Source organism: Pseudomonas sp. MYb13 (assembly GCF_002980075.1).
Taxonomy (GTDB): domain Bacteria; phylum Pseudomonadota; class Gammaproteobacteria; order Pseudomonadales; family Pseudomonadaceae; genus Aquipseudomonas; species Aquipseudomonas lurida.
In genome coordinates this window covers 1-57,671 of the sequence record NZ_PCQI01000003.1, presented here as the reverse complement: position 1 = coordinate 57,671, position 57,671 = coordinate 1, and the positions used below count along the sequence as shown (strand labels likewise).

At 59.5% G+C, this 57,671-nt stretch carries 47 protein-coding genes, 1 tRNA gene and 4 pseudogenes (1 of these 52 running past the window's edge); 37 read left to right on the top strand and 15 right to left on the bottom strand.

The features are described 5' to 3' along the window. Positions 1–59 carry the 3' portion of a Pathogenicity locus gene (locus CQ002_RS07140; RefSeq protein ID WP_105162321.1) on the top strand. 196 nt of this gene lie to the left of the window's left edge, so only the last 59 of its 255 coding nucleotides appear in the window; its start codon lies beyond the left edge, outside the window; it ends in the stop codon at positions 57–59. Between the two features lie 74 nt (positions 60–133). Here the strand turns inward: CQ002_RS07140 and CQ002_RS07135 are convergent, their stop codons facing one another. The 5 genes from CQ002_RS07135 to CQ002_RS07115 form a co-directional block, all read right to left on the bottom strand. Further along, positions 134–463 (bottom strand): hypothetical protein, encoded by a 330-nt coding sequence (locus CQ002_RS07135; protein WP_034105054.1) that lies wholly within the window; start codon positions 461–463, stop codon positions 134–136. Between the two features lie 66 nt (positions 464–529). Next, entirely contained in the window at positions 530–823 is a 294-nt protein-coding gene (locus tag CQ002_RS07130) for a hypothetical protein (RefSeq protein ID WP_105162322.1), read from the bottom strand. 543 nt (positions 824–1,366) lie between these two features. Beyond that, positions 1,367–2,020, bottom strand: a complete 654-nt coding sequence (locus tag CQ002_RS07125; RefSeq protein WP_105162323.1) for a hypothetical protein — start codon at positions 2,018–2,020, stop codon at positions 1,367–1,369. Beyond that, positions 2,013–2,447 (bottom strand): hypothetical protein, encoded by a 435-nt coding sequence (locus CQ002_RS07120; protein WP_105162324.1) that lies wholly within the window; start codon positions 2,445–2,447, stop codon positions 2,013–2,015. Before CQ002_RS07120 ends, CQ002_RS07125 begins: the two co-directional genes overlap by 8 nt. Positions 2,448–2,996: 549 nt before the next feature. Continuing rightward, a complete protein-coding gene (locus tag CQ002_RS07115) occupies positions 2,997–3,857 on the bottom strand; it encodes a hypothetical protein (RefSeq protein ID WP_234010316.1) in 861 nt (286 codons plus the stop codon). A gap of 263 nt (positions 3,858–4,120) precedes the next feature. On the opposite strand from CQ002_RS07115, the gene CQ002_RS28110 reads away from it, so the two are divergent. Continuing rightward, positions 4,121–4,963, top strand: a complete 843-nt coding sequence (locus CQ002_RS28110; protein ID WP_146117457.1) for a hypothetical protein — start codon at positions 4,121–4,123, stop codon at positions 4,961–4,963. 21 nt (positions 4,964–4,984) lie between these two features. Here CQ002_RS28110 and CQ002_RS07110 read toward each other — a convergent pair. Continuing rightward, a pseudogene (locus CQ002_RS07110) lies at positions 4,985–5,194 on the bottom strand (DNA adenine methylase); the annotation flags it as partial. Between the two features lie 746 nt (positions 5,195–5,940). Then, positions 5,941–6,831: pseudogene (locus CQ002_RS07100) on the bottom strand (DUF4113 domain-containing protein); the annotation flags it as partial. Here CQ002_RS07100 and CQ002_RS07095 point away from each other — a divergent pair. Next, positions 6,824–7,495 (top strand): annotated as a pseudogene (locus CQ002_RS07095) (tyrosine-type recombinase/integrase); the annotation flags it as partial. The pseudogenes CQ002_RS07100 and CQ002_RS07095 overlap by 8 nt on opposite strands. Before the next feature lie 184 nt (positions 7,496–7,679). Here the strand turns inward: CQ002_RS07095 and CQ002_RS07090 are convergent. From CQ002_RS07090 to CQ002_RS07080, 3 genes are all read right to left on the bottom strand, one after another. Continuing rightward, positions 7,680–10,118, bottom strand: coding sequence for an AAA family ATPase (locus CQ002_RS07090; RefSeq protein ID WP_105162327.1), 2,439 nt, complete (start codon positions 10,116–10,118; stop codon positions 7,680–7,682). A 523-nt stretch (positions 10,119–10,641) separates the two neighbouring features. Next, positions 10,642–10,715, bottom strand: a tRNA-Cys gene (locus CQ002_RS07085). Between the two features lie 212 nt (positions 10,716–10,927). Beyond that, a complete protein-coding gene (locus CQ002_RS07080; RefSeq protein ID WP_105162328.1) occupies positions 10,928–13,213 on the bottom strand; it encodes an acylase in 2,286 nt (761 codons plus the stop codon). Between the two features lie 237 nt (positions 13,214–13,450). Here CQ002_RS07080 and CQ002_RS07075 point away from each other — a divergent pair, with 237 nt between their 5' ends. After that, positions 13,451–13,831 carry a fe2+ zn2+ uptake regulation protein gene (locus CQ002_RS07075; protein WP_034105048.1) on the top strand — a complete coding sequence of 127 codons (381 nt, stop codon included), beginning with the start codon at positions 13,451–13,453 and terminating at the stop codon, positions 13,829–13,831. 15 nt (positions 13,832–13,846) lie between these two features. On the opposite strand, the gene CQ002_RS07070 is transcribed toward CQ002_RS07075, so the two are convergent. Both CQ002_RS07070 and CQ002_RS07065 read right to left on the bottom strand, forming a co-directional pair. Then, positions 13,847–14,035 carry a hypothetical protein gene (locus tag CQ002_RS07070; protein ID WP_010210250.1) on the bottom strand — a complete coding sequence of 63 codons (189 nt, stop codon included), beginning with the start codon at positions 14,033–14,035 and terminating at the stop codon, positions 13,847–13,849. 178 nt (positions 14,036–14,213) lie between these two features. Beyond that, a complete protein-coding gene (locus tag CQ002_RS07065) occupies positions 14,214–15,143 on the bottom strand; it encodes a LysR family transcriptional regulator (protein ID WP_034105044.1) in 930 nt (309 codons plus the stop codon). A gap of 118 nt (positions 15,144–15,261) precedes the next feature. Between CQ002_RS07065 and CQ002_RS07060 the strand changes: the two genes are divergently transcribed. The 21 genes and pseudogenes from CQ002_RS07060 (at position 15,262) to CQ002_RS06965 (ending at position 41,187) form a co-directional block, all read left to right on the top strand. Further along, positions 15,262–16,257 carry an aldo/keto reductase gene (locus tag CQ002_RS07060; RefSeq protein ID WP_034105042.1) on the top strand — a complete coding sequence of 332 codons (996 nt, stop codon included), beginning with the start codon at positions 15,262–15,264 and terminating at the stop codon, positions 16,255–16,257. A gap of 134 nt (positions 16,258–16,391) precedes the next feature. Then, positions 16,392–17,525: pseudogene (locus CQ002_RS28760) on the top strand (cache and HAMP domain-containing protein); the annotation flags it as partial. Positions 17,526–17,540: 15 nt separating this feature from the next. Further along, complete coding sequence (locus tag CQ002_RS28755; RefSeq protein ID WP_371919445.1) at positions 17,541–18,386, top strand: methyl-accepting chemotaxis protein; 846 nt, start codon at positions 17,541–17,543, stop codon at positions 18,384–18,386. 81 nt (positions 18,387–18,467) lie between these two features. Beyond that, positions 18,468–18,926, top strand: a complete 459-nt coding sequence (locus tag CQ002_RS07050) for an SRPBCC family protein (RefSeq protein ID WP_034105039.1) — start codon at positions 18,468–18,470, stop codon at positions 18,924–18,926. A 110-nt stretch (positions 18,927–19,036) separates the two neighbouring features. Next, positions 19,037–19,483: a DUF411 domain-containing protein gene (locus CQ002_RS07045; RefSeq protein WP_034105037.1), complete on the top strand. Its 447-nt coding sequence runs from the start codon at positions 19,037–19,039 to the stop codon at positions 19,481–19,483. Then, positions 19,480–19,923 carry a YqaA family protein gene (locus tag CQ002_RS07040; protein WP_034105036.1) on the top strand — a complete coding sequence of 148 codons (444 nt, stop codon included), beginning with the start codon at positions 19,480–19,482 and terminating at the stop codon, positions 19,921–19,923. The genes CQ002_RS07045 and CQ002_RS07040 overlap by 4 nt, the downstream gene beginning before the upstream one ends. Positions 19,924–19,968: 45 nt before the next feature. Next, complete coding sequence (locus tag CQ002_RS07035; RefSeq protein WP_105162330.1) at positions 19,969–20,970, top strand: alpha/beta fold hydrolase; 1,002 nt, start codon at positions 19,969–19,971, stop codon at positions 20,968–20,970. A 26-nt stretch (positions 20,971–20,996) separates the two neighbouring features. After that, positions 20,997–21,950, top strand: a complete 954-nt coding sequence (locus CQ002_RS07030) for a D-2-hydroxyacid dehydrogenase family protein (protein WP_105162331.1) — start codon at positions 20,997–20,999, stop codon at positions 21,948–21,950. Between the two features lie 614 nt (positions 21,951–22,564). Further along, positions 22,565–24,118 carry a glycogen synthase GlgA gene (glgA, locus tag CQ002_RS07025; RefSeq protein WP_080758271.1) on the top strand — a complete coding sequence of 518 codons (1,554 nt, stop codon included), beginning with the start codon at positions 22,565–22,567 and terminating at the stop codon, positions 24,116–24,118. A gap of 20 nt (positions 24,119–24,138) precedes the next feature. After that, the gene (treZ, locus tag CQ002_RS07020) at positions 24,139–25,884 is read left to right on the top strand and encodes a malto-oligosyltrehalose trehalohydrolase (RefSeq protein WP_105162332.1); all 1,746 of its coding nucleotides are present in this window, start codon (positions 24,139–24,141) and stop codon (positions 25,882–25,884) included. Further along, entirely contained in the window at positions 25,881–27,965 is a 2,085-nt protein-coding gene (gene malQ, locus CQ002_RS07015; protein WP_105162333.1) for a 4-alpha-glucanotransferase, read from the top strand. Before treZ ends, malQ begins: the two co-directional genes overlap by 4 nt. Further along, complete coding sequence (locus CQ002_RS07010; protein WP_105162334.1) at positions 27,962–30,712, top strand: malto-oligosyltrehalose synthase; 2,751 nt, start codon at positions 27,962–27,964, stop codon at positions 30,710–30,712. Before malQ ends, CQ002_RS07010 begins: the two co-directional genes overlap by 4 nt. Before the next feature lie 23 nt (positions 30,713–30,735). After that, a complete protein-coding gene (locus CQ002_RS07005) occupies positions 30,736–31,008 on the top strand; it encodes a DUF2934 domain-containing protein (RefSeq protein ID WP_034105022.1) in 273 nt (90 codons plus the stop codon). 119 nt (positions 31,009–31,127) lie between these two features. Next, positions 31,128–33,287, top strand: coding sequence for a glycogen debranching protein GlgX (glgX, locus tag CQ002_RS07000; RefSeq protein WP_034105021.1), 2,160 nt, complete (start codon positions 31,128–31,130; stop codon positions 33,285–33,287). Between the two features lies 1 nt (position 33,288). Next, positions 33,289–34,287, top strand: coding sequence for an acyl-CoA dehydrogenase family protein (locus CQ002_RS06995; protein WP_105162335.1), 999 nt, complete (start codon positions 33,289–33,291; stop codon positions 34,285–34,287). Then, positions 34,284–35,042, top strand: coding sequence for a PIG-L deacetylase family protein (locus CQ002_RS06990; protein WP_098466589.1), 759 nt, complete (start codon positions 34,284–34,286; stop codon positions 35,040–35,042). The genes CQ002_RS06995 and CQ002_RS06990 overlap by 4 nt, the downstream gene beginning before the upstream one ends. Then, positions 35,039–35,638, top strand: coding sequence for an SAM-dependent methyltransferase (locus CQ002_RS06985; RefSeq protein WP_105162336.1), 600 nt, complete (start codon positions 35,039–35,041; stop codon positions 35,636–35,638). The genes CQ002_RS06990 and CQ002_RS06985 overlap by 4 nt, the downstream gene beginning before the upstream one ends. Continuing rightward, entirely contained in the window at positions 35,635–36,294 is a 660-nt protein-coding gene (locus CQ002_RS06980) for a glycosyltransferase family 2 protein (RefSeq protein WP_069023683.1), read from the top strand. Before CQ002_RS06985 ends, CQ002_RS06980 begins: the two co-directional genes overlap by 4 nt. 178 nt (positions 36,295–36,472) lie before the next feature. Beyond that, a complete protein-coding gene (locus tag CQ002_RS06975; RefSeq protein WP_034105011.1) occupies positions 36,473–37,234 on the top strand; it encodes a PIG-L deacetylase family protein in 762 nt (253 codons plus the stop codon). Between the two features lie 249 nt (positions 37,235–37,483). Beyond that, on the top strand, positions 37,484–40,021 hold the full coding sequence (locus CQ002_RS06970) for an autotransporter outer membrane beta-barrel domain-containing protein (protein ID WP_105162337.1): 2,538 nt from the start codon (positions 37,484–37,486) through the stop codon (positions 40,019–40,021). A gap of 131 nt (positions 40,022–40,152) precedes the next feature. Continuing rightward, complete coding sequence (locus tag CQ002_RS06965) at positions 40,153–41,187, top strand: alpha/beta fold hydrolase (RefSeq protein ID WP_034105007.1); 1,035 nt, start codon at positions 40,153–40,155, stop codon at positions 41,185–41,187. On the opposite strand, the gene CQ002_RS06960 is transcribed toward CQ002_RS06965, so the two are convergent. Both CQ002_RS06960 and CQ002_RS06955 read right to left on the bottom strand, forming a co-directional pair. Then, positions 41,165–42,592: an amino acid permease gene (locus CQ002_RS06960; RefSeq protein WP_034105005.1), complete on the bottom strand. Its 1,428-nt coding sequence runs from the start codon at positions 42,590–42,592 to the stop codon at positions 41,165–41,167. The two genes, CQ002_RS06965 and CQ002_RS06960, sit on opposite strands and share 23 nt — an antisense overlap. A 60-nt stretch (positions 42,593–42,652) precedes the next feature. After that, entirely contained in the window at positions 42,653–43,687 is a 1,035-nt protein-coding gene (locus CQ002_RS06955; protein ID WP_105162338.1) for a histone deacetylase family protein, read from the bottom strand. Positions 43,688–43,806: 119 nt separating this feature from the next. Here CQ002_RS06955 and CQ002_RS06950 point away from each other — a divergent pair, with 119 nt between their 5' ends. From CQ002_RS06950 to CQ002_RS06930, 5 genes are all read left to right on the top strand, one after another. Then, positions 43,807–44,298, top strand: coding sequence for an Lrp/AsnC family transcriptional regulator (locus CQ002_RS06950; protein WP_034105001.1), 492 nt, complete (start codon positions 43,807–43,809; stop codon positions 44,296–44,298). A 184-nt stretch (positions 44,299–44,482) separates the two neighbouring features. Next, a complete protein-coding gene (locus CQ002_RS06945) occupies positions 44,483–46,636 on the top strand; it encodes a TonB-dependent siderophore receptor (protein WP_105162339.1) in 2,154 nt (717 codons plus the stop codon). Between the two features lie 166 nt (positions 46,637–46,802). Beyond that, positions 46,803–48,296 carry a methyl-accepting chemotaxis protein gene (locus CQ002_RS06940; RefSeq protein ID WP_098466595.1) on the top strand — a complete coding sequence of 498 codons (1,494 nt, stop codon included), beginning with the start codon at positions 46,803–46,805 and terminating at the stop codon, positions 48,294–48,296. A gap of 373 nt (positions 48,297–48,669) precedes the next feature. Beyond that, the gene (locus CQ002_RS06935) at positions 48,670–50,007 is read left to right on the top strand and encodes an MFS transporter (RefSeq protein WP_098466596.1); all 1,338 of its coding nucleotides are present in this window, start codon (positions 48,670–48,672) and stop codon (positions 50,005–50,007) included. 888 nt (positions 50,008–50,895) lie between these two features. Next, positions 50,896–51,348, top strand: coding sequence for a thiol-disulfide oxidoreductase DCC family protein (locus CQ002_RS06930; RefSeq protein ID WP_105162340.1), 453 nt, complete (start codon positions 50,896–50,898; stop codon positions 51,346–51,348). Here CQ002_RS06930 and CQ002_RS06925 read toward each other — a convergent pair. Next, on the bottom strand, positions 51,343–52,110 hold the full coding sequence (locus CQ002_RS06925) for an NAD(P)-binding domain-containing protein (protein WP_105163137.1): 768 nt from the start codon (positions 52,108–52,110) through the stop codon (positions 51,343–51,345). The two genes, CQ002_RS06930 and CQ002_RS06925, sit on opposite strands and share 6 nt — an antisense overlap. 130 nt (positions 52,111–52,240) lie before the next feature. Here CQ002_RS06925 and CQ002_RS06920 point away from each other — a divergent pair, with 130 nt between their 5' ends. The 7 genes from CQ002_RS06920 (at position 52,241) to dapA (ending at position 57,549) form a co-directional block, all read left to right on the top strand. Further along, positions 52,241–52,612 (top strand): VOC family protein, encoded by a 372-nt coding sequence (locus tag CQ002_RS06920; protein ID WP_105162341.1) that lies wholly within the window; start codon positions 52,241–52,243, stop codon positions 52,610–52,612. A 66-nt stretch (positions 52,613–52,678) separates the two neighbouring features. Next, positions 52,679–53,215, top strand: coding sequence for an adenylate kinase (locus tag CQ002_RS06915; protein ID WP_034104989.1), 537 nt, complete (start codon positions 52,679–52,681; stop codon positions 53,213–53,215). A 95-nt stretch (positions 53,216–53,310) separates the two neighbouring features. Further along, positions 53,311–53,931, top strand: coding sequence for a LysE family translocator (locus CQ002_RS06910; RefSeq protein WP_105162342.1), 621 nt, complete (start codon positions 53,311–53,313; stop codon positions 53,929–53,931). A gap of 38 nt (positions 53,932–53,969) precedes the next feature. Beyond that, on the top strand, positions 53,970–54,362 hold the full coding sequence (locus CQ002_RS06905) for an ester cyclase (RefSeq protein ID WP_034104985.1): 393 nt from the start codon (positions 53,970–53,972) through the stop codon (positions 54,360–54,362). Positions 54,363–54,396: 34 nt separating this feature from the next. Next, a complete protein-coding gene (locus tag CQ002_RS06900) occupies positions 54,397–54,876 on the top strand; it encodes a VOC family protein (protein WP_105162343.1) in 480 nt (159 codons plus the stop codon). Positions 54,877–55,000: 124 nt separating this feature from the next. Further along, complete coding sequence (locus CQ002_RS06895; protein WP_105162344.1) at positions 55,001–56,392, top strand: hypothetical protein; 1,392 nt, start codon at positions 55,001–55,003, stop codon at positions 56,390–56,392. Between the two features lie 293 nt (positions 56,393–56,685). Further along, complete coding sequence (gene dapA / locus CQ002_RS06890) at positions 56,686–57,549, top strand: 4-hydroxy-tetrahydrodipicolinate synthase (protein WP_034104979.1); 864 nt, start codon at positions 56,686–56,688, stop codon at positions 57,547–57,549. The last annotated feature ends 122 nt before the right edge of the window (positions 57,550–57,671 follow it).

Below are 57,671 nucleotides of genomic sequence, written 5' to 3'. Positions count from 1 at the left end.
CGATTACTGCGGCGGTGGAGCTTGCAAAGCGTTCAGGCAGGAGGAACGCGGGCCAGTAGTGGTGTTGATATGCTGGGGCAGACCAATGACGCTCGCCTGTCGTGGTCTGACCCGTTTTATCCCGGTTTACGATTCAAGGAACGATGAAGGACGCTGCATCTTCAATCATATACGAAGCACTCATCACCATCATGCCCGTAATAACGATGATGACAGCGCCAGCGAAGCACCAATACACAAAACTGAGTGCTCCAAAACAGTACGTTCGCCCTACCCAAAGCGCCCCTTGAACAACCCCCACTACGCACCCCAATGTCACCAAGACGACAATCATGGTGATACTGGCGACCCACGCGATCTGCCGAAAACTCATCCCTTCGAACAGTAGGCTTGCGCTAAACAGTGACATACCGGTTATTGACGCTACAGAACTCACCACACTTAGCACTTCTGACCACTTCATATCCATTCCTTAGAAAACACCTACCCAACGGGCTCAACTCACGCAGGGTTGACGGCAGTACGGTTATCAATCGAACTGACTGAAAAACTCACCCGAAATCATACTGTCCAGAAACGCTCTCTGTTCCGCCGTAACGAGGTTCCGTTGAGTAAACCCCTGTGCGTCCGGTGGTGCTAACCAACGAGCCTGTCGATCCATGGCAACGGCGACGAGCGCGGCTTGTTCTTCCGTGGTCATCGCGTTCACGTAGCCCCCCAGCGATGACAGCCACCGTACTGAGAAATCCAAGTCGAGGTACTCTTCCTCGGTAAATGCCAGGTGCCAGATAAACTCGAATGAGAGTTCTGCAAGGGCCTTCATCCATCGATTTCCTTATTCCGTTCCATGCCTGGTTATACGCATTGGTCCTGACCCTCCAGTAGAGGCTGGGAGTGAATGCCATAACGACCATTGTGCGTTGCTTTATTAAAGACGATAAAAAACCCGTAGACGCTAGTCTACGGGGTTTCTAAGAGTGGAGGCCGAGGTCGGAATCGAACCGGCGTAGGCGGATTTGCAATCCACGGGTATCCTGTTTATTTTCAATCAGTTACAAAAAAATCAATTCCGCACCGCCAGCATTTCTACCTAGCTTGAGCCCGTTGAAATCGGGAGGTTCTAATCTCGTTGCGGAATGGATTTACTATGCTTCATCGCCTGCCTGGATATTTCAATTTCGGTCTCCTACCACCGCCAGGTTTGGCCGATTAATGTCCGTTCCGACATACAGAAAACGACCCTAAGCGGAACTTTGCGAAGGTCCGCTTAGGGGGGGAATACAGCTGAGAGAAATTCGAATTGCTGCTATCCAAGGGGGTTGGCTCGGCAGCAACAAGATGCTTTAAAATCTCTGCCCTTCAGCACTCACTCGTATTCAATATTTTTTTCTTGCTTGTGATGCTCAGCGTGCGCAGCCTTGTTAACAATTTCAATATTATCAAGATCTAACGCCAAATCAGGATCATCAGCCCTTCTTATTATGTGGTGCGCCTGCGCATCCGACTCAAGCGGCTCACCCGTTTTTTGGCAAGCACTAATATTATCGCGTGCTATTTTTTCTTTTTTTAAATTTCTTTGCGCGGACCTATTTGTACTTTCGTTCAATAGACGTCGAATTCGAGATTTTGAATTATCCCTGAGCGCCTCTAAGCATCTATTACTTTCGATAAGCTTTTCATTCTTTACTACATCATAAAACTTCTCGATTCGTTCATCGATCGCGCGTCTTAATGCGGGCGTTCTAACAAAACGTTTGTTGCCGACTTTGAATTTATCTTCATCCGGCAGATTGTTGTAAAATTTCTTCGCACCTACAGTATCCGTACCCAACACAACGGGCAAAGCCGGGGTCCCAAGTGCAGTTTTTCCTTTATCATCGTAGACCCCATGCTGCTGAATGGCTTTACGTACTGTCTCAGCATGCTCTTTATCGACAAACTCACCAGCGTTAGGAAAATCCAGCGGAGTAGACTCTAACGAGGTTATAGTAATCTGGGCCTCTTCACCCTCGTCAGTCATCATTCTCTCCGAAAGCTTCATCATCTACAAGATTACTGCGAATATCATGTAATGCTTGGAAAGCCTGAGCTGATCTGGAATCCGTATTAATATCAGGGCGTATTATTTTAACAAGCCGCCTAAACCATTTTTTTGCGGCATCCGGATTCTCGTACATTTCATCAGTGATACCGAGCAAATCGTTTCGTTTCTTGCCATCATGCTCAATCAGATAGTAAATAACCTGCTGCCTTTCACTGGTGAACACTTGCTCAGAAAAAGGCAGCCACTTTTCCTTAAGAATTTTAAGCAACGCCAAAAAGTCGGCGTAAGAATTGGCGTTGACTTTTAATGGCGCCACTGCTTCTTCCAACTCAGATAGCAGAAAATCTAAATTGCCAATCTTTTCGAGGTCATGAACAGATGTTGCCTCAAGAATTTTTCTCATAGGGAGCACTCTGAAATTTGCATTTTCAAGCTTCAGCCATCACGCAACACAGGTCAACACTAAGATGCACACCGGGGAAAATAGGGAGGGCCTGGCTCCTCAGGATCGATTTTTGCGCGCTTTGGCGTCCTTTTCCGTCGCCTACGAGTTAAGGGAGATACGCGCAGCCTGCTTCAGGGAAGAATCCCCACAGGCCCTAGAATAGGCTTATTGGCGCTTCTAAAGCCCTTTGAACAAACCACACAGGCCCGGCAAAGGTCCCACATCTAGGCCTCAGATACCCCATATGGCTCCCTACGTGTATGCGTTCGGCGAATCCACCATGAGCACCACAGCCTACTCATGACCTGTTCACGTTTTGTTTCAGGTTTGTTTCACGGGAAGCTCGCCAAGATGCTGGACGTCGGTGATAAGTGGTGGCGTTTTAGCTTTAGAAAAAGACGCTTCAATGGGCCACCTGGCAATCATATCGAAACGTAATCTTTATCCTCTGACAGCCCATACCCGATGCGAATTGAAGCTCAACTAAGGATAGCCACGACGTATTTATTATGTAGATCCGCGATACTGCTTAAGTAAGGAATGAGCGCTGCTAGCTTCAAGCATCACCTTGGGCAAGGTACTTACTAACAGATCAGCTCCTTCGTAGAAAGATGAAGCAACCGCCATAGTAGCTAATGGATCTAGCTTCACAATCATTTCATATTGAAGCATAGCATCTGCGTCCCTATGCGCGATTGTGGCATGCCTGGCCGGGGATAGTAGTTGTTTTGCTTTAGCGTGCGCCTTGTTAATTTTTCGGAACGCCAAATTCATTTCCCCTATCAGTTCATCACTTATTCCGGCGAGCCTATAAGCCTCTTTCAACTTGTTTGCCGGCGCAACTTTTGCCATATCCCACTCATGTATGACAAGCAATATAATTCGCAGAGAAAGGTTTCTTTTCCACTCATCAGCGTGTGTCAATGCGTCAATTTTCACAGCCTGAATATCTTTTTCGGCCAGAAGAAAAAATAGTGAGAGATTGAAAAATATCTTCAGCGACTCGAAATGCATCGCGCTTTTACTTTTTTTAAAATTCTCGACAGTTGCATTAAGTGCTTCTGTCAAAGCTACCGAGTGCTTTCTCTCACGAATTACTAACTTAATACGCAGGTGATATCGGAGCACACCTTCAATGTAAGGCCGAAAAACCCTAATAGCTTTAATCGAAAACCATCGCCTTACTACCTGAGGTGGCTGATCAAACAGCTCCCTTTTTTTACCACCGCGCATAATCCCCTCTCCGAAAACCTCTAACGCCAATCCACAAGCCAGCCAAGCACACCCAACCAAATTTCGCATATAAACGCGCGATACCGTCTTATTTCTACGAACTGCATCTAAACTTTTTTTGGCATTCAGGCGCACTGCACATCTGCTCTGTATAGAATACGGTCATTGAAAAAAATCACAAGAATAGGGATTCGAACCCGACCTGCTCACTCCATAGCCCGCTACAGGCCGCAATTACAGGAAGTTTCTGGGCGACTGCAAGGCCAGAAACGGCCCAGGGCGGGCTACAATTTGCCCTAAATTTGCCCTAAACCTTGCAGCCGGTCTCGGAGCACATTCATGGCGCAAATTAAAACAGCGTAGTAGCCTGAGGCCACCTTTACCCATAGAGAGCTACAATGACGACACCTATCAAGCTTGGCGAGTCCCCCCTTTTCAGGGCAGCCCTTCTTGTGCCAATTATGTCTGGCGCGCTGCTATTTGTTGCGTCATCTATTTCAAACAATAATTTTACCATGTGCTTTTCATCAGGTTGCATTAACAATTTCTTCGAATTATATAAATTCCCTTTATCAATCCTAGGCCTTTCTGTTCCACTAACAGCAATCGTAGCAGCACTTCATCGGTCAGATGAGGCGCATCTACAAATTGAAGAAACACTCAAACAGAACACGTTCAACAACTACATAAAACACCAAGAAGAATTTTTCAAACTATTAGAAAAAATCGAATTAAAATGCTCTTGCCGATTTACCGACCCACTAACCTTATATCGACGCATATTTCCAAAAAACAACTATTCATATTTCTCGTTCGCTGCACATTCCAAACAAGAAACCGTCGATCCCAACACCAATAATTTTCTCGAATTATTACGAATACAGACATTCGACTTCAAGACTATTTTGTATAATCCTGCTACTGATGAAAGTGCGTTAATTGCCCTCTTAATCGACATTCAAGATCTGGTGAAAATCTTACACCTTCAACCATCGGTCGAAACACTAGAGCAGTTCAAAAACACCAAATACGTATGGCCTGAAGACGCTGCACGAAGCGCCACCGACAACTTAAAGACTATACAAAGAGAACTCTACTCATTTGGATTCTATAAATCTAACGCTCGCAACGATAGAGAGGTGCTAGCGACGTACATTCGACTACCAAACTCTCACACTACGTATATGAACAACACTAAACACGCAGCTCAACTCGCCCTAGAAATTGAAAATGATATTTAGGCACTTGTACAAGCAGCGATATTAGAGCAATCCCCCTAAAGCGGAAGGCTCCCAGTTCATAATCTCCAACTCGCCACTTACTTCGGCCTTACCCTGGCGCTGATTGGAGTAGCAATAGCAGAAGTCCATCGTCTCGAAACGGAAGCCATCGAACAAACGACGACTGCCCGGATGATCATTGATGCTGACCATTACCTTGCCTCTACCGCGCCGCATGAAGTCGGCCATACGCCAAAGAGGCCGCCATCCAAGTGCGCGGCCAGGGCGACCAGTTTGTCACCTTCCATATTGAGCAGCTACGCAGGCCATGCCCCATGATGAGTCTAAAAAGGGGAGGGAATGTCACTACAGCTCAAGCGGTCTAGAGCAACTCTTTCTCAGTAATCGAAGTAATATCCTTAAAGTCTATTGTGTAGTCTATATTGGTATTGACAGTGTCATCCGTTCGATCCCTGAAATTATATGTCCAGTTGGATTGCTTGCCGGTCTTCAGGAATTCTTCAAACGCGCGTCGGATGTTTGCCGGTCCTGGCATGGCTACCGGGCGATGTGTGAATAGGATCTCGGCCCCTGATTTGTATCTCACCGAAAATTGGACTGCCATGTTTCCTCCGTTATGCGCGCGCTATCTGTCTACGTTGCATCAAGCGTAGTCCAAGATTGGAGGTATGAGACAGGAAGGGAGTAATGACAGGGGCGAGTCTATCGTGCGGCGCCAGCTATAACTCGCCTAAATCTTTAGCCAACGGATGCGCAAAATTAAAGAATCACATTACTGAACCGTACCAATAGGTGGATCGCCATGCTCGGTTTTGAAAAGCTCCTTAAGAGGGCGGGCACTGTTCGCCTCCAGTGAGCAGACAGATAAGTCAGAGCTGGAAGGGCTGCTCATGGCCGCTTTCTGCCTGTACTGCCCGGCAGCGGTCCGTTCCGGCATGGCGGTATCGCGCTAGGCTCAAGCACGCCGAGAGCTGCCGTTATTTGCATGTGATGGACCAAAGCTGATCTAGCTTGGTCGTGTAGTTCTGGCTCATCATCTCCCGGCGCATAGCCCAATCTGGGGTCGAAGGCACACTGGCCGAGCGCAATGTCCCCCTCCCCCACCGCCCATTAATCTGATCAAGCACCGTCATTACCCGAGTTGCTTCGGCTGGTTGCGATGTAGCGAACAGATCATCGGTATATTCCCCGTGCTGGCACAGATTGAGCAACGTCACCTCAGCCTTGCTGTACTTGAATCCTGTCCGAAAGATTCGATCAAGGGAGTCTACTGCTGCTTTAGTGAGCAGACGCACGTCATCCGTGGGATACGGCATATCTACCACCACTCCATTGGCGTATTTCGCCTCATCTGGATTGAACATGCCGGTGCGGATGCAAACGCGTACCTTCTTGCAAAGCGAGTTCTGAGCGCGGAGTTTCTCAGAGGCACGCATCACGTAGGTGGCCACCGCCTCCTTGATGGGTGGCAGCTCCGTTAGTAGCTTGCCAAACATGCGACTGCAGCAGATCTCCTGCTTTGGTGGATCCGGCTCATCCAGCTCCAAGCATGAGGTGCCCGCCAGTTCGCGGGCAGTCTTCTCGATCACCACGCTGAATTTGTTGCGGAGAGTCCAGGGATCAGCCTTCGCCAAGTCCATGGCCGACTTGATCCCCATTGCATCAAGATGGAGTTTCATCTTGCGGCCAACGCCCCACACCTCCGCCACGTCCGTATTGCGCGGCACCCAGTCACGCTTAACCGGATCAGTGATGTTGACCACCCCACCGGTCTGGGACTGCAGGCGCTTCGCGGTGTGGTTTGCCAGCTTCGCCAGTGTCTTTGTGTGAGCGATACCAACACCAACAGGGATTCCAGTGAGGGCCAACCGTGAGATCGCCCTACTCTCCCATGCATTCACCATTGCACGAGAATGGGGGCTGACTGACAAAGCAAACCCTTGCTTTGGCGTTCGCCGCAACAAGGAAAAGCCACGGGACTATTATGCCGGTGCAACCGTATGGAACGCGGTATACGCGGAAGCGATACAGGAACTCAAGGACGCGATGGATCTGGCCTACCTGACCGGCCAACGTCCCGCTGATGTGCTCAAGATTGCAGCCACCGACTTGAACAATGGCTTTTTGCTGATTGGTCAGGGCAAGACCGAAAAACGTCTCCGTCTTCGTTTGGAAGATGACGGAATCCAATCCGGCCTGAGTAGCTTTATCGACGACCTGCAAGAGCGCAGAGCCGTCAATGGAATCCGCACGTCAACTTTGATCACAAACGCGTCTGGACTTCGGATGAGCCAGCAGATGCTGCGTAATCGGTGGGACGACGCACGAGAGAAGGCAGCAATCAAAGCGTCAGCTGATGGTGATCCCGCGCTGGCAACGAGCATTCGTCAGTTTCAGTTCAAGGATATCAGACCAAAAGCTGCCAGCGAGATCGAGCTGACGCACGCTAGCCGCCTACTAGGTCACTCCACAGAGGAAATGACCAAGAAGGTATATCGGCGAGTCGGTGAAATTGTGAAGCCTACGAAATGACACGTTACTACCTGTACGACAGGCAGAAAACGGCCAGAAGCGGACGTTCACCAAGACTCTATTTTGAGATTTAGAAGCGCCTACAGAGCCGGGGATAACTCATATAGATATGGCGATTATCAGACCGAGGCAGAAGCTCTTGAACCGGCGTACCACCAAGCACGCCAGCTCATGATCAAGCGACTCAGAATGGGGTATCAGTATCCGAACCATCTGCCCCAGCTGAGAATGGCTTAGGAGACTGCGCTACAATGGGGATCACCAAGGACGCAGCAGTGCGCAATGGCTCGACAGCGCCTACGTTACCAGACTCCCCGGAAACAACGATAAGTGCATCCTCCTCAACTGCAGTGCCGCCAGTAATTCCGAACAACTTCTCATCTTCTGGCTCATCCTCTACAGGATCTAAATCAACAAAGTCTCGTCCCATCATCATTTTATAATGAGGCATATGTTCCATAGCCTTAAAGACCTTGAAGAAGATCTTCATATAACTGTGTGCCATACCATCGCTTATTGCCACGTATAGATCATCTGGCGAATAGTGGGATCCGTCGTTAACCCAACTAATTAATGATTGACACTGAACTTTCTCCTGGCCTTCGAACTTGTCGATGATGATATGCGTATCTATGTTTCCTAGAATTTTGAAGTAGTTCTCCAAAATCCTACGCATGGTATTTTGAATGGTAAGCGCCGGCAATGGTTTTTTCGTCAACTCTGCCCACAGCAACTGATAGGACGTCTTAATCGGATTGTTCTCAAAGCCTTCAATCTTCGAGAAATGATCGGGCTTGCGTACTACCCAAAACGTCTCATCCTTAATAGAAGTATCTCCAGCCCTCTGGGGGTTAAAGGTAATTTCTTTATGAAAGTGGACGTTATGGGTCAGGACAAAGACCTGTTTTAGGTTATTCCCCTTCTGGCGAACCTCGTGAAAGAGCTTTTTGATCAAGCTGCTCACGATGAACAGCACATCGCTATCCAAGCTTGAAACCGGGTCATCAATGACGACTATTCGATCAGTACTGATACCTGAGGTCGAGATACTTCCCCTAAGCAAATGATAGAAGTACAGGAAAGTAACGAAGGTCTTTTCGCCTTCGCTGAGCGTTGCTTTAGCATCAGTTCCATCGCTTCTGATCAGGCGATATGAATTATCGGCACACGCAGGATCTAGGGAGAAGCTCCGAAACCCAAAGTCTTTCAGGATTTTATTGATCGCAATGACAGTAGGTCTCACACTTGTCAGCAAAGCTTCAATCTTTGCAATTTCTGCGTCAACTGTGGATATATCTACCGTTGCCTTATCGACGCTTGCAGTGATGCCATCAATTGCTTTGCCCACGCGACCCACATCTTTAGTGTAATCAGCAAGAGTGTCCTTAAGCTCAACATCCAGAAGATACCGCCACACCGCATCTGTTAACTTATTCTGCTCAACGGAGAACCCAGAAACAAGACGATTATGTTCAGATACCTTGAGGTTAGCTGAATTGATCAGCTCAGAAACTCTAAGCGGAATTTCTGCAAGACCTTCCAACTCCACGTCAATACTAGGGCTAGCCACCTTGTGTTCGATGCGTTGCCTGTTCACCAACATGATTGCATTCAGGGCCTGCAATTCAAGATCAAGTTTCTCTTTATCTAGATGCGAACAATCCGTGGCCAGGACTGTTTGAGCCCGGGCTAACAGACCATCTGCTATTGCGTTATAAGTATCCCGAAACTGCGAAAGAGCTCTAGTTTCAGCTTCGAATGTTTCGTCGAAATAATCCTCAAGGCTTTTTTCGAACTCATGCGGCAATTTCTGTTGACAGAAAGGACAGTCATCGTCGGTATGGCCCAAGTACTTCATACCTTGTCTAATCCAGTCACTGTTCCCCAGGTGCTGGATCATCGCAGATACATTGACATCTTCTTTGCCGACTACTTTCTTACCTAGGACAGGGTTTTGCTCAAGCGCGACCAAGCGAGACAGGTCAAGATCGGAGACAGCATTCATGGGTAATGGTGCGTCACCATAAAGTACGTTTGCGCGTTTGCGCAGGTCTTCGATATCAACCAACGGGGAGGAGTTGCTTTTGCTCTCCTGCAGAACCCTATTTTTGAAGGCCTCCCTGTTATTTCTTAGGCCTTTAAAAGCCCCGTGAAACTCATCATCGTGCTTCTGCTTTTGTTCCCAACACCGTCCTACCAGTTTTTCTTCCAGGGCATTTTTTTCGGCGATCTTCCCGCTCTTACCGTCTGGACCATTCAGGTTTTCTTGCGCTCTGGTTTTGAATAGCGCGTGGCGGTCTCTTTCCTTCTTGAGCTCTTCCAGGTGATCAAGTTGCGACTGCTCGGCCTGGCCCAGCGTGAACACACCTTTGAACTGCTTCGAGTCAGTGAAATTCGAAGCGATGAAATCGTTGTTGTAGACCATTGCCGGAATCGGATCGCCCTTCGCCCACGTGACCCTGGAGGTAGCTGATAGCGCTGGGTTGTTTATCAGCCTGCTGATCGTTGTCTTGCCTGCTCCGTTTGCACCGTAGAAGTAGTTCACAGCCTTGAGGTTTTGAATCGTTTCGGAGGTTACAGGGCTGTAGGTTGCTATGCCGGAAAGGGTGATCGATTCAATCATGTCTCGCATCCGTGGAGAGGAAACGTTAGGGAACAAGCCAAGGGGCGGCCTTAGATATGGCGCACGTCATCCTAGAACTCTGAGTAGGCAGTGGCCTTTTGCTTCCTCAACGTAGACCAATACACCAGCTTGTGAAGACGGTAGCAATCGAAAACTACCGCCGCGAACCCAACTGTAGTGATCTACTCCTGTTTTTTGGCAATCTGGGGAGTGGTCAAGCGCGTCCTACGCAACTCGACAACAGCTAGCCACTCTGCATCTTCAACATGCGCATCATCTAAAAGGAACCATCTCAGATTTATTTTTCTATCGTTGTCCGCTTCTGGCCGTTAGTAGACGCTGAGGCTCCTTAGCCTCGAGCACAATCCCACGTCCAATCGAGGAGAGGCATGCCGATAACGGCGTCTTAAATTTCTCGAAAAAAGGTAGGGATGCGGAAGCGATCCGAAAAATTGCGGAAGCGATGACCAAATCGCAGGCAATAAAAAACCCCGTAGACGTTAATCTACGGGGCTTCTAAGAGTGGAGGCCGAGGTCGGAATCGAACCGGCGTAGGCGGATTTGCAATCCGCTGCATAACCATTTTGCTACTCGGCCTCAAACGATCAATGTCCCAACTGCTGACACTCACCGCATAAAAACTTGAGTGGGCTGTATAACCCTGCCTCTACTCTAACTTATTGAATACATTGAAGTTTTTAATGCTTCGTTGCGTTCGATGGGCGCCATTATGTACGTATTTGCGAACGCGTGCAACCCCTTGATTTCAAAAATATTTCGTATTGGCATCAAGGGGTTGCGGTGTTGCCCTACTCCTTGATGCGCAGTTGTTGGTACTGCGGGTCGGCCTTGATCTGGGCTTCTGTGAACGGCAGCGGGTTGAGTTTTTTCTGGGAGAACGCCTGGGTTTGGTCCTTGGCATGCGCGGAGGCCGGGTTGCTGGACTCGGAGAACGCGAGGACGCCCTGGGCATGCGGGCCCTGGTCGTCGAAGGTGACGATTTGCAGGTAGCTGGTGCCACTGACGACTTCGCGTTTGCCGTCGGCGCGGGGCACGGTTTGCATGGCGTTGTAGATGCCCAGTTCCTGCGGGCCACCGTGGATGGGGGTTTGGCCGGAGACCTGGACGTCGCCCCATGTGCTGTCGGCGGCCAGGCCGAGTTTGGCGACGTCGGACGTTGAGGCGAGCATGGCTTCGCGCAAGGCTTTGGCGACGTCGGCGCGGTCGATGGCCACGCCACGTGGGGTGGTGAGCGGCTGGGCCGGGTCGAAGGCCACGCGCCAGGCGTCAGGGATTTGCTGCAGGTGCTCCACCAGGTTGATGAAGTGCACCAGGCCAATGCCGCTGTTGAGGTTGGCGCGCTGGTCCCAGTTTTTCAGGCTGCTGCACAGGGGTTGCAGGGCGGTGGCGTCGGCGCCGAGGTGGTTGGCGCAGAAATCGAGCAGGTCGGGCATGACTTGGCCAGCCAGGTACACCTCGTTGTCCATCACCATGTTTTGCAGGTCGGTGACGCTGATCGGCTTTGTCAAAGATTGCAGGCGTTGCAGGGCAAAACGTGCGCGCGGGCCGAGGCCGATGTGGTCTTGGCTGATCACCGGGGAAAAGCCCGTCAGTGGCGCCTTGGGGTTGGCCAGCCACGCCGAGTCGTTGGAATGCTGGACGTAGTCGGTGCGTTGCAGTTGCGGCAGTTGGTCGGCCGCGAAGATACCGGCCTGAGCGGCGCGTGGGTTGACGTCCCAGGCACAGGCGCTGTGGGCGCCGTCGAGCATGACCATCTGCAAGCCCGCGCGTGGGTCACTGCACTGCGCGAGCTTGGCCGCGCTGACGTTGGGCACCACCGACTGGTTCATGTACAGGCTTTCGCCCTGGTCATCGGTGGCCAGGGTGTTGACCCACGGGATGCCTTGCAGGGTGTGCACCGAAGTTTTCAGTTCATTGAGGCTGGTGGCGCGGTTCATCGCGTACCACTGTTGCAGCACGCGGTCGTTGCCCAGGTTGGCGTCGCGCAGGCTGAAGGCGTAGTGGCTGTCCCAGTCGAGCTTGCCAGGCCATTGCACCACTGGACCGAATTGCGAGCTATAGACTGTGTGCGACTGGTCCTTGAGGCTGCCATCCGCTTGTTTGACTTGCACGGTTACCGTGGTTTTATCCAGCGGCAGCGACTGGCCATCGAGCATGTAGCGCGTAGCGTCCTTGGGATCCAGGGTCAGGCGGTACAGCGTGAAGTGCTTGGACGTGTCCACGGTGTGGGTCCAGGCCACATGCCTGTTAAACCCAATGTTGACCACTGGCAGGCCCGGAAGCGCGGCGCCCATCACGTCCAACTGGCCGGGGATGGTCAGGTGCATCTCATAGAAGCGCATCCCCCCCACCCACGGAAAATGCGGATTGGCCAGCAGCATGCCGCGCCCGTTGAAAGAGCGATCACGGCCCACCGCCACCGCGTTACTGCCGCGATCAAAGGCGAAGCGCTGCTGGTTGGCAGCGACGCGTTCAAACGCCTTGGCGCTGGTGGTCACGCTGGCCGCCGCTTGGGGTGGTGTCGCGCCAACCAGGGCTTCGGCGAACTGCCCGACGCCACCTTCTACCAGCAGCCGACGGGTCAATTTGACCACGTCTTCAGTCGCCAGTGGTCGCACCCAGGCCGCCTGGCACTGGGCGGGCGCGCCCTGCTCTTGCAGATAACGGTTATAGCCGGCCACGTAGCCTTCAATGCGCTGCTGGATCTGCGGGCTCTGCGCTTTCCAGAATGCGGCGACCGCCTGCGGCGTATTGAGCCAGCTAAAGAACAGGTCGCTGGCCAGGTTATTACGCTCCTCCAGGGTCGCCTGCTCAGGGCCGAAGAACTTGGCGCGCTGGCCATTCACCGTGACCACTTCGTTGGCCAGCAGGCACAGGTTGTCCTGGGCGTAGGCGTAGCCAATGCCGAAGCCCAGGCCTCGCTCATCGTTGGCGCGGATATGCGGCACACCGTAGCTGGTACGACGGACGTCCGCCGACGCGTGTGCCACCGGCTCCCGCGCCGAGGCGACCACGCTCAGCCCCAGCAATACCCCCGCCACACATACCCTGGACAACCCATTGGAAATAATCACGCAGACTCCACCGTCAGATTTAACCGCCTCACTAGGGCTGATAACCCCACCGTAAGAACGCAAACCACCGGGAATAATTTAGCGCGAGGGGACGTTTATTGAGGGCGGCGCAGGTGTGACAAAACCGATACCGACAAAATTTCTACATCCGGCACTTCATGATTTTGCTCGCTCGTTCGTCTTATTAACTAAGAGCGCTCATTTTTTCCTGATCAGGCTCTGATAAGGAGTTTTTGCATGTACAACCCGCAAGTGCCCACGGAAGGACATTCATCGGCTGCCGAGGCCAGTTTTGGCAGCGGCGCACAAGCGTTCGGCAAAGCGCCCGAACAACAAGGCAACCAGCGTATTCGCCATTTGCTCAAATGTTTTGGCTTGCGCACCAGCCTGATCCGGCTGAAGGTCATCGACGCCCTGCTCACCGCCGCCGACAACCAGCGCACCCTGGGGGTGCGCGGCGTGCACAGCCACTTGCTGGAGCTGGGTATCCCGCTGTCGTTTCTCAGCGTGCGCGAGGTGCTCAAGCGCCTGTGCAGCGAGGGCGTGATCACCCTCAATACGGATAAAAGCTACAGCCTCCATGAAGAGGCTGCCAAGGTGCTCGAAGGTCGCGCCTGATCGGCACCCTGCCCCTTAGAGCTTGACCTTGCGACGCATGATGCCGTTGATCACCACCACGACCACTGCGACAGCAATGGCGATGGTCTGGAATGTTTTCTCACTGATAACCCCGGTGTTCTGCAAGTAGGACAGGCCAAACATTGTCGCCAATACGGCGAGGGCGATCAGAATCGAATATTTCAAACGCTGCTTTTGGGTCATGACGGGTTCCTGAACCTGAAGAATGTAGCCACTGTGAATCGTCGAACCTGCCCTGCGCACAAGGGCGAGCACGTTCGACAGGCGCTCATGTTACAGGCGATGAAAAACTTTGGCTCGGCCAATCAGCCAGCATGCAACCAGCGCTCCGGCGCAAAGTCACCGGGCGACAGCGCGGCGCTTATCGCAAGGCACGAGGCTGGCGCTGCAAACCGGTGCCGGGCTGGGCGCAGAGCGCTACCAACCAGTCCACGAACACCCGCACACGCTGGGACAATTGACGGTGCGGCGGGTACAGCGCCGTCAGGGCCATTCTGGGCACCCTCATCTGCGGCAGGACGTCCACCAGCGTCCCCTGGGCCAACTGGCGCATCGCATGATAATGCGGCGCCTGGATCAGGCCGAACCCGGCCTCGCAGGCCGCGAAGTAACCATCGGAACTGGTGGCGGCCACCCGCTTGGCCAGGTTGACCGGGCGCAACTCGCCGTCAACTTCAAACTCCAGGCCAAACCGTTTGCCGCTGGCACTGGAGCGGTATTCGACCATGTGGTGGTGGGCGAGGTCATCCAGGGAAGCGGGTACGCCCATGCGTTCGAGGTAGGCCGGACTGGCCAGGGTCAGTTGATCCATCATCGCCAGCGGGCGCGCCACCAACGACTCATCCAGTGCCGCGCCACCGCGCAGCACGCAATCGATACCTTCGCGAATCAGGTCCACCGGGCGGTCGTTAAGGCCAATCTCCAACTCGATCTGCGGGTAGCGGGCCGTGAAGGTCGGCAAGGCCGGAATCACGATCAACCGCCCGATCCCCGAGGGCATGTCGATGCTCAAGGTGCCACGCGGGCTCTGGCGACTCGCGGAAAACACCGCCTCGGTTTCCTCCAGGTCCGACAGCAATTGCACGCAACGCTGGTAGTACGCGGCGCCGTCCAAGGTCGGGCTGACTTGCCGCGTGGTGCGCTGCAACAGTTGCACACCCAGGTGCGCTTCCAACTGCTTGATCAGCACCGTTACCGAAGCGCGTGGCAATTGCAGGCTGTCGGCGGCCTTGGCGAAGCCACCCAGCTCGACGATCCGTGTAAACACGCGCATCGCATTGAAACGGTCCAAAGGCAACTCCCTGAACGGATTGTTTAGATAATCTGAATAGTGTTAGTGCTTTTAGCCGGTTTATCTCGTTTTTGTCGAGCGCAACAATGCAGCCCTTCCCATCCAAGGAGCTGAACCCATGCACACCCGTCCACTCGGAACAAACGGCCCGCTCGTCTCAGCCATCGGCCTCGGCTGCATGGGCATGAGCGATTTCTACACGCCTGGCAGCGACACGCGCGAGGCCACCGCGACCTTGCACCGCGCGCTGGAGCTGGGCATCAACTTCTTCGACACCGCCGATATCTATGGGCCGCACACCAACGAGCAACTGATCGGCAAAGCCATCGCCGGCAAACGTGACCAGGTGTTCCTGGCCAGCAAATTCGGGATCGTGCGCGACTTGGCCAATCCCGCCCTGCGGGGTGTGAACGGCCGTCCCGACTACATCCGCAAGGCCATCGACGGCACCCTGCGCCGGCTCGGCGTGGAGACCCTCGACCTGTACTACCAGCACCGTATCGACCCGAATGTCGCCATTGAAGAAACCGTCGGCGCCATGGCCGAACTGGTGCAGCAGGGCAAGGTGCGTTACCTGGGCCTCAGCGAAGCTTCTGCCGCGACCCTGGAGCGCGCCCACAAGGTACACCCGATCAGCGCGCTGCAAAGCGAGTACTCCCTGTGGAGTCGCGACCAGGAACACAACGGCTGTCTCGCTGCCTGCCAGCGCCTGGGCATCGCGTTTGTGCCCTACAGCCCACTGGGCCGTGGCTTTCTGACCGGTGCACTGAAAAGCCCGGACGACTTCGGTGACGATGATTACCGTCGGTTCAGCCCGCGCTTCCAGGGCGAGAACTTCGACAAAAACCTCGAACTGGTGAAGCAGGTGCAAGCACTCGCCGCCGACAAAGGCGTCAGCGCCGGGCAACTCGCGCTGGCCTGGGTATTGGCGCAGGGTGAGTTCATCATTCCGATTCCCGGCACCAAGCAGCGCAGATACCTGGAAGAAAACGCGGCGGCGGTGTCGATCAGCCTGAGCCAGGCGGAACTGGCGGCACTGGACGCAATCTTTCCGGTCGAGGCGACCGCCGGCTTGCGCTACCCCGAGGCCGTGATGGCGATGCTGGATATCTGAACCAAGGGAGCGCCCTCACCCGGCGCTCCTTTTTCTTGTACGGGCGTACCTAAAGCTCCGCCTTCCCAAGCCGATAGCCCTACGAAGCTCTAACAAAGCCGCGTCGATAATAAACGCTTCGTAAGGACGGCCCCATGCCCACACTGCGCTCTATCCAAGCCCGCTATACCCTGTTTCTGGTGCTGTTCGTCCTGGTGTTATTTGTATTGACCGTGGTGGGTATCGGCCAGTTGGTCGCGCCCACGTTGCGCCATACCGAAGAACAGGTGGTGCTCAACCGCATCGCGGAAGTCGCCGAACAGATCCAAGGCGAACTGAACAAGGTTCAGTCCCAGCAACGCACCATCACCCAGACCATCCCCTTGCTCGACAGCGATGCCATCGACAAAGTGCTGCCGGGCCTGGTCGACCAGTATGGCGAACTGAAAGTCTTCGGGGGCGGGATCTGGCCGTTGCCCAACCAGCGGACGCCGGGGCGCAACAAGCACAGCACGTTCTGGCACCGTGATGCCTCGGGCAAGCTGGCCGTCAATACCTTCTGGAACAGCGACCCCGCCCCCAACTATTACGACCAGAGCTGGTACAAGGGCGGCCTGGCTTCACCCCGGGGTCAATGCGCCTGGGCCGCCGCCTACAAGGACGACGCCAGCCAGGAGCCACGCACCAACTGCGCCATGGCCATCCAGCGCGACGGCGTTCCCTACGGCGTCGCCACCATCGACGTGACGCTGGGCTTCTTCAATGACCTGGTCGCCAGCAAAGAGAAAGACATCGGCGGGCAAATGCTGATCGTCGAAGGTGACGGCAAGATCATCAGCAACAGCACGCGTATCAGCGGCCCGGTGGTGTTGAAGAACATCAGCGAACTCACCGGCACCTCGGCGTTCGCCAGCCAGGTCAGCGAAGCGCTGGCCCAGCGCGACCAGGCGCTGCAGCGCAGCGAGTTCGACAACCAGGGCGTGGCCAGCACCTTCTATATGCGCCCTATCAGTGGCACGCCGTGGTTCCTCGCCACCGCCCTGCCCACTTCGCTGATCACTGCCCAGCGCGATGACGTGCTCGGCACCCTCGCCTTGCTGCAAATCCCCATGGTGTTGCTGCTGGTGTTGCTCGCGGTGTATGCGATCCGCCAACTGGTGCAGCGCATGAAATCGCTGAAAACCAATATCGACGCCCTCTCCGCTGGCGACGCCGATCTCACTCGGCGTATCACCATCCGCGCCGAAGACGAACTGGGTGCCATCGGTCACTCGGTGAACCGGTTTATCGTCTACCTGCAGAACATGATCGGCGAAGTCACCCAAGCCACCGGTGCCATGTCATCGAGCCTTGAGCAACTGCAGCGGACCTCGGCGCACACCAACCAGATTCTGGTGCGGCATGCCTCGGAGACCGATCAGACGGTCACCGCGATCACCGAAATGAGTTCCACGGCCGACACCGTTGCGCAAAACGCTGCCGAAACCGCTGCTTTTACCCAGCGCGCCAACGAACATGCCGACCGTTCCCGCGTGGTCGTGGGCGAGGCCTCCAACAGCGTCAGCGCCTTGATCGGTGAAGTGTCCAGCGCCACCCACAGTGTGGAGAACATGCGCCAGGACGCCGCACGCATCACCGAAACCCTCGGCGTGATCGGCGCGATTGCCGGCCAGACCAACCTGCTCGCCCTCAATGCCGCGATCGAAGCCGCGCGTGCCGGCGAGCAAGGCCGTGGTTTTGCGGTGGTCGCCGATGAAGTCCGAGCGCTTGCGGCCCGCACCCAGGCCAGCACATCGCAGATCAACGACATGCTCACGCGCCTGACCGCGGGTGTCAGCTCTTCGGTCGCGGCCATGGAAAACACCCAGGCCAGCTGCCAGTCGGCAGCGGATGCAACGGCGCGGGTGAATACCGGGCTGGATGAGATGGCCGGCTCTGTCAGCCATATCAACAACCTCAGCACCCAGATCGCGACGGCCGCCGAACAGCAAAGCGCAGTGACCGAAGAGATCAACCGCAGCATGGTGCAGATCCGACAAATGGTCGAAGAGCTGGTGCAGAGCGGCCATGCCACTGAAACCAATACCCAGAGCCTGCTGGATGCCAATGGCCGGGTGATTGCCTTGATGGGGCGCTTTAAAGTCCGCTGATCAAAGGCCTGTGTACTCCCGTGCAAAGCGCGGGAGTCGGACTATTCTGACAGTTCGAAGACGCCACACAGGAGGTGTGCCATGCGCGCAGCCGAGCAGTCGGTCCGCTTGGAGCGGATCAGTCAGGAACGCTTTATCCAGGCCCCTATCGAAGCCGTTTACGACTACGTGACCCAACCGGATCGCTGGCACGAATGGCACCCCACGTCACTCAGCGCCGACACCGGCACCAGCGGTCCACTCCCGGCCGGCGCACGTTTCACCGAGTTCATCGACTTGCTGGGTGTGCGTGTGCCCATGAGTTACCGTGTGCAGATCGCCCGACGCCCCGGCGAGTTCAAGACCGTGTTCACCTCCCTGGCCGTCGACGGCTCCATTCACTATTTCCTGTTGCCTCATCAAGGCGGCACGCTGTTCAAGCGCGTGTTGACCTATGAAACCGAACTGCAACTCGCCACCTTGCATGAACGCATGATTGAACTCTCGGCAGTTGCCCTGGGCCAGCTCAAGCATCGGATGGAAAACCCGCCCTTCGTATAACTTTGAAACATTACCGGCACGCCCCCCTACCCGTAGGCACTGGCTTGCCGGCGATGACGCCGTCATGATCGCCGCCATCCCAATGGCCATCTCCTGCACGCGAGTCCCCCATGAAAACCCCATTTCGGCTGGCCCTGCTGTCAGCCTTGCTCACCACCACCCTCGCCCAGGCCGCCGAGCTGATCCCCATCGATGTGCACCGCGACGCCAATTGCGGCTGCTGCAAAAAGTGGATCAGCCACTTGGAAGACAATGGTTTCAAAGTCAACGACCACGTCGAAACCGACATGAGCGCCGTCAAGCAACGCCTGGGCGTGGCTCCGCGCCTGGGCTCGTGCCACACCGCCGTAATCGACGGCAAGTTCGTTGAAGGCCATGTACCGGCCGAACAGGTGCTGGCCCTGCGCAAGCGCGACGACCTGCTGGGCGTTGCTGCGCCGGGCATGCCCATGGGCTCGCCGGGCATGGAAGTGCAAGGCCGCAGCGAAGCGTATCAAGTCATCGGCCTAACCCGTGAAGGCAACGATGTCGTGGTGGCTGAATACCCGGCGCAATGATCACAGGCTATCTGGGATTATTCTTCGCGGCGTTTGGCGCTGCGACCTTACTCCCACTGCAATCGGAAGCGGTGCTGGTCGGCCTGCTGCTCAGTGGCAATTACAACCTGTGGCTGTTGCTGGGGATTGCCACGCTGGGCAATGTATTGGGCTCGGTGGTGAACTGGTGGCTGGGGCGCTGGGTGGAACATTTCAAGCAGCGCCGCTGGTTTCCGGTTAACGACAAGCAGTTGGAAAAAGCCCGCAACCATTACGAGCGCTGGGGGCACTGGACGTTATTACTCAGTTGGGTGCCGATCATTGGCGACCCGCTGACGCTGGTGGCCGGGGTGATGCGCGAGCCGTTGTGGCGATTCCTGCTTCTGGTCACCCTGGCCAAAAGCGTGCGATATGGCGTGCTCGCCGCCGTGGCCTTGCAGTGGGTGTTAATCCCCACTTAATCCCCTCGCAACAGCATCCGAGCCACCCTTCCCGGAGCCCTTCCAATGCCTCTGATCCGCGCTTTTTGTGTCGCCGGCCTGCTTGCGGCCACTGCCGTCCCGGTGTTCGCCGCCTCCTACGGTCCCGAACTGCAAGGCTTTGATTACCCCTACCCGCTCAAGCATTTCGAGTTCCAGTCCCAAGGCAAGTCCCTGCAAATGGGCTACATGGATGTGCCGGCCAACGGCAAGCCAAACGGCCGCAACGTAGTGCTGATGCACGGCAAGAATTTCTGCGGCGCCACATGGGAAGGTTCGATCAAGGCCCTCAGCGACGCTGGCTACCGGGTGATCGCACCGGACCAGGTCGGGTTCTGTTCCTCCAGCAAGCCCGATCACTATCAATACAGCTTCCAACAACTGGCGACCAACACTCACCAACTGTTGGAAAAACTCGGCATTCAAAAGGCCACCCTCCTCGGCCACTCTACCGGCGGCATGCTCGCCACGCGTTACGCACTGATGTACCCCGACCAAACCGAACAGTTGGCCATGGTCAACCCCATCGGCCTGGAGGACTGGAAGGCCTTGGGCGTACCGTCGCTCACTGTTGACCAGTGGTACGAGCGCGAACTGAAAGTCAGCGCCGAAGGCATTCGCAAGTATCAACTCAACACCTATTACGTGGGGCGCTGGAAGCCCGAGTACGAGCGTTGGGTGGACATGTACGCCGGCCTGAGCAACGGCCCCGGGCATACGCGGGTCGCATGGAACTCGGCGTTGATTTACGACATGATCTTCACCCAGCCGGTGTACTACGAGTTCAAGCACCTGCAGATGCCGACGCTGCTGCTGATCGGCACGGCCGATAACACGGCCATCGGCAAAGATGTGGCGCCGGCGGCGATCAAGGCCAAGCTCGGCAACTATGCCGTGTTGGGCAAGCAGGTGGCCGCATTGATCCCCCATGCAACCCTGGTGGAGTTCCCGGGCCTGGGGCACGCACCGCAAATGGAGGAGCCGGCCCAGTTTCACACAGCGCTGTTGCAGGGTTTGAACGCCCTTTAACCCAACCTTTTTCGAGGCACTCGTGAATGTCGGTACAGATCGCAGTCATTGATGATTGGCAGAATGTGGCCAGTGGCGTGGTGGATTGGTCGGTCCTCGAGACCGTGGGCCAGGTGCATTTCCTGCACGATTACCCGGCGGATACCGCCACGATGATCGAGCGTTTGAAGGGCTTCGAGGTGATTTGCGTGATGCGCGAACGCTCCCCCTTCGACAAGGCCCTGCTGCAAGGCCTTCCCAAGCTCAAACTGCTGGTGACCGGTGGCATGCGCAACGCCGCGATCGACATTGCCGCGGCCAAGGCCCTGGGTATCCAGGTATGCGGCACCGACAGCTACAAACACGCCGCGCCGGAACTGACCTGGGCGTTGATCATGGCCTCCACGCGCAACCTGGTGGCCGAAGCCAATTCGCTACGCGCCGGCAACTGGCAAGTGGGCCTGGGCGGCGACCTGTATGGCAAGACCCTGGGCATTCTCGGGCTGGGCAGCATTGGCCAGAAGGTCGCGCAGTTTGCCCAGGCGTTCGGCATGCGGGTGATTGCCTGGAGTGAAAACCTCACGCCGGAACGCGCAGCCCAGTCCGGAGTTACATGGGTCAGCAAGCAGGCGCTGTTCGAACAAGCGGACATCCTGACTGTGCACCTGGTGCTCAGCGACCGCAGCCGTGGACTGGTGGATGCCCAGGCGCTGGGCTGGATGAAACCGGGCGCACGGTTGGTCAACACGGCGCGTGGGCCCATCGTGGATGAGCAGGCGCTGGTGCAAGCCCTGCAAAGTGGTCGCCTTGCGGGCGCAGCGCTGGATGTATATAGCGAAGAGCCACTGCCGGCGGATCATCCTTTCCGCCATTTGCCGAACGTGCTGGCCACGCCGCACGTGGGTTACGTGAGCGAGCAGAATTACCGGCAGTTTTACGCGCAGATGATCGAGGATATCCAGGCCTGGGCCAACGGCGCATCCATTCGGGCGCTTGGCTGACGCACCAATCAAGGGCAACGCCCCTATCAGGGCAAGCCGGCTCCTGTTAGTGAGCGGGCTTGCCCCGTCTTGGGCTGCGAAGCTGCCCCACATCATGCGAACGCGATCTATGTGGTGCACCGCAATAGCCCATTTGGGGGCACATCGCACGCCAACGCGGCGCAAGCCTACTCACCACCACGCCCCCGCTCATGCCAATCGGCCGCTCACCACGGCTAGCCAGTTCATCACGCCATTCTCGCCGCCACGGCTGAAGATGGAGGGGTGCTAATAACTAGCATCATTCTTGTTACAAGTATTTTGTCCTACAAAAAAACCATGAAAACCCTACAGGCGCTGGGATCTGTCCTAGACTCATGACCGATGGGTCCGTTCCAAAACAAAAACCCCGCAAAAAATCGAAACTTTCCAACTCTGCCGTAGGTCCAGTTTTAAGGTAAGGCGAGTGCACAGGGATCACCCCCAATTGCCCGTCCATCCAATCTTTTTCGGCTAACCGTGCAACTGGCATACGCCTTGCCAGTTTGTACAGTGCTTGTGCGCCTGGCCGCAGGAAGCGGTCATCGGAGCTAATGGCAGCGGGCCATTAGCCTACCAATATGTGGGAGAGAACTATGATCAGTGCCGCTGTAGATATTCAGGGAGAGCGTGTCAGTCCATCGGTAGGGGGGCCTCTGTTGGCCGACCTGCCCAGCACTGTGCGGCCGATCGTGAGTCAGAATCCTAATCGCAAGAAAGTCCTGTTTGTGACCTCCGAGTTTGCCGACCTGGTGAAAACCGGCGGCCTGGGCGATGTGTCGGCGGCCCTGCCGCGCGCCATGGCCCACCTGCACGATGTGCGGGTGCTGATTCCAGGTTATCCGCAGGTAATGGAAAGCGACAACCCGATCCATATCATCGGTGAGCTGGGTGGCCACGCCGCGCTGCCGCCGTGCAAGATCGGGCGCATGGACCTCAAGGACGGCCTGGTCATCTATGTACTGATCTGCCCCGAGCTCTATGAGCGCGAAGGCACCCCGTACGGCGCCAACAACGGTCGCGACTGGCCGGACAACCATATTCGTTTCGCCCGCCTGGGCCTGGCCGCTGCCGACATGGCCGCCAACCTCGCACAGATCCACTGGTGCCCGGACCTGGTGCACGCCCATGACTGGCCCGCTGGCCTGGCGCCGGCCTATATGCACTGGCGCGGGTCACGCACCCCGACGCTGTTCACCATCCATAACCTGGCGTATCAGGGCGTAGTGAGCCTGGCGTCCACGCCGGAACTGGGCATTCCGCCTCATGCCCTGCAACAGGAAGGCATGGAGTTCTACGGCAAGATGTCGTTCCTCAAGGCCGGTATGGCGTATTCCAGCCACATCACCACCGTGAGCGCCACCTACGCCCAGGAAATCACCACCCCTGAATTCGGTTGCGGCCTGGATGGCTTTTTGGCCAGCAAGACCCAGCAAGGTTTGCTCAGCGGCATTCCCAATGGCATCGAAGACAGCTGGGAAACATCTACCGACCCGCACCTGACGCACAACTTCAACATCGGCGACTGGGAAGGCAAGGCAGTGAATGCCGCACAAGTGCGCAACCTGTTCGGCCTCCATGACTCGACGGGCCCGCTGTTCGCCGTAGTCTCGCGCCTGGTGTTCCAGAAGGGCCTGGACCTCACGGAAGCCGTTGCCAGCTTTATCGTAGAGCAAGGTGGCCAGATCGCGATCATCGGCCGCGGCGAGCCGGAAGAAGAAAACGCCATGCGTGAATTGGCGCTGCGCTTCCCGGGCCAGATCGGTGTGCGTATCGGCTTTAACGAGACCGATGCCCGTCGCATGTTCGCCGGCAGCGATTTCCTGCTGATGCCGTCGCGCTACGAGCCCTGCGGCCTGAGCCAGATGTACGCCCAGCGCTTTGGATCGCTCCCGGTCGCACGCAATACCGGCGGCCTGGCAGACACTATCGAAAACGGTGTGACCGGTTTTCTGTTCAATGAATCCACGGTCGACAGCTACAAAGAAGCCTTGAGCCGTGCGTTCAAGGTGTTTGCCTTCCCGGGCTTGCTCAACGCCATGCGCTGCCGGGCAATGACCCAACCGTTCAACTGGAGCCAGGCGGTGGAACCCTACGCCGAACTGTATGAGCAACTGGTGGCTAAAGCACTGGGGAAATCCGCTAAATAATCAAAGGGAGGTTTTTATAGATGCCGTTACGGACTCTGGAAACCTGGCCCCACGGCGCAATCATGCTGGACGCGCAACACACGCGTTTTGCCTTGTGGGCGCCAGACGCGTTTTATGTCAGCGTTGAATTGGAAAGCGGCAAGTCCGTCGCCATGCTGCCTCAGGCAGAAGGCTGGTTCGAAACAGAAATAGCGTGCCCGGCGGGCACGCGCTACCGCTTCAATATCGATGGGGAAATGGATGTACCCGACCCTGCCTCCAGGGCCCAGGCCTCGGATGTGCACGGTTGGAGCGTGGTGGTCGACCCACTCGCCTATCAATGGCGTCACAGCCAATGGCAAGGCCGTCCCTGGCACGAGGCAGTCATCTACGAACTGCACGTCGGCGCAATGGGGGGCTATGTCGGCATCGAGAAACACCTGCCACGCCTGGCTGAGCTGGGCATTACCGCGATTGAATTGATGCCTTTGGCGCAATTTCCCGGTGATCGCAACTGGGGCTACGATGGGGTCCTGCCCTACGCGCCCCAAGCTTCCTACGGTACTCCCGAACAGCTCAAGCACCTGATCGACAGCGCCCACGAGCATGGCCTGGCGGTGATCCTCGACGTGGTCTACAACCACTTCGGGCCCGACGGCAACTACCTGGGCCAGTACGCAACCGGTTTCTTCCAGGAAGACGTGCACACGCCATGGGGCGCGGGTATCGACTTCGATCGGCGTGAAGTCCGGGACTTCTTCCTCGATAACGCCCTGATGTGGTTGCTCGAATACCGCTTCGACGGCCTGCGCCTGGACGCGGTGCACGCCATCGATAACCCGGATTTTCTCAAGGAACTGGCTCACCGTGTTCGCGAACAGGTGGACGCGGGTCGGCACGTCTGGCTGACGCTGGAAAACGAGCTTAACCAGGCCAGCCTCCTGCAGCACGATTTCGACGCCCAATGGAATGATGATTTCCATAACGTCCTGCATGTATTGCTGACCGGCGAAACCGACGCCTATTACCGCGATTTTGCCGAAGAACCTACCGCCAAGCTGGCCCGCTGCCTGGGCGAAGGCTTTATCTACCAGGGGCATACCACGCGGCATGGTCATGAGCGTGGCGAACCCAGTGCGCACCTGCCGCCGAGCGCATTCGTCGCGTTCCTGCAAAACCATGACCAGATCGGCAACCGGGCCCTGGGCGAGCGTCTGCATCAACTCTGCGCGCCGCAGGCATTGGAGGCTGCAACCGCCCTGTTGCTGCTCTCGCCGATGATCCCGATGATGTTCATGGGCGATGAAAACAACGCCAGCGAGCCGTTCCTGTTTTTCACCGATCATCATGGCGAACTGGCCGAAGCGGTGCGCGAAGGCCGACGCAATGAATTCAAGGATTTCGCGGCGTTCCAAGACCCGGAGCGACGCGAACACATCCCCGACCCCAATGCCCTGCCGACGTTTTTGCAGACAGCCCCAAGCTTCGACGAAAACGCGCACACTCAGCTTTACCGCGAGTTGCTGAGCCTGCGCCACCGCCACATCGTGCCGCATTTGCCTGGCAGCGTGGCCCTGGGTGCCGAAGTTTTGGCCGGGGGTGCCGTGACCGCCCGCTGGCGCCTGGGCGATGGCAGCGTGCTGCAGATCGACCTCAACCTGGGCACCACGCCCCTGGACCGCCCGGCAACGGCGCCTGTTCTTTTTGAAACGCCTGCCAACGCTGGCGCTCACCTGCCGCCGTACAGCGCACGCGTTACCTTATCCCCTGTTGGAGAGCACCCTTGAGCGACGCGAACCTGGAAATCCTCGCCAGCCGAGCGGGCCTGGCCGTCGATTGGATCGACGCAAACGGCCGTCCGCAACGTGTGAAACCCGACGCCTTGCGCGCCGTTCTCAAAGGCCTGGGCCACCCGGCCGACACGGATGCCGAGATTGACGCCAGCCTGCTCGAACTGGAGCAGGTGCAACACGATAAACACCTGCCTCCCCTGCTGACCATCGACAGCGGAGAAGGCCTGGACCTGGCCCGTTACTTCGAACCGGACACCCCGTGTCGGGTCAGCCTCGAAGACGGCGAAACCCTGGAACTGCGGCTCGACGGCAACGCCGTCATGCCCGGCGTCATTGCCCTCGGCTATCACCAGGTGCACATCGCCGACCAGACCTTCACCCTGGCCGTCGCGCCGACGCACTGCTACAGCGTCGCCGAAGCGGTCGACACCCAGCCCGCGCGCGCCTGGGGCCTGAGCGCGCAACTGTATGCCCTGCGTCGCCTGGGCGATGGCGGCTTTGGCGACACCCTGGCCCTGGAGCACCTGGCGCGTTCAGCGGCTGAGCGTGGCGCCGAAGCCCTGGCGATCAGCCCGATGCACGCAATGTTCAGCGCCGACACCGGGCGCTACAGCCCCTATTCACCATCCAGCCGGCTGTTCCTAAACAGTCTGTACGCCTCGCCGGGCTGCATCCTCGGTGAACGCGAAGTGCGCAATGCCATCGAGGCAAGCGGGCTTGCGGACGAGTTGCACGACCTGGAGCAACACAGCCTGATCGACTGGCCGGCTGCCGCCAAGGCCAAGCAGCGGTTGTTGCGTGCGCTCTATGAAGACTTCCGCCACGGTCACCACCCTCAACACGCCGACTTCCAGAGTTTCCGTCAGGCTGGCGGTGAAGCCCTGGAAAACCACTGCCGCTTCGAAGCCGTGCAAGCGGCCCGCGCAGCAGCGGGTGAAGAGCTCGACTGGCGTCATTGGCCTGAAGACTGGCGCACTCCGCAGAGCCCGGCCCTGGCGCAGTTCGCCGAAGACAACCGCGATGAGATCGGCTACTTCGCCTTCAGCCAATGGCTGATCGCCCGGTGCCTTGAGCGCGCGCAACAAGCCGCGCGCGGCAGTGGCATGGGCGTCGGTTTGATCGCCGACCTGGCCGTTGGCGCCGACGGCGGTGGCAGCCAAGCCTGGAGCCGCCAGGATGAATTGCTCGCCAACCTCACCGTCGGTGCGCCACCGGACATTCTCAACCGTGCCGGCCAGGGCTGGGGCATATCCGCGTTCTCCCCCGAAGGCCTCAAGCGCCATGGCTTTCGGGCCTTCATCGAGATGCTGCGTGCCAACTTCGCGCATGCGGGCGGCTTGCGTATCGACCATGTGATGGGCCTGCAGCGCCTGTGGGTGATCCCCATGGACGCCTCGCCCAAGGAAGGCGCCTACCTGTATTACCCGGTGGACGACCTGCTGCGGCTGTTGGCCTTGGAATCCCACCGTCACCAGGCCATCGTCCTTGGTGAAGACCTGGGCACAGTGCCGGATGGCCTGCGCGAAAAACTGATCGCCCGCTCGATCCTGGGCATGCGTGTGCTGCTGTTCGAGCAAAACCACGATGGCCAGTTCAGGCCGATCCTCGATTGGCCCGACGACGCCCTCGCCACCACCAGCACCCACGACTTGCCCACCCTCAACGGTTGGTGGCACAGCCGCGATATCGACTGGAACATTCAGCTGGGCCTGATCGATGCGCCGACCGTGGAGCAATGGAGTGAGCACCGCCTGCGCGAACGCCAGGCCCTGCGCCAGGCCTTGAGCCAGGACCCGCAGAACTTCGTCGAAGAAATTCGCAATGAAACCGACCATATGATCGACGCCAGCGTGCGCTACCTGGGCCACACTCGCGCGCCCCTGGTGCTGCTGCCGCTGGAGGACGCCCTCGGCGTGGAAGAGCAGGCCAACCTGCCTGGCACCACCGACACCCATCCTAATTGGCGCCGCCGCCTGCCGGGTGAGGCGTCCAGCCTGCTCGACAATGCCGGCGCCGCCCGCCGCCTCGAACTGTTGGCCGTCGCGCGCAACCAAGCCTATGAGCGTGACCGATGAAAGCACTGCCCCTGCGCGCTACCCAGCGCCTGCAATTCCATAAAGGTTTTACCCTCGACGATGCGGTGCCCCTGGTGCCGTATTTCGCCCGGCTGGGGATCAGCCACCTGTATGCCTCGCCACTGCTCAGTGCCCGGGCCGGCTCCATGCACGGCTACGATGTGGTCGACCCCACCAGCGTCAATCCGGAACTCGGCGGTGAGCCGGCCCTGCGCCGTCTGGTTGCCGCGTTGCGTGAACACGACATGGGCCTGATCCTCGATATCGTCTCCAACCATATGGCCGTGGGCGGTGCCGACAACCCCTGGTGGCTGGACCTGCTGGAATGGGGGCGAATGAGCCCCTACAGCGAGTTCTTCGATATCCAGTGGCATTCGCCCGATCCTTTGCTCAAGGGTCAGTTGCTGATGCCGTTCCTCGGCAGTGACTACGGCGAAGCCCTGCAGACGGGCACCCTGACCTTGCAGTTCGATGCCGGCCACGGCACGTTCTACGTCGAGCATTACGAACACCGCTTCCCCATCTGCCCAAGGGATTACGCAGCGATCCTGGGCAATGACGCGCTGCTCCAGCCGCTGGCCGAGCGCTTCGGTGCCCTCGCCTACCAGGACGACGCCTACCATGAAGCGGCGTGGCTCAAGCAAGCGCTGGCCGAGCGCGCCACTGAGGTAATGCCTGCGATTGAGCAGCGCTTGAGTGCCTTCGACGGGCGCCAGCCTGAAGGTTTCAAGCGTTTGCACAACCTGCTGGAACAACAAGCCTATCGCCTGGCCAGCTGGCGCACGGCGGCGGACGACATCAACTGGCGGCGCTTTTTCGATGTCAACGAACTCGGCGGTCTGCGCGTGGAGCGCACCGCGGTGTTCGAAGCCACCCATGGCAAGATTTTCGAACTGATCAGCGAAGGCCTGGTGGATGGCCTGCGCATCGACCATATCGACGGCCTGGCCGACCCGCGCGGTTACTGCCGCAAGCTACGCCGTCGCGTGGATGCGTTGTCCCCCGAGCGGCATTTGCCGATCTTCGTCGAGAAAATCCTCGGCGAAGGCGAAACCCTGCGTGAAGACTGGCAAGTAGACGGCACCACCGGCTACGAATTCATGAACCAGCTGTCGCTGCTGCAACATCACCCGGACGGCTTCGCGCCCTTGGCCGAGTTGTGGACCCACCACAGCGAACGACCTTCGGCGTTTATCGAAGAAGCACGGCTGGCACGCCAGCAGATCCTCAATGGCTCCCTCGGCGGCGATTTTGAAAGCGTGGCCCAGGCCCTGCTGCAAGTGGCCCGCGACGATGTGATGACCCGTGACCTGACCCTCGGCGCCATCCGCCGGGCGTTGCAGGAATTGATCGTGCACTTCCCGGTGTACCGCACCTACATCAGCGCGCGCGGCCGCAGTGCTGCCGACGACACGGTCTTCCAGCAGGCCATGGACGGCGCTCGCACGACCTTGGGCGAAGGCGACTGGCCGGTACTGGAGCACCTGGAAAACTGGCTGGGTGGGGAGCCGTGGCGCAATCGCCCGGTGGGCCGTGAGCGCAAGATCCTCAAGCATGCGTGCGTGCGCTTCCAGCAGCTGACCTCGCCCGCCGCTGCCAAGGCCGTGGAAGATACCGCGTTCTATCGTTCGGCGGTGTTGCTGTCGCGCAACGACGTCGGCTTCAGTACTGAGCAATTCAGCGCACCACTGGCTGATTTTCACGAGGTCAACCAGCAGCGCCTGCAGGCCTTCCCGGTCAACCTGCTGGCCACCGCCACCCACGACCACAAGCGCGGTGAAGACACCCGCGCGCGCCTGGCCGTGCTCAGTGAGTGCGCGCCGTGGTACGTCGAGCAGGTGGAGCATTGGCGCACCCTCGCCGCGCCATTGCGGGTCGATGCCAACGCGCCCTCAGCCGGCGATGAATTGATTCTCTACCAAGTCCTGCTGGGCAGCTGGCCGCTGGACCAGGGCGCTGACTTTGAAGGCTATCAGCAGCGCCTGTGGCAGTGGCAGCAGAAAGCCCTGCGCGAAGCCAAATTGCAAAGCAGCTGGAGCGCGCCCAACGAGGCGTATGAGCAAGGCGTCGAAGCCTTCCTGTCACGGCTGTTGCTCAGTGAGGAAGGCCATGCACTGCGCAGCGCCATCGGCGACGCCGCCCAGGCGATTGCCCCCGCCGGTGCGCTCAACGGCCTGGCGCAATCCTTGCTTCGCATCACCGTGCCGGGAGTGCCGGACCTGTACCAGGGCGATGAGTTCTGGGACTTCAGCCTGGTGGACCCGGACAACCGCCGTCCGGTGGATTTCAATGCGCGGCAACAGGCGTTGGACACCCCACCCGACATCGGCGAATTGCTGTTCAACTGGCGCGACGGGCGTATCAAGCAGGCGTTGATCGCTCAGGTACTGGCCTTGCGCAAAGCCCATCCCGAGCTGTTCCGCAACGGCGCCTATACGCCGCTGGAAGTGGTCGGCACACACGCCGAACGGGTCGTCGCTTTCTGTCGCGAACATCAAGGCAAACGCCTGCTAGTGGTGGTGCCACGCTGGTCGCATGACCTGCTTGAAAACGGTGTGCATCCCCAGATCAATGCGCAGGTTTGGGGCGATACGCGGGTGAAATTACCGTTCGCCGTACCAACTCAAAACTGGAAGGGACTTTTTCATACAGGCGCAGTCACACCAGACAAGGAGCTGTTGATCAGCACTGCCCTGGGGGATTTCCCGGTCAATGTCTTTATCAATCCTGATGATCAAGAAAGCTGAAATTTTCTGTGAGGAGCATTGTGATGAGTACTGAAGACAAACGCATACGCGAATTGGCGCATCAGATCTGGGAGTCTGAAGGCAAACCCCACGGCGAGGACGCACGACACTGGGAGATGGCACGCAAGCTGGCAGAAGCCGAAGCGTTGACGCCGAGCAAGCCCAAGGCCGCAGCCAAGCCCAAGCCAAGTGCCCCCAAGCCCCCCGCGAAAGCCAAGCCCTCCGCGCCGGCTGCCAGTAAACCAGCGCCACCGGCCGCGAAGAAACCGCCGGCACCGAAAAAGCCCAAGCCTTGAACCCAAGCCTCTTGCCGGCGCCGTCGGCAAGAGGTGATTTCATTTTCCAGATTGTCAGCTGAAATTTCGTCAGCACGGCCGCGTTCGGCCTGAAAAAAGACCTTTGCAGGAGCAACTCAATGAGCAAACCCGATAAAACCCCATCGACGCCGGGCAACGAGCCGTCGCGGATTCGTGAAGGTTTGCCCTTCCCGCTTGGCGCCACCTGGGACGGACTGGGCGTCAACTTTGCACTGTTTTCGGCCAATGCCACCAAGGTGGAGCTGTGCCTGTTCGATGACTCCGGCGAAGTTGAGCTCGAGCGCATCGAACTTCCGGAATACACCGACGAAACCTTCCACGGCTACCTGCCCGACGCCCATCCCGGGCTGATTTACGGCTACCGCGTGTACGGTGCGTACGACCCGGCGAACGGCCATCGTTTCAACCACAACAAACTGCTGATTGACCCCTACGCCAAACAGCTGGTGGGCGAACTCAAATGGTCCGAGGCGCTGTTCGGCTACACCATCGGCCACCCGGACGACGACCTGAGTTTCGACGAACGCGACAGCGCACCCTTCGTGCCCAAATGCAAAGTGATCGACCCGGCACACACCTGGGGCAACGACCAGCCGGTGCGAGTGCCGTGGGACCGGACAATCATCTACGAAACCCACCTGCGCGGCATCAGCATGCGCCACCCTTCGGTCGCCGAATCCGTGCGCGGTACCTGCGCCGGGTTGATGGAAGATGACGTGCTCAAGCACATTCGCCAGTTGGGTATTTCCTCGGTGGAACTGCTACCGGTACATGCCTTCGTCAACGACCAGCATTTGCTGGAAAAAGGCATGACCAACTACTGGGGCTACAACAGCATCGCGTTTTTCGCCCCTGACCCACGCTACCTGGCCAGCGGCAAGATCGCCGAGTTCAAGGAGATGGTCGCGCACCTGCACGAAGCCAAGCTGGAGGTCATCCTCGATGTGGTCTACAACCACACCGCCGAAGGCAACGAACGCGGGCCGACCCTGTCGATGCGTGGCATCGACAATGCCTCGTACTACCGCTTGATGCCGGATGACAAGCGCTTCTACATCAACGATTCCGGCACCGGTAATACCCTGGACCTGAGTCACCCGTGCGTGCTGCAAATGGTCACCGACTCCCTGCGTTACTGGGCGACGGAAATGCACGTCGACGGCTTCCGCTTCGACCTGGCGACTATTCTGGGCCGCTACCGCGACGGCTTTGACGAACGCCACAGCTTCCTCGTGGCCTGCCGCCAGGACCCCGTGCTGCGCCAGTTGAAAATGATCGCCGAACCCTGGGACTGCGGCCCCGGCGGTTATCAAGTGGGCAACTTCCCACCCGGTTGGGTGGAGTGGAACGACCGTTTCCGCGATACCGTGCGCGCGTTCTGGAAAGGCGACGACAGCCAGTTGGCCGACTTCGCCGCACGCATGACCGCTTCCGGCGAGATGTTCAACCACCGTGGACGCCGCCCGTACAGCTCCGTGAACTTCATCACCGCCCACGATGGTTTCACCCTGCACGACCTGGTGTCATACAACGACAAGCACAACGAAGCCAACGACGAGAACAACCAGGACGGCAGCAACAACAACCTGTCGTGGAACCACGGTGTCGAAGGCCCGACAGACGATCCGGAAATCAACGCACTGCGCCTGCGCCAGATGCGTAACTTTTTCGCCACGCTCTTGCTGTCCCAAGGCACTCCCATGCTGGTGGCCGGCGACGAATTCGCCCGCACGCAGCACGGCAACAACAACGCTTACTGCCAAGACAGCGAGATCGGCTGGATCAACTGGGACCTGGACGAAGACGGCAAGGCGCTGCTCAAGTTCGTCAAGCGCCTGATCAAGCTGCGCCTGGCCTACCCGATCCTGCGTCGCGGACGCTTCCTGGTGGGCGACTACAACGAAGACATCGGTGTGAAGGATGTCACCTGGCTCGCGCCAGATGGCAACGAAATGACCACCGAGCAATGGCAAGACAGCCACGGTCGTTGCCTGGGCATGTTGATGGACGGCCGCGCCCAGGAGACCGGCATTCGCCGCCCCGGTGCCGATGCCACCTTGCTGCTGGTAGTGAACGCGCACCACGACATGGTCAATTTCCGTTTGCCACCGGTGCCCGAAGGTGAGTTCTGGACGTGCATGCTCGACACCAACGAGCCGGCCGTGCGCGGCCAGGAACGCTTTGATTTCGATCACGAGTACGCGGTGACCGGCCGCTCGCTGCTGCTGTTTGAATTGCAGCGCGAAGACGAGGTGTGAAATGGCTTTGCATGGATTCCTTCAAGGCTTCCAGAGCTATGCGGATACGCAAGCCCTGGGCGCGGCCCTGAAGGCGCTCCAGGAGGAAGGCCTGGACCAACTGCCGTTGCCGGGAAGCGGCCAGACGCTGACGCGGTTCAGTCGCCTGGCCCAGGTGGCAGGGCATGATCTGCGGCTGTGCAAGCTGTTCGAAGGGCACACCGACGCCCTGGCGATTATCGCCGAGCTCCAAAGCCCCTTGCCGCCCTTGGGCAGCACATGGGGCATGTGGGCCGCCGAACCGCCAACGGCCAAGGTGCGTGTGCACCAGGAAGGCCAGCGCCTGCGGGTGCAAGGGCGCAAAGCCTGGTGCTCCGGCGCGGCGGTGGTCAGCCATGGGTTGTTGACCGCCTGGGACGAAGAGGATCGCCAGCAGTTGGTGGCGGTGCACATGGCTCAACCCGGCATCACCGTGACCGACGAAGGCTGGAACGCCGTGGGCATGGCCGCCACCGGCAGCGTCGAGATCGTGTTCGACGGCGCTTGGGGGCTGGCGGTGGGTGGGCCGGGCGACTACCTCGCCCGCCCCGGCTTCTGGCAAGGCGGAGTTGGTATCGCCGCCTGCTGGTATGGCGGCGCCCAACGCCTGGCGGAAGTCTTGCGCGAGCACTGCAGCAAGCGCCCCGAGCCCCATGCCCTCGCCCACCTCGGCGCCGTGGACAGCGCCTTGAACAGCGCGGCGTGCGTGCTGCGCGCCAGTGCCGAACAGATCGACCGTGAACCGAAGGCCAACGCCAGGGCACTGGCGCAGCAGAGCCGCGCCTGCATCGAAGACACTGTGGAGCAAGTGATACGCCACGTGGGCCGTGCGGTCGGCGCAGGCCCCTATTGCAAAGACGCGCACTTCGCCCAGTTGATGGCGGACCTGCCGGTGTACGTGCGCCAGAGCCATGCCGAGCGCGACTTGGCGGGGCTTGGGGAAATCGTCGCCGGCGACGCCACAGGGAGGTGGCAGTTATGAAACCCAATCCGATTGTTGGCCAGGGCACACCGCTGCAGCACTGGCAGGCCTCATCGAAAATGGCGGAGCTGCCGCACATCAGCGTCGAGCAATTGGTTCCCGACGGTCACCGCGCCGTGATCATCGCTCCGCACCCGGATGACGAGGTGCTGGGGTGCGGTGGCTTGATGCAAGGGCTGGCGGCGCTGGGCCGGCCAATCCAGTTGATCTCTGTGACCGATGGCAGTGCCAGTCATCCCGGCTCGCGACGTTGGCCGGTGGAGCGCCTGAGCGTGGTGCGCCCCCAGGAATCTGCGCAGGCCCTGCATCGCCTCGGTTTGCCGCTGCACAGCCTGAAGTGGCTGCGCGCGGGGTTCTCAGACAGCCAGGTGGCGGCGCGGGAAGACGAACTCGCCGCGTTTATCCAGCGCTACCTCAAGCCCACCGATGTGGTGTTTACCACCTGGCGCGAAGATGGCCACTGCGACCACGAGGCCGTCGGCCGCGCGAGCGCCAGGGCATCACAAGCGGTCGGCGCGACCCTGTATGAATTGCCGGTATGGACCTGGCACTGGGCAACCCCGGAAAACAGCCTGGTGCCCTGGCACCGGGCGCGCAAGATTCCGTTGACCTGCGAAGCCGTGGCCCGCAAGCGCCATGCCATCCATGCATTTGCCAGCCAGCTGGAAGGCGACCCGCAGATCGGCCTGCCCCCTGTGCTTGCGCCGTATGTGGTGGAGCGCCTGTTGCAACCCTTTGAAGTGGTGTTCGTATGAGTGTGGCCACGCCTTATTTCGACCAGTTGTTCGCCGAAAACGATGACCCCTGGGCCTTTCGCCAACGCTGGTACGAACGCCGCAAACGCGCGATGACGCTGGCCATGCTCACGCGGCCTCGCTATGCCTCGGTGTTTGAGCCCGGCTGCGCCAATGGCGAGCTGAGCTTCGAGCTGGCGCCGCGCTGCGATCGCCTGTTGAGCTGCGACACCGCCTCGGCGGCCGTGGCCTTGGCACGCAGTCGGTTAGTGGGTTTCCCGCAGGCCGACGTGCAGCAAAGCCGGTTGCCCGAGCAGTGGCCTGCGGGGCAGTTCGAGCTGATCGTGTTGAGCGAGTTGTGCTACTACCTCGACGCGGACGACCTGTGCGAACTGATCGACCGCGCCCGGGCCTCGCTGACCGCCGACGGCCAGGTACTGGCGTGTCATTGGCGCCCACCTATCGAAGGTTGCCCGCAAACCGCCGAACAGGTGCACGTCTTGCTCCACCACCGCCTGGATATGCCGCGGGTCGCCAGCCATCACGAACACGACTTCCTGCTCGACCTGTGGAGCCGCGATGGCACCTCAGTCGCCACTCTCGACGGCCTGCGATGATCGGCATCCTGATTCCGGTGCATAACGAAGAGGCGTTGCTGGGCGACTGCCTGAAGGCTGCACGTGTCGCCGCTCGCCACCCGGGTTTGTTGGGAGAGGCAGTGACTATCCTGGTAGTGCTCGACAGTTGCACCGATGGCAGCGCCGCCATTGCCCGGTCCTTTCCGGTGCAGTGCCTGGAAGCCCAGGCACGCAATGTCGGGCATGTGCGGGGCGTGGGAGCACGGCACCTGCTCAATCTGGGCGCACGCTGGATCTCCTGCACCGACGCCGACAGCCGGGTGGCGCCCGATTGGCTGGTCGCTCAACTGGCGCTGGGCGTGGATGCGGTATGCGGCACTGTCACGGTGGATGCGTGGAGCGAAGGTTTCGAGCCTGCGGCGCAGATCCGTTACCACCAGGGGTACGAGGCGCGCGACGGTCATCGGCACATCCACGGCGCCAACCTGGGCGTGAGCGCTAGTGCCTACGTGCGCGCCGGGGGGTTCGAACCCCTCGCGTGCCATGAGGACGTGCAATTGGTGCGCAACCTTGAGTTGTGTGGTGCGTCTATCGCCTGGAGTCACACCCCGCAAGTGATCACCAGTGCGCGCCTGGACGCCCGCGCACAGGGTGGGTTCGGCGATTATTTGAAAAGCCTGATGCACGCCACTTAAAAAAACCGCGTTACAGAATGTAAAACCAGCCGATCCTTGTCTATGCTGAGTAGGCCTTGCTGGCATTCCAGGGTTGGGATGCCGTGCAACCACTGCGGCGGAGTCTGTGGTGGATAAAAGAGAGTCGTCCCGTCAACGGGGCACGACCCAGCGTCAATTGACAAGGATGTGAACCCCCATGAAGCTTGCTTCCTTAAGCGACGGCCGTCGCGGCCCTGCGCAAATCTGGAACAGCGCCCCGCAGCTGGCGCAGATCCCTCCCATCACGCCTACCTCACTGGTGCCACCGGGCGCACGTGTGGTGGTGATTGCACCCCATCCTGGCGACGAAGTACTGGCCTGCGGCGGCCTGCTGCAATTACTCAGCACCCTGGAACACCCGTTGCAGTTGATCTCGATCACGGACGGCAGCGCCAGCCACCCAGGTTCCAATGTCTGGCCAGCCAGCCGCCTCAGCGTGGTCCGGCCCCAGGAAAGCGCCGAGGCCCTGCGTCGCCTGGGCATGCCGCTGCACAGCCTGAAGTGGATTCGCGGCGGGTTTTGCGATAACGGCCTCGCCGCCCGCGAACCGCAACTGAGCCAATTCATCGCGCGCTACCTGCAGCCCGGTGATGTGGTGTTCAGCACCTGGCGCAATGACGGCAATGACGACCATGACGCGGTCGGCCGTGCCAGCGCCAAGGCCTGCTGCCTGGTGGGCGCGCAGCTGTATGAACTGCCAATCTGGGCCTGGCACTGGCCCGCCCGTGAAGGGGCGATCATTCCCTGGCAACGGGCGCGCAAGGTGCGCCTGGACACGTGGAGCGTGGCGCGCAAACTGCACGCTGCCCACGCTTACGCCAGCCAGTTGGCCGGAGACCCGCAAATCGGCCTGGCGCCGATGCTGGCCCAGGTGTTGCTGGAGCGAATGCGCGAACCTTATGAGATCGTGCTTTCGTAACCCCCCTCTGATCCCGACCTGTTATTTCTGACAGTAGCGGCGTGCCAGATGTGTGGCTATGGTGGAAAAAGCGCTGCACGGGTTCACGTGCAGTCGAGAAAGCCATGCCAACCCTTTGCCTTGGCCGGTGTTTTCAGAAACGGGTAACCGCTGTCCCCTGATCCGTATCGTGCGTCACGTTGTCATGGTCTGGCCCGCACTTGCCGTTGCAAGTGCCGGGACGATATTCCCCTCTCGTGAGGACGGATCATGCACACACGGACACTTTCCTGGGTTTACTTCACTGCGCTCGCGGTGTTGCCGCTCGCTTCCTATGGGGCGTGCACCATCAACAACACCGGCGGTGACGACACTTCCACCTGTAACAGCGCGACGGCGCCGGGTTTTACCGACGCGGCGGGTAACAATACCCTCGATATCACGGCGACAGGCCGGGTGACCGGCAACGTGGACTTCGGCGCCGGCAACGATCTTGTGGATGTGAATGGGCCAAGCGCCGGGATCGATGGGAATCTCAACCAAGGCGACGGTGCGAATATCTTTCGGCTCAATCTGGGCAGCATCACAGGGTCCGTGACTCAAGGCGCGGGCGTGGACGTGGCACAGATCAGTGGCGGCCAAGCGGGGGCCGTGCGCCAAGGGGCGGGTATCGATAGTTTTTCCATGAGTGGAGGCACCATCGCACTGCTTGAACAGGGTGACGGCCTGGACGATTTTTTCATGAGCGGCGGCACGATCACCGGCGCATTCGAGGACGGTGACCGGGCCAGGATGACCGGTGGCAGCATTGGCCGCGTCGATATGAAACTCGATAACAACCTGTTTGATATGTCGGGCGGACGCATCATCGGCAACCTTGTCACCGGCTTCGGCAACGACACCATCCTGATCTCGGGCACGGCGTTTGTAGGGGGCAACATCAGCGTCAGCGGCGGAAACGATGAGGTGAGCGTGTCAGGTGGCGACGTCAACGGTCAGGTCCTGCTCAGTTTCGGCAATGACCAGTTCATGTGGACGGGCGGGAATATCCATTCCTTTGTACTCATGGGCGCGGGTGACGATACGGCGTTGCTGCAGAACCTGGTCAGTTCGCAATTGGCTGCGGCGCAGCTGCTGGATGGCGGCCTGGGCAACGACAAACTCACCCTGGACAACACCAAGGCCGGGGACCCGGGCCTGTTGACCAACTGGGAAACTGTCCAGCTGGACAACGGTTCCGAGTTGACGCTGGGCGGTACGCTCAAGCTGGGTGACAGTGACACCGGCACCGGCCGGCTGGAAGTGGACGGCACGAGCAGGTTGCTGGCCAGTGCGGGCGTCATCGAAGCCTTTACCGCCGGCCAGAGAGTCAACGTCAACAACAGCGGCACGATCGACATGACCACTGGCAGCGCCAGCGCTGGCGACACACTGACCATCAGGGGCAATTACACCGGCAATGGCGGGCGTCTTGCGCTGCAGAGCGTGTTGGGGGGCGACGGTTCGCCCAGCGACAAACTGGTGATTGACCAAGGGACCTTCGGCGGCACCACCGCAATCGGCGTGACCAACCTGGGCGGTGCGGGGGCGGCGACCGTGCAGGACGGTATCCAAGTGGTGCAGGCACTCAACGGCGCCACCGGCAGCGCCAGTGCCTTCACCCTGGCAGGCCCGGTCTCTGCCGGCGCCTTCGATTACCGGTTATTCAAGGGCGGCGTAACGGCCGGCACGGCAGACAACTACTACCTGCGCTCCACTGTCCCGGTAGAGCCGCCAGGCCCGATTGTTATCCTCCCCGTACCGGGCCCCGGTGAGCTCCCCCTACCCGACAATCCAGGCGACACACCGATCCCCATCTACCGCCAGGAAGTGCCGATCTACGCAGTACTGTTTCCGGCTGCCGACCAGCTTGTGCGGGCCATGCTGGGAACGTACCACGAGCGCATGGGTGACCAGAGCCAGCAGCTAAACACGGGGGCGTTCCCTGCCGGGTGGGGCCGGGTCTACGGCAACAGCAGTCGCCAGGGTTTTGCTGGCACGGTCAGCCCGACACTGGACAGCACGATCACGGGCTTCCAGGTGGGCACTGACATCTACGCCAACACCAATAGCCGTGGCCAGACCCAACGTGCCGGTTTCTTCGTCGGTCATAGCACCCTGAATGGCAACGTCAAAGGCTTCAGTGGTGGCTGGCAGGACAGGGACGCAGGCAACACCACCTTGCGCGGTGACAGCCTGGGCGCTTACTGGACACTGATCGGTGCCAACCAGGCGTATGTTGACCTGGTGCTGACGGGGACCCGCTTCGACGGCAACAATGAATCGGACCGTGGTGTGAAGATGGATACCGGAGGGCATAACGTCACCGCATCCGCTGAAGTCGGCTGGCCGTTCCAGGCCACCGATACCTGGACAGTGGAACCCCAAGCTCAACTCATCATTGGCAAGACCCGGCTGGATACCCAGAACGATGGTATTTCCGACGTCACGTACGACGCCGACACCAGCGTGACGACACGCCTGGGTGTGCGGTTACGCGCTGACTACACCGTCGCTGGCCTGCCCTTGCAGCCCTATGTGCGCGCCAACGCCTGGCACGCCAGCGCCGGCGACAACAGTGTGACCTACAACCACGCCACCCGCATCGACACCGAGCAAAAATCCACCACCATGGACGTCAGCCTGGGGGCCACCTTGCAGATCGCTCACGACGTGAACCTGTACGGCGAAGTGGGCTACAACCGCAACCTCGATAGCAACCCCTACAACGGGCGCGAAGGCACCGTGGGTGTCAGGGTCGCGTTCTAGGTTTGTATCGCAGTGTGTACAGGGCCCACTGCGATACACCGTCTTTAACTCAGCGAGTTTCCTGAAACAGGCCAGATACAGCCCGGCGTTCAACTGACACCAGGCACACATCAAGCCGCAGGAGGCTCGCCATGCACGCTCAGTTGACCCGCCGTACCCAACGCACTTCCCTCTCGCTGGCCCTTGCCCTGCTCCCTCTGGGCCTGCTTGGCGTGGCCCATGCGGAAATGCCCGAGGCGCCGACCAAAGCCGTCGTCAGCCCTCAAGCCGGCTTCGGCGCCCTCAAGCACGTCAAGGCCGGGCTGCTGGACGTGGCCTACGCCGAGGTCGGGCCGGCTACTGGCCCAGCGGTGATCCTGCTGCACGGCTGGCCCTACGATATCGACAGCTATGCCCAGGTCGCCCCGCTACTGGCGGCCCAGGGTTATCGCGTGCTGATCCCGTACGCGCGGGGGTATGGCGACACCCGTTTCCTCTCGGATAAAACCCTGCGCAACGGCCAGCCGGCGGCGCTGGCCGCTGACGTGATCGACTTCATGGACGCGCTGAAGATCCAGCAAGCCGTACTCGGCGGCTACGACTGGGGCGCGCGCTCGGCGGACATTGTCTCGGCGTTGTGGCCGGAGCGGGTCAAGGCCTTGGTGTCGGTCAGCGGTTACCTGATCGGCAACCAGGCCGCGGGCAAGAACCCGTTGCCACCCAAGGCCGAATTGCAATGGTGGTATCAGTTCTACTTCGCCACCGAGCGCGGCGCTGCGGGTTACCAGAAAAACACCCACGACTTCGCCAAGCTGATCTGGCAACTGGCATCGCCGCAATGGAAGTTCGATGACGCCACGTTCGACCGCAGTGCCAAAGGCCTGGAAAACCCGGATCACGTGGCGATCACCGTGTTCAACTACCGCTGGCGCCTGGGCCTGGCCCAGGGCGAGACGCAGTACGCCCCGCTGGAACAGAAACTTGCCCAGGCACCGTCCATTGGCGTGCCCACCATCACCCTCGAAGGCGACGCCAACGGTGCCCCGCACCCGGCACCCGAGGACTACGCCAAGCGCTTCACCGGCAAGTATGCGTTCCGCCTGGTCAAGGGTGGCATCGGCCACAACTTGCCTCAGGAAGCACCCGAGGCGTTTGCCAAGGCGATCATTGACGCGGATCACCTGTGATCGAGCGTGTCGTCTTCACCCAGTGGGCGCCCTTATAGCGTGAGAACGAATAGGCGATCCACAGCCAGATAAACCAGGCCGGCATCACGCACAGCGCCAGGCGTGTATCCGGCCGCAGCGCCAACAAGCCGAGCACGAACGCCATGAACGCCAGGGAAAACCAGGCCATCGGTACTCCGCCCGGCATCTTGTAGAGGGATTTGGCGTGCAATTCCGGGCGCTGTTTGCGGTAGGCGATGTAGGACGCCAGGATCGTCGACCAGGTAAAGATCACCAGGATCGCCGACACCGTCGACACGATGGTGAAGGCGGTCATCACCTCCGGCACCACAAACAGCAACACCAGCCCCAACAGCATCAGCAAGGTGGTGAATGCCAGGCTGATAAACGGCACGCTACTGGTCGACAGGCGCCGGAAGATCCCTGGCGCGTCCCCCAGGTCAGCCAAGCCGAACAGCATGCGGCTGGCAGAAAATACCCCGCTATTGGCTGAAGAGGCGGCCGACGTCAGCACCACGAAGTTGACGATGCCTGCTGCGGCAGGAAAGCCTGCCACCAGGAACAACTCCACGAACGGACTCTTGCTCGGCGAGACCTGCTGCCATGACGTCACCGCGATGATGCACGCGAGGGCCAGTACATAAAACAGGATGATGCGCAGCGGGATCGAGTTGATCGCCTTGGGCAGCGTCTTCTCCGGCGCGCGGGTTTCAGCGGCGGCCGTGCCGATCAACTCGGTACCGGCGAAGGAAAAGATCGCCATCTGGAACCCGGCGAAAAAGCCGAACAGGCCGTTGGGAAACGCCGCCTGCTTGTCCAGCAAGTGGTTCAACGACGCGGTGACGCCGGTGGGCGAGACAAACGAGCTGGCGATCAGCACCAGGCTCACGCTGATCAGGGTCACCACGGCGATGATCTTGATGATCGCGAACCAGAACTCCACTTCGCCAAACAGCTTGACCGTCAGCACGTTTAACGCGAACAGCGTCAACAGCATGCCCACGGCGGGCATCCAGGCCGGCACATGGGGAAACCAGTACTGGAAAAAACCGCCGACGACCACCGCGTCCCCCACCACGGCCACGCTCCAGCTCAGCCAGTACGACCAGCCGAGAAAGAACGCCGCGCGTGGTCCCAGGTACGCACCGGCAAAGTCAGCGAAGCTCTTGAAGTCAAGGTTGGACAGCAACAGCTCACCCATCGCGCGCATCACGAAATACACGAACAGCCCGATGATCATGTAGATCAGGATGATCGAAGTACCGGACAACGCAATGATCTTGCCGGAGCCCATGAACAGGCCGGTGCCGATCGCACCGCCCATGGCCATCAACTGGATATGGCGGTTGCTCAGGGTGCGTTGCAACGCGGGCTTTTCACACAGCCCAGGCGTGGTTGTTTTCATCACAAAACCTCTTGTTATGTTTTTGAGTTTTGGCAGAAGAAAAGTCGAGTGCTGGTGGTGTTATGGGGTGTTGCTTTCGAAGCCGTGCAGCACGTTGACGGCGTTGATGCCGATCTCGTCGACCATGTAGCCGCCTTCCATCACGAACAACGTGGGCACGCCCACGCTGGCGATGATTTCGCCCATGCCGAGGAAGTCCTGGCTGTCGAGCAGGAAGTGGCTGATGGGGTCGTCCTTGAAGGTGTCCACGCCCAGGGAGATCACCAGCACTTCAGGCGCAAAGCGACGCAGTTGCTGGCAAGCGTCGATCAGGGCGGTTCGGTACTCGGCCCAGCTGGTGTTTTTTGGCAACGGGTAATTCAGGTTGAACCCCTCCCCGGCCCCTGCGCCACGCTCACCGCGAGCGCCGGAAAAATACGGATAGGACACCGCCGGATCGCCGTGCAAGGAGATGAACATCACGTCCGCACGGTCGTAGAAAATATTTTGCGTGCCGTTGCCGTGATGGAAATCCACATCCAGCACCGCCACGCGCTTGGCGCCTTGGGTGATGGCCTGCTGCGCGGCAATCGCGGCGTTGTTGAGGTAGCAATAGCCGCCCATGTATTCACGCGCGGCATGATGGCCCGGTGGGCGGCAGAGGGCGAAGGCGCTGTTGTGGCCTTCGTCCAGCAGCGCCAGGCCGGTCAATGCAATATCGGCACTGGTCCTGACCGCATCCCACGTGGTGCGCGTAATCGGCGAACCGGCGTCCATGGCAAAGAAGCCGAGCTTGCCGTCAATGAAATCCGGCACCTGCTGGTTGGCCAGGTCACGTACCGGCCACACCAGGGGCAACGCGTCATGCGTGCGACCGATGGCGGTCCATTCGGCCCAGGCGGTTTCCAGGAACGCCACGTAACGCTCGCTGTGGGCGGCGACGTAACAGGCGCGGTCAAAACGGCGCGGCGCGATGATATCGCCCAGGCCAACTTGCCTGACGCGGTCACGCACGGTGTCGGCGCGGCTCGGTTGTTCGAACGAGGGCTTGAGCACGCCATCCTTGAGTTCGGTGCCATGGTGCAAACGGTGGGCTTCGCTGAAAACAGTCAACATGTGGGGCATCCGCCAGTAAAAGACAGGTCTATTTTGTTCTGGCAACGCCGGGCTTTCTTTGCTTTTAGTTGCGTCACTGTTAGCGTTATCGGGACGTTCTTGCCATTCCGAGCCGAATTATGAAAAATAAATCCAAACAGGTCGCTCTTGACGACACCGATCTCGCCATCCTCGCCCTGCTGCAGGCAGACGCCAGTATTTCCAACGCGCAACTGAGCGAACGTCTGTCCCTGAGCCTCACGCCTTGCTGGCGCCGACGCAAACGCCTGGAAGAAGAAGGCGTGATCAAGGACTACCAGGCCAACCTGGACCGCAAGATGCTCGGGCTCGACATCATGGCGTTCGTCCACGTGCGTTTCGCGATCCATACCGACCATGCGCCAGACGCCTTCGAGGCCGTGGTGAAGGAGCTGCCGCAGGTGTTGTCGTGCCACAAGATCACGGGCGATGCGGATTACCTGTTGCAGGTCCTGGCGCAAGACCTGGACAGCTACAGCGAGTTTGTCGAGAGCGTGCTGCGCCGGCAGTTGGGGATTGCGTCGATACAGTCGAGCCTGGCGTTGCGTGAGGTGAAGGCAACGAGCCGAGTGGCTATTTCGAAGCGTGAATGAGCGTCGACACAGGGGCTACTGCGTGAAGGCAGTAGCCATACCCCTCCCATTCCTGATGTGAAAAATTCGTTAACTAATTCTCACCAAAGTCTTTTTCCCGACAGTTCGATCTGGCACACTGATGCGAATAATTATCAACATCTTTATTATTCGCTAAGGACAGCGTTCGGGGAGAGTCAGGTCCATGTCTGTGCAACAACTCAGCGGCAAAGGTTTTTCACCCAGTTTGATGGCGTTGGCCGTCTGTCTTGCAAGCTCTCAAGCAGTGTTCGCCGCTGATGCGCAAAAGGCCGTGCCACTGGAGCTGGGCGCTACCCAGATAAGCAGTGAACAGCTCGGAGAGACCACTGAAGGCACGCAGTCCTACACCACCGGCGAGATGGCCACCGCCACCAAGCTCCCCCTGACGATGCGCGAGACGCCACAGGCTGTCACGGTCATTACCCGTCAACGCATGGACGACCAGGCAATGACCAGCGTCAACGACGTGGTCAAGAACACCCCCGGCCTGTTCCTCAGCCAATCCAGCGGCCCAGGGCGCCAGACGTACAGCTCGCGCGGCTTCGACATCGACAACATGATGTTCGACGGCATCCCCAGCTCCTATTCCGGCTACGCCAACAGCGTGCAGCCCAACCTGGCGATGTTCGACCGTGTGGAAGTGATTCGCGGCGCCACCGGCCTGGTCACGGGCGCCGGTAACCCTTCGGCGGCGATCAACTTCGTGCGCAAGCGCCCCACTGCCACACCGCAGGTGTCGATCACTGGTGCCGCCGGTAGCTGGGACGATTATCGCGGCGAGTTCGACGCCTCCAGCGCCCTGAATGACAGCGGCACCTTGCGCGGCCGCGTAGTGGGCTCCTATCGCGACGCCAACAGTTTCCGCAAGGGAGAAGAAAGCGACCACGGTCTTTTCTACGCCATCGGCGAAGCCGACCTCAGCGAAAACACCACGGCCACCCTGGGCTTTTCGCGCCAGGAAGACCAGACCAACTTCTTCTGGGGCGGTTTGCCCATTGGCACCGATGGCCACCACCTGAACCTGCCCCGCTCCACCAACCCCGGCTCTGACTGGGAAAACAAGAAGCTGACCATCGACACCGTCTTTGGTGACATCGAACATCGCTTCGACAACGGCTGGAAACTCAATATCGCCGGTTCGTCATCACAGTTGGACGGCGTATTCACCGGCACCTACCAATCGCGCTACCAGACCACCCTTGCGCGTACCGCCTACCAATCGCACCAGGACGATAAGCAATATGGCCTGGACACTTACTTCAGCGGCCCGGTCGAAGCCTTCGGCCGCACCCATGAAGTGGTGGTCGGCACCAGCAAACGCATCTATGACGCTACGTCCAAGGAATACAGCCCCTACGACACCAACTACCCGCTCAATGGCGCAAAGCCGGACTTCGTACGCGATGGCAAAGGCCAAAGCATCACCACTCAGGATGGCGTCTACCTGACCACCCGCCTGAACCTCGCGGACCCGCTCAAGGTGATCCTTGGTGCACGGGTGGATTGGTACGACTACGATGACCGCCAGGGCGACGGCGACTATAAAGTCACCCGCAATCTCACGCGCTACGCCGGCGTGATCTATGACCTGAATGACCAATACTCGGTCTACGCCAGCTACACCGACATCTTCACACCGCAGACAAGCCGAGACTTTTCGGACAAGCCACTGGAACCTATCGTCGGCGAAAACTACGAGGTGGGTATCAAGGGCGAATACTTCAACGGCGCGCTCAATGCCAGCCTGGCCGTGTTCCAGATCGACCAGAAAAACCGCGCGACGCTGCCAGACAGCCAGGTGGGATGCCCGATCACTGCCTGCTATGAGGCCTCCGGCCTGGTACGCAGCCAAGGTATCGACCTTGAGCTGCAAGGCGCGCTCACTGAAAACTGGCAAGTCGGCGGTGGCTTCACCTACACCCGCGCCCATTACATCAAGGACACCAACTCGGCCAACGACAACCAGCGCTTCGACACCGACACCCCGGAGCGCCTGTTCAAGCTCACCACGTCCTACCGGTTCCAGGGCCAGCTGGAAAAACTGCGCATCGGCGGCAACGTCTACTGGCAGAGCCGCATGTACAACGATGTGGTCCTGGCCAATAGCAGTACCTATCGCCTGGAACAAGGCAGCTATGCCGTTGCAGACGTCATGGCCGGCTACCAGGTGAACAAGCACCTGGACCTGCAGTTGAACGTCAACAACATCTTCGACCGCACCTACTACTCGGCAATCGCCACCAGCCCGATCTGGGGTTCCACCGACACCTACGGCAACCCGCGCAGCTTTGGCGTCACGGCTAAATACAGCTTCTGACCGCTATCCGATAACGGCTACCCGCCCGGGTAGCCGTTGCTAAAGTCCCGCCTCCCGATGCCGATATACGTTTGGCATCACAGAATCCAATAAAAACCAAGAAACCTGATTCGCTCCAACCTGCCCCCTCGATTTGTCTCGGCCAGACCACATGGAGTAAGTGTGAATGCCCACTCGCACGCGTTTTTTCGAGCACTACCGCAAAGCCGACCGCATCATGCTCGCATTGGTCTGGCTGATGTTCCTGTTCTCCCTAGGCCTGGCGTTCTGGCACGACACCCTGATGCAGGCCGTGATAGTCGGCGGTGGCACCAGCGTAGTGCTGACCGCGCTCTACCGTGCCATCGGTGGCACCCGTGTGATGCGTTGTGCCCTTGGCGCAGGCTTGATGGTCATGGCAGCGCTGCATATCAACCAGGCCCAGGGCGTGATCGAATCGCACTTCGGGATCTTTGCATTACTGGCGGTGCTGACGTTTTACCGTGACTGGCTGCCAATCCTGGTCGCAGCGGCCACCATCGCCGTGCACCACGTGGTGTTCCATGCCTTGCAACATCAAGGCTTCCCGGTGTTCGTGATGGAGCACCACGGCGGCTGGACGATGGTGTTCGTGCATGCGTTCTACGTCGTGATGGAGACCGTCGCCCTGCTTTACCTCGCCGTGCACAGCCAGGCCGAAGCGGTCGAAGGCCAGGAAATGCTCGAGAAGATGCTCGCGGTGACCTCCCAATTCAGCGCACAGACTGCCCAAGGCGAGGGCAAGGTGCATGTTTCGCTGGCCAAACGGTTCGACCACTTCCTGCAGCAGATCACCCACCTGATCGACGGCGTCGCCCGCGATTCCCACGGCCTCGGCCAACTCGGCCAGGAATTGGCCAGCGCCAGTGGCACCCTGGAAAAAGGCGCGCGGCATCAATTGGCTGAAATCACCGAGATGACCGGCTCGATGCAACGCATGGAGGACGCCATGGGCCACATCGCCGTGCACGTCGAGCAAGCGGTAGACCACGCCGGCAAGGCCAGCCAACAGATCCAGCGCGGGCAGGAAAGCGTCGGCCGCGCCCAGCAGGAAATCACCCAGTTGGCCTCACGCCTCAACGGCACCCACGAAACCGTGCAAGGCCTGGCCGTGCAAGCCGAACAGATCGGCACCGTGCTTGAGGTCATCAGCAGCATCGCTAACCAAACCAATTTGCTCGCCCTCAACGCCGCCATCGAGGCGGCCCGCGCCGGCGAACAAGGCCGTGGCTTCGCCGTGGTCGCCGACGAAGTCCGTAGCCTCGCGCAACGAACGGCGGTGTCCACCCAGGAAATCAAAACCATCATCGAAGGCCTGCAACACGGCAGCCGCCAGGCCGTCGAAGCCATGCACAGCAGCCGCCAGGGCGTGGACCGTTGCGTGGAAGACAGCCAGGTGGCCGTCGAAATGCTACGCGCGGTCGGCAATGACATCGCCCACATCGACGACCTGAATGGACGAATTGTCACCACCACGCGCGAGCAAACCTCGGCGAACCTGGAGATTGTCGGGCGGCTGCAGTCGGTGCAGAGCATTGCGCAAAGCACCGCCGACGATGTGGAGACCTTGGCGAGAAGCAGCGAGCGCTTGCCGCCGATTGCGGTGCGCCTGGATGCATTGGGGAGAAGGTTTCATCAATAGGCCTTGGGGGCGCCACTGTGCGCCCACCTGCTAACTCCACCAACGCCGCGCTGGCCGTTGCACCCCACTGCGAATTTCGTCGGCCGACGTCCTGGATGCTCGGCCTCCCTACACGCTGCCATGACAGCCTTGAGTTCAGCATCAAGCCGTGATGCCTCGGGCTACTGGACTGCGGGGTCGACAACAACCGTGCGCGGGGCGTGTGCCTGGCAACAAACGTTCCTGCACTAGCTCCCCCTCACCTGGCCCAATTCCTGCCTCCTTCTCCCTCATCAAGTCGCTGCTGACTACGCGGAAGACTCTTTTGGGCCCCGCCGCCCAACCGCCTGCACCGATAATCGGTCATCCCCCAGCTATCCCGAGGCCTTCCCCCATGACGAGCCCCTCCACCGAACAGGTCAGCCCTCAAACCCTGAAAAAGGTCATCATCGCCGCCGGCATCGGTAACTTCGTCGAGTGGTTTGACTTCGCCGTCTACGGGTTCCTGGCCACCACCATCGCCCAGCAATTCTTCCCCAGCGGCGACGCCAGCGCGGCGTTGCTGAAGACCTTCGCCGTGTTCGCCGTGGCCTTCGCCTTCCGGCCCCTGGGCGGCATTTTCTTTGGCATGCTGGGTGACCGGATCGGCCGTAAACGCACCCTGGCCATGACGATCCTGCTGATGGCCGGCGCCACCACGCTGATCGGCCTGCTCCCCACCTACGCCGCCATTGGTGTCGCGGCGCCGATTCTTCTGTCGCTGATTCGTTGTGCCCAAGGCTTCTCCGCCGGGGGTGAATACGCCGGTGCCTGTGCCTATCTGATGGAGCATGCGCCGAGTGACAAACGTGCCTGGTACGGCAGCTTTGTGCCGGTGTCGACGTTTTCCGCCTTCGCTGCCGCCGCCGTGGTGGCGTACGCCTTGGAAGCGTCGTTATCTGCCGAAGCGATGGGCAGCTGGGGCTGGCGCCTGCCATTCCTGATCGCCGCACCGTTGGGCCTGGTCGGGCTCTACCTGCGCTGGAAGCTGGACGAGACACCCGCCTTCCAGGCCGTGAAGGAAGAGCACGCAGTCGCCCACTCGCCACTCAAGGAAACGCTGCGCAACCATGGTGCGGCGATCTGCTGCCTGGGCGCTTTTGTATCACTGACGGCGCTGTCGTTTTATATGTTCACCACCTACTTCGCGACGTATCTGCAAGTGGCCGGTGGGCTTAGCCGTGCGATGGCGTTGCTGGTGTCGCTGATTGCATTGATCTTCGCGGCGGCGATTTGCCCGCTGGCGGGGTGGTATTCGGATCGAGTGGGACGTCGGGTCACCGTGATGACCGCGTGCGTGTTGTTGATCGTGGTGGTGTATCCATCATTCCTGATGGCCAGTTCCGGCTCGTTCGCGGCGTCGATCGTCGGCGTGATGCTGTTGGCGGTGGGTGCGGTGTTGTGTGGCGTGGTCACGGCGGCGTTGCTATCGGAGACCTTCCCGACACGCACGCGGTACACCGCCTCCGCGATTACCTACAACATGGCTTACACGATCTTCGGCGGCACCGCGCCGCTGGTCGCGACCTGGTTGATCAGTACCACGGGCAGTAACCTGTCACCGGCGTTTTACCTGATTGCAGTGGCGCTGCTGGCGTTGGCTGGCGGGTTGGCGCTGCCGGAGACATCGAGGATTTCCCTGCACGACGTGGGCACGGAGGAAAAAGACGCGGAGCCGTTGCTGTCGCGGTAAGTCCTTGAGGGAGCTGTCGAGCTTTAGCGAGGCTGCGAAAGCGGTGTGTCAGCCGACGAATATGCCGGCAGTGCCGCCGCCTTCGCAGCCTCGCTGGGGCTCGACAGCTCCCACAGTTGAGCTTCGCCACGGCTGAAATGGCGCCCTCAGGCACAACCCAGCCCTAACCAGCACAGCCAATCCCCTGTGGGAGCTGTCGAGCTTTAGCGAGGCTGCGAAAGCGGTGGGCCAGCCGATGAAAATGCCAGCAGTGCCGCCGTCTTCGCAGCCTCGCTGGGGCTCGACAGCTCCCACAGTTGAGCTTCGCCACGGCTGAAATGGCGCCCTCAGGCACAACCCAGCCCTAACCAGCACAGCCAATCCCCTGTGGGAGCTGTCGAGCTTTAGCGAGGCTGCGAAAGCGGTGGGCCAGCCGATGAAAATGCCAGCAGTGCCGCCGTCTTCGCAGCCTCGCTGGGGCTCGACAGCTCCCACAGTTGAGCTTCGCCACGGCTGAAATGGCGCCCTCAGGCACAACCGGACTCTAACCAGCACAACCGATCCCCTGTGGGAGCTGTCGAGCTTTAGCGAGGCTGCGAAAGCGGTGTATCGGTCGAGGAAATTGCCAGCAGTGCCGCCGCCTTCGCAGCCTCGCTGGGGCTCGACAGCTCCCACAGTTGAGCTTCGCCACGGCTGAAATGGCACCCTCAGGCACAACCCGACTCTAACCAGCACAACCGATCCCCTGTGGGAGCTGTCGAGCCCCAGCGAGGCTGCGAAAGCGGTGGGTCAGTCGACGAAATTTCCGGCAGTGCCGCCCCCTTCGCAACCGCCCCAGGACGCGACAGGTCCCCTAGCGCCGGAGACAGGTATGATCAGCAGTATCCCGAGCCGCCTGGACCTTGACTCATGCCCGCTTCCCAAACCCGCCCTTCCCCCGCGCCCCTGCTCAACCCCGGCGAGACCGTGGTGCTGTTCGACGGCGTGTGCAAGCTCTGCAACGGTTGGGCGAGGTTCCTGATCCGCCATGACCACCACCGGCGGGTGCGATTGGCAGCGGTGCAATCGCCCGAAGGCCAGGCGTTGCTCGCCTGGGCGGGGCTGCCCCTGGATCAGTTCGACACTCTCTTGGTCATTCGCGACCATCACTACTGGGTGCGCTCGGACGCGGTGTTCCAACTCATCGCGCAACTGCCTGCCGCCTGGCGTGCATTGCTGCTGTTACGCGTCATCCCGCGCGGTCTACGGGATTGGGCTTACGATCGCATTGCACGCAATCGCTATCGGATTTTTGGCAAGTACGACACTTGCCTGCTGCCGGACCCGGATCATGTACAGCGTTTTTTGAAGGCGCCGCTATGAGCCCTTGTGCAGCCGGCCCAGCACCTCATCGAAGGCTTCTCTCCATGCCTGCGTCGCGCCGTTGTTTCTGAGCACCTCCAGACCCGCCGCCGTAAACGTCCCTGACGTAGCGATAGCCTTTCCTAGCACATCCAGGCTGGCCTTCGGTTGGTGCCGTGCACTGGCCAGGCAATCCTGCATGTTCCCCATCACCAGCTGGGCAGCCTGTTCGTGCGACAGCCCCTTATCGGTAAACCACCGTTGAAGGTCACTGAGAAAGAAATAGAACCAGCCGTTCATGCAAGCCGCGACGGTGGCCAGCTCAAACGCATCCTCCTGTTCCAGCACGATCAACGAGCCCAGTGCCCCTAGCAGTGCTGCGTGAGGTTCACCTCCCGGCGTGATCACCACGGTCGACTGGTTGATCTGCGCGGCATAGGACAGCATTGCCCGCACCGTGTGTGCCCCAGGAAAGTGGCGCTGCAATTCGTCCAGCTTCAATCCGGCCACCAACGACACCAGCGTTTGCCGAGGCTTTAGCTGCACTTCATTGGACAGCTGACCGACCACCTCCGGGCGCACGCCCAGGAACAACAGGTCCGCTGCATCGACGACCTGTTGGTTATCGGCCATCACGTCACACGCCCACACTTTGCTGAGCTGCTGCGCACGTTCGTGGTTACGCGGCGAAAGCAGCACTCGCCCGGTAAACCCGCTACGGCGCAGGCCGATCACAACCTTCTCGGTCAACTCACCGACGCCCAGGATTCCGATGTTCAGCACGGTGATTCCCCCTGTGTATGCTGTATCCGACTGCATCATAGGCCTGTTTGACGCACGCGCACGCCTGCGCTCATGAAGGCGCGTGCTTACGTTACACTGGCGGCTCCCAATATCAGCCAAGGAGGCAGGCATGAGCGTTCGCGGTAACGACCGACAAATCGACAACATTGAATTCAACGTGGGCGATATCGCCCGTAGCAAAGCCTTTTACGGTGGCGCATTTGGTTGGACATTCGTCGACTACGGCCCTGCCTATACCGAATTCAGCGACGGCCGCCTGACCGGTGGCTTCACCACCGGTGAGCCCGTTCGACCGGGTGGGCCGCTGGTCATTTTGTACTCGGACGACCTTGAGGCGACGCAGCAGCGGCTAAAAGCCCTGGGCGCTGTTATCACCCGGGAGACATTCGCGTTCCCCGGTGGAAGGAGGTTCCACTTCATCGACCTTGATGGCTATGAATTGGCGGTCTGGACTGCTGAGCAGGCCACACTTCAGCGCTGACTGTACCGGTTAACTCACCGCCTAGAGGTGTGAACTTGAAACCGGCTTGTATTCAGGGAGGAGAAAATGCGGATCTACATCACAGGTGCGTCCTGCGCGGGCGTGACCACGTTGGGTCGACACCTCGCAACGCAGCTCGGTGTACGACACGTCGATGTCGATGATTATTACTGGATGCCCACCAACCCTCCCTTCACGACCAAGCGGCCTCCCGCCGATCGCGTTTCAATGATGCAGCAGGCACTTGGTGACGCTGGAGGGGTGCTGACCGGTTCTTGCATGGTGTGGGGAGAAGCGCTGATCGCGAACGCCGAGCTGATTGTGTTCGTTGCGACACCCACGCCCGTTCGCCTTGAACGGCTGGCCGCACGTGAAACACAGCGATTTGGCGATCGCATTGCGCCGGGTGGCGACATGCATCAGATACACGTGGCGTTTCGGGAGTGGGCTTCGCAGTATGACGACCCGCAATTCTCGGGACGAAACCGAGCGTGGCATGAGGCGTGGCTGTCACAGCAAACGGCCCCGGTATTGCGCATTGATGGAATGAAACGTCCTGAGCAGATGGTTGCGGATGTCGTTCATGCGCTATCGCGATTATAGAACTGGCTCAAAACCAGGACAGCCGAGGCTGTCCAACCGCCCCCTAGTGCCCTTATCCTCACACCTCCCCGTCCGCCCCCCTACCTGGAGCTGCCATGGACCTCGCCACCCTCGCCCTCTTCCTCCCGGCCTGCTTCGCCCTGAACATGGCGCCGGGCCCGAACAACCTGCTGTCGGTGAGCAACGCCACCCGCTACGGCTACCGTACTTCGTGCGTGGCCGGCGTCGGCCGCTTGCTGGCCTTCGCCGGGATGATCGCCCTCGCCTCGGCCGGGCTGGCGGTGGTGCTGCAGACCTCGGAATTGTTGTTCTATGGGATCAAGATCCTGGGGGCGGCGTACCTGTTTTATCTGGCATTTCAGTTGTGGCGGGCTAACCCCGAGGCTGAGGCGCAATTGGCTACGAAGCCGGTGGGATTATGGGCATTGGCGCGCCAGGAGTTTTGGGTGGCGGCGGGCAATCCGAAAGCCATCCTGATCTTCACCGCCTTCCTACCGCAATTCGTGGTCCCCGGGCAGCCGATCACGCCACAGTTCGCGCTGCTCGGCGCGATGTTCCTGCTGCTCGAATGGATCGCCATCTGCGTCTACGCCTACATGGGCCTGCACATGCGCCGCTGGTTTGCCGCCCCTCGCGGCAAGCGGATTTTCAATCGCTGCTGCGCGGGGTTATTGTCGGCGGCGGCGTCGGTGTTGTTGATGGCGCGCAGGGCTTGATCAACCTTTAATCGAAGGAGACACACGGAGCCCACGGCATGACCCGAGACGAACTTGCCACCTTTTACCACGCTTATATCGACTGCCTGAACCGCCAGGACTGGGACCACCTGGGCCAGTTCGTGCACGCGGATGTCACCTACAACGGCGAAGTGGTCGGACTCGCCGGCTACCGCGCGATGCTGGAGCGCGATTTTCGCGAGATACCCGACCTGGTGTTCCGTATCCAGTTGCTGGTCGCCGACCCGCCGACCGTTGCCAGTCGGCTGAACTTCAAGGTCACCCCCAGGGGCGAGTTCTTCGGGCTGCCGATCAATGGGCGGCCGGTAACGTTCGACGAGCATGTGTTCTATGAGGTGGCCGACGGCAAATTTGCCCATGTGTGGTCAGTCATCGACAAAGCGGCCATTGCGCAGCAGTTGGCCGTCTAAATTCCACACACCCATTCTCCGGTGGAGCTCCATCATGACCCGCAAAAATACCCTCTGCCTTTGGTACAACGGCACCGCCTTGGAGGCCGCGACCTTCTACGCCACGACCTTTGCGGACAGCCAGGTGAACGCCGTGCACCTGGCGCCTGGCGACTATCCGTCCGGCAAACAGGGCGACGTATTGACCGTGGACTTCACCGTGCTGGGTATCCCCTGTATCGGTCTCAACGGCGGGCCAATCTTCCCGCACACCGAGGCATTTTCATTCCAGGTGGCCACCGATGACCAGGCCGAAACCGACCGCTACTGGCACGCCATCGTCGACAACGGCGGGCAGGAAAGCGCTTGTGGTTGGTGCAAGGATAAGTGGGGGGTGTCGTGGCAGATCAGCCCGCGGGTGCTGACCGACGCGGTGACTCATCCCGACCCGGCGATCGCCAAGCGCGCCTTTGACGCGATGATGACCATGAAAAAGATCGACATCGCCACCATCGAGGCGGCGGTGGCAGGCTAAGGCTATGCCACGGCTGTACAGATGCCGTCATGCTGGTTAGGCTGCTGGCCCGTAACATCCGGATAAAGATTCGGCGCTGCCCGCCGTTACCCCTACATCCCTGAATGGACTCAACGAGGCTCTCGTGCGCTTTATCACTCCCCTTTTGCTGATCGGTGGCATCGCCACCCTGGCCGGTTGTGCCACCCAGAAAACCCAAGTCGATCGCATGTTCACCGACACCCTCGCCCAACCGCTGGTGGAAAACAGCATCGTGCGCGAAGGCGACCTGCTCAGCTTTGAGCTACTGATGCCGGGTGGCCCGAACGGTCTGCGTCGCACCATGCAATTCGAAGCGGCCTGCTCGGCGCCCGACCTGCACTTGCTGTATCTGGACGGCACGCAGCGGGTCTATCCCCTCAGCGCCGGCCGCTACACCGCGGCGCGCAAGTTGTCGCCGGCATTGCGTGCGACCCTGGCCGCCAACCAGACCTTCGTGCGCGCCTGCGCCGACACCCCCAAGCCGGACTGGCGACTGGTGCAGACCAACGAACGTGACAACCAGGTATTGATCGACGCCAACAGCCTCAAGACCGTGAATGGCGAAACGCGCTTCTGGGCCGCCTTCGACGAGCCGGCAGTGCTCAACGATATGCCTTACAACGCCCCCTACGCCCAGAAGCGCGAGCACTTTGCGGTGTCTTGCACAGGCGGTACCTACAAGGCGCTGGCGGGTTACGACATGGACGCCGACAATCGCGTCAGCGATGGCCGAGTCGACAGCTTCCCGACCGCGCAGAAGATTACCGGCAGCAATGCCGACTATGAGCTGTTGTTCAACAAGGTCTGCATCAGCCCTGAGAAGATCGCCGCGCTGCCGGTGTTCAAGCCACGCCTGAAGGCGCCGGTGACCATCGCACTCACCTCCGTGCAACCCCAGGTGCTGGCCGCGATCACGCAACTGAATCTGGACAAGCCCGCGCGTTCATTCAAATACGTGCACATGACCGGCACGTCGACCCTCAAGGGTGAGACCTCCGGCTTCCAGAGTGCGGACTTCATCAGCCAGGATGCGGCGAGCGGGCAACTCGCCATCGCCACCCGCGGGCAAGGGTATGAAAGCCATACGGTGAGCTGGCGCAACCTCATCTCCCTGGTGGCGAAAAACACCTACAACAGTTCGGGCATGGCAGAAAGCGAGACGCTGACGCAGTTGAGCTTCACCGGTAACTGGAAAGCCCTGCCGGTGGGCGAAACCGTGGTGTATCAAACTGCCCGCTCCAGCCTCAACAGCCTCATCGGCAGCCGCACCAAAGTCCAGGTGACCCGGTGCGTGGTTGAACGCGAACTGCCGGCCAGCGAGATCAACCCCAACCTGCTCGGATCGGCCAAGGCCCTGAAGTGCAGCTTTGACAACGATGAACACAACCGCGTGAACCACCTTTACTACCTGGCCGACTACGCCTACTTCTACCAGTCGAGCACGGACAAGAACGCGTTCTATTACTCCGACATGCGTATCGATAAATTCGAATAAGCACCGTTGACACACTCTGCAATATTCCATGAAGATGGAGGCCTTATTCAGGGTGTGTCAGCCAATGTCTTCAATGTCCTTCGTTAACCTTTGTGCCATTGGCTTGATTGCCAAGGCGCAAGGTTGCGTTGCGCACGCCCTCAAATCGAAGAAACAGTCGCTCATGTGACCGGGGCGCGCTGTCCCGTCAGATGAGCTGACAGGACATTGAGCGCGACGGTCTCCCCTCCTTTGCACAATTCCCTCTGCCCTTCTGACGGTGACTCAAGCGGTCAATCATCAGGAGAGAGAGCATGTCATCGTTCCAAGGTATCTGGGTTCCCGTGGTCACACCGTTCCAGGACGGCGCCATCGACTTTAGCGGCCTGCGCCGGCTGGTCGGCCACCTGCTGGACAAGCACGTGGCCGGGATCATGGTCTGCACCACCACCGGGGAGGCTGCGTCACTGAGCCGCCAGGAACAACTGGCGGTACTCGATGCCGTGTTGCAGTGGGTGCCGGCGCACCGCGTGGTGATGGGCCTGGCGGGCAACAACCAGATTGAATTGCTGCAGTTCCAGCGTGAAGTCCTGCAACGTCCAATGGCCGGGCTGCTGGTGCCGGCGCCGAGCTATATCCGGCCTTCCCAGGCGGGCCTTGAGACTTTCTTCCGCACAGTGGCCGATGCCTCCAGCGTGCCGATCATTCTCTACGACATTCCCTACCGCACCGGCGCCACCTTCGAGCAGGCCACCCTGCTGAACATCGTCGCCCACGAGCGCATCGTGGCGATCAAGGACTGTGGTGGCAACCTGGGCAATACCCTGGCGCTGCTGGCCAGCGGTGCAGTGGATGTGCTGTGTGGCGAAGACGTGCAGATTTTCAACGCCTTGTGCCTCGGCGCGACCGGGGCAATTGCCGCCTCGGCACACCTGCAGACAGAACAGTTCGTCGCGCTGTGCCAGCACGTACGCGACAACCAATTGGCCGAGGCGCGCGCGACGTTCTTTGGGTTACAGCCGCTGATCAACACGATGTTCATGGAGCCGAACCCGGGCCCGGTCAAAGCCGCGCTGGCCCTGCAGGGCCTGATCGGCAGCGAATTGCGTGCACCGATGCAAGCGGCCAGTGCTGCGGTTATCGGGCGTTTGCAGGAGGTGCTGGGCCAGGCCGGCTAATGCGCCAAAAACAGACAGCCAACGGACCGTCCGGTTGCGACCGGACCGATCCCGGCCTATCGTCGAACGCATGCTGTGCCTTTTGCTGTCCATCCCACCCGCACTCAGGTGACGACATGCCC

What these genes read in the sequence shown, in the direction of transcription:
- CQ002_RS07135 (WP_034105054.1), bottom strand. Translation starts at nt 463, where the DNA reads ATGAAGTGGTCAGAAGTGCTAAGTGTGGTGAGTTCTGTAGCGTCAATA.
- CQ002_RS07130 (WP_105162322.1), bottom strand. Translation starts at nt 823, where the DNA reads ATGAAGGCCCTTGCAGAACTCTCATTCGAGTTTATCTGGCACCTGGCA.
- CQ002_RS07125 (WP_105162323.1), bottom strand. Translation starts at nt 2,020, where the DNA reads ATGACTGACGAGGGTGAAGAGGCCCAGATTACTATAACCTCGTTAGAG.
- CQ002_RS07120 (WP_105162324.1), bottom strand. Translation starts at nt 2,447, where the DNA reads ATGAGAAAAATTCTTGAGGCAACATCTGTTCATGACCTCGAAAAGATT.
- CQ002_RS28110 (WP_146117457.1), top strand. Translation starts at nt 4,121, where the DNA reads ATGACGACACCTATCAAGCTTGGCGAGTCCCCCCTTTTCAGGGCAGCC.
- CQ002_RS07090 (WP_105162327.1), bottom strand. Translation starts at nt 10,118, where the DNA reads ATGATTGAATCGATCACCCTTTCCGGCATAGCAACCTACAGCCCTGTA.
- CQ002_RS07075 (WP_034105048.1), top strand. Translation starts at nt 13,451, where the DNA reads ATGTACAACCCGCAAGTGCCCACGGAAGGACATTCATCGGCTGCCGAG.
- CQ002_RS07070 (WP_010210250.1), bottom strand. Translation starts at nt 14,035, where the DNA reads ATGACCCAAAAGCAGCGTTTGAAATATTCGATTCTGATCGCCCTCGCC.
- CQ002_RS07060 (WP_034105042.1), top strand. Translation starts at nt 15,262, where the DNA reads ATGCACACCCGTCCACTCGGAACAAACGGCCCGCTCGTCTCAGCCATC.
- CQ002_RS28755 (WP_371919445.1), top strand. Translation starts at nt 17,541, where the DNA reads ATGATCGGCGAAGTCACCCAAGCCACCGGTGCCATGTCATCGAGCCTT.
- CQ002_RS07050 (WP_034105039.1), top strand. Translation starts at nt 18,468, where the DNA reads ATGCGCGCAGCCGAGCAGTCGGTCCGCTTGGAGCGGATCAGTCAGGAA.
- CQ002_RS07045 (WP_034105037.1), top strand. Translation starts at nt 19,037, where the DNA reads ATGAAAACCCCATTTCGGCTGGCCCTGCTGTCAGCCTTGCTCACCACC.
- CQ002_RS07040 (WP_034105036.1), top strand. Translation starts at nt 19,480, where the DNA reads ATGATCACAGGCTATCTGGGATTATTCTTCGCGGCGTTTGGCGCTGCG.
- CQ002_RS07035 (WP_105162330.1), top strand. Translation starts at nt 19,969, where the DNA reads ATGCCTCTGATCCGCGCTTTTTGTGTCGCCGGCCTGCTTGCGGCCACT.
- CQ002_RS07030 (WP_105162331.1), top strand. Translation starts at nt 20,997, where the DNA reads ATGTCGGTACAGATCGCAGTCATTGATGATTGGCAGAATGTGGCCAGT.
- glgA (WP_080758271.1), top strand. Translation starts at nt 22,565, where the DNA reads ATGATCAGTGCCGCTGTAGATATTCAGGGAGAGCGTGTCAGTCCATCG.
- treZ (WP_105162332.1), top strand. Translation starts at nt 24,139, where the DNA reads ATGCCGTTACGGACTCTGGAAACCTGGCCCCACGGCGCAATCATGCTG.
- CQ002_RS07010 (WP_105162334.1), top strand. Translation starts at nt 27,962, where the DNA reads ATGAAAGCACTGCCCCTGCGCGCTACCCAGCGCCTGCAATTCCATAAA.
- CQ002_RS07005 (WP_034105022.1), top strand. Translation starts at nt 30,736, where the DNA reads ATGAGTACTGAAGACAAACGCATACGCGAATTGGCGCATCAGATCTGG.
- glgX (WP_034105021.1), top strand. Translation starts at nt 31,128, where the DNA reads ATGAGCAAACCCGATAAAACCCCATCGACGCCGGGCAACGAGCCGTCG.
- CQ002_RS06995 (WP_105162335.1), top strand. Translation starts at nt 33,289, where the DNA reads ATGGCTTTGCATGGATTCCTTCAAGGCTTCCAGAGCTATGCGGATACG.
- CQ002_RS06990 (WP_098466589.1), top strand. Translation starts at nt 34,284, where the DNA reads ATGAAACCCAATCCGATTGTTGGCCAGGGCACACCGCTGCAGCACTGG.
- CQ002_RS06985 (WP_105162336.1), top strand. Translation starts at nt 35,039, where the DNA reads ATGAGTGTGGCCACGCCTTATTTCGACCAGTTGTTCGCCGAAAACGAT.
- CQ002_RS06980 (WP_069023683.1), top strand. Translation starts at nt 35,635, where the DNA reads ATGATCGGCATCCTGATTCCGGTGCATAACGAAGAGGCGTTGCTGGGC.
- CQ002_RS06975 (WP_034105011.1), top strand. Translation starts at nt 36,473, where the DNA reads ATGAAGCTTGCTTCCTTAAGCGACGGCCGTCGCGGCCCTGCGCAAATC.
- CQ002_RS06970 (WP_105162337.1), top strand. Translation starts at nt 37,484, where the DNA reads ATGCACACACGGACACTTTCCTGGGTTTACTTCACTGCGCTCGCGGTG.
- CQ002_RS06965 (WP_034105007.1), top strand. Translation starts at nt 40,153, where the DNA reads ATGCACGCTCAGTTGACCCGCCGTACCCAACGCACTTCCCTCTCGCTG.
- CQ002_RS06960 (WP_034105005.1), bottom strand. Translation starts at nt 42,592, where the DNA reads ATGAAAACAACCACGCCTGGGCTGTGTGAAAAGCCCGCGTTGCAACGC.
- CQ002_RS06955 (WP_105162338.1), bottom strand. Translation starts at nt 43,687, where the DNA reads ATGTTGACTGTTTTCAGCGAAGCCCACCGTTTGCACCATGGCACCGAA.
- CQ002_RS06950 (WP_034105001.1), top strand. Translation starts at nt 43,807, where the DNA reads ATGAAAAATAAATCCAAACAGGTCGCTCTTGACGACACCGATCTCGCC.
- CQ002_RS06945 (WP_105162339.1), top strand. Translation starts at nt 44,483, where the DNA reads ATGTCTGTGCAACAACTCAGCGGCAAAGGTTTTTCACCCAGTTTGATG.
- CQ002_RS06940 (WP_098466595.1), top strand. Translation starts at nt 46,803, where the DNA reads ATGCCCACTCGCACGCGTTTTTTCGAGCACTACCGCAAAGCCGACCGC.
- CQ002_RS06935 (WP_098466596.1), top strand. Translation starts at nt 48,670, where the DNA reads ATGACGAGCCCCTCCACCGAACAGGTCAGCCCTCAAACCCTGAAAAAG.
- CQ002_RS06930 (WP_105162340.1), top strand. Translation starts at nt 50,896, where the DNA reads ATGCCCGCTTCCCAAACCCGCCCTTCCCCCGCGCCCCTGCTCAACCCC.
- CQ002_RS06920 (WP_105162341.1), top strand. Translation starts at nt 52,241, where the DNA reads ATGAGCGTTCGCGGTAACGACCGACAAATCGACAACATTGAATTCAAC.
- CQ002_RS06915 (WP_034104989.1), top strand. Translation starts at nt 52,679, where the DNA reads ATGCGGATCTACATCACAGGTGCGTCCTGCGCGGGCGTGACCACGTTG.
- CQ002_RS06910 (WP_105162342.1), top strand. Translation starts at nt 53,311, where the DNA reads ATGGACCTCGCCACCCTCGCCCTCTTCCTCCCGGCCTGCTTCGCCCTG.
- CQ002_RS06905 (WP_034104985.1), top strand. Translation starts at nt 53,970, where the DNA reads ATGACCCGAGACGAACTTGCCACCTTTTACCACGCTTATATCGACTGC.
- CQ002_RS06900 (WP_105162343.1), top strand. Translation starts at nt 54,397, where the DNA reads ATGACCCGCAAAAATACCCTCTGCCTTTGGTACAACGGCACCGCCTTG.
- dapA (WP_034104979.1), top strand. Translation starts at nt 56,686, where the DNA reads ATGTCATCGTTCCAAGGTATCTGGGTTCCCGTGGTCACACCGTTCCAG.